We start from the raw sequence: 57,671 nt of genomic DNA on the forward strand, positions 1-57,671 counted from the left end.
GCTTTGGTGAGCGCTTCATCTATCTGTGGCCGAGCGCCGTAGACCAATACAATGCGGATCCCCAAGGTATTTAGCAGGGAGATATCATTAATGATATTACGGAAGTTCTCGTGCTTGATCGCTTCGCCGCCGAGCATAATGACAAACGTCTTACCGCGGTGAGCGTTAACGTAGGGAGAGGAGTGTCGAAAACCATCGACCAGATCAGTTGTACGCACGTTTATCATATTCCGCTGCTAGTTTGCCGTTAAGGATAGATCGAACTTCAGGGGGATAGCTATCGACCTGAATGGGGTTTAATCAAAAACTCTCGATTTAACAAGCGACAGGGTACAAAAATTGGCGTTTTAAGGCTACTTATCGCTGACGATCTTCTATGATTAAAAGCGATATTTTTCTTTATGTTAGGGAGTAACAACAAATGAAAGTAGGTAAGTGGTTATTAGGGATCGTTGGTGTGGTGGTGATCGTCGCAGGGGTCTTGATATACGGCGTGTTGAGCAATCTCGACAGTATCGTAAAAACCTTGGTGGAAAAAGTGGGCAGTGACGTCACCAAGGTGGAAGTGACCCTTGATAGCGTCAATATCAAATTGACTGATGGACGGGGTGAATTGCAAGGGCTGACATTGGGCAATCCGACAGGTTTCGGCTCTGATTATCTATTTGACCTGAATGACATTGTGCTCGATATAGACCCGGCTTCGTTGACCAAAGATGTGTATGTCATCAATGAGATTAAGGTGGATGGTGCCAAGCTGATCGCCGAGCAGAAAGGTGGGAGCACTAACCTCCAAGCGTTGCTGAAAGGAATGCAATCCGGTGCGCAGAAACCGGCGGAACAACAGCCAAAAGAGAGCCAACCTGCTGAAGCTGGTGCCGATGTGAAACTGGCGGTGGAGAAGTTTACCCTGTCGAATAATGCCGTCACCCTGATGACCGAGCAGTTTGGTGAGCATAAGATCACCATGCCAACCATCGCCCTGACCAATCTCGGCAGTGCCAGCAAGGGTTTGACACCGGAGCAACTTACCTCGGAGATTGTTTCTCAGATTACCAAGCAAGTTGAAAAGCGCGTAACCGAGGAACTGAAGAAACTGGCCGAAGAGAAAGTGAAAGAGAAAGCTAAAGATAAGTTAGAAGGCGGTTTACTCGATAAACTTGGCGGTTAATCTGCTATCTAGAGCTCAGATCCAATATGGGTCTGAGCTTGCTATATCTGTTCCAGACAGTGCGATATCTTTTTAAGCGGTTATCACGAGAGCGACAAACTTTGGTGGTATAACCGATGAGCAATGCACTGTGTCGATATGAATACCTCAGCTGTTGCTCTCGTCTGTACAGCCTTGTGGAAATCTTTTGCAGTCGTCATCGATCACTAACCAGGAGACCTGGCTATCCGTGTGAATATGGTAGGTGGGTTGCACCTGATTGGGTTCATCTAACGTGGCGATGGTCATGGTGGTGTAATCGGGATGGCGGGTGTCGCGATAGGTGAGTGTCGACCCACAGTCAGGGCAAAAACCACGACGAACATATTCTGATGATGGGTATTCGTTGACCGTTCCCTTTGTCCAGCTGACTTGCTCGGTCTTAAAGTCCATCCAACTGGCGACTACAGCACCAGTATGTTTTTGGCATTGGCGGCAGTGGCAGTGATCTGCGGCGAATGGCATCGCGCTTGTCTGATAACGGATAGCGCCACATAGGCAGCCGCCTTGGAGTTGGGTTTTATCTGTCATTATCTCGTTGCTCGCCATAGTCCTGCTACTAATTATCGGTGGTTGATGCGCCGCTTTATCATCAGGTTAATTTCGACAAAGCGGAGTGAAATTGCAACAGTAAGATGGGTAATGACTAAAAAGCCCCCGCGAACGGAGGCTTAATATTGTTAGTGCTAGGGCTGATAAACGGCGCTTTTAGCGTGGGCGCGGGGCGTTCTTTCCTTTTTGGCCCGCTTTGTTCCGTGGAGTAGGGCGCGCACCGCTTTTGCTCTGACCTGCTTTAGTTTGACCTGCTTTAGCTTGGCCGCCTTTGCCATTGGGGCGGTTTGCTTCATTGCCGCCGTTGTGACGACCTTTTTGTGCCTGCTTACCAGATGCCTGTTTCTTGCCTGTGCCGCGTTTGGGCTGTTCATCATGGCTGCGTGCACCTAGTGGCTGGTCGCTACTAAAACGGGTTAAGCCGCGTTGTGATGGTGCAGGGCGATTTCTGCCACTTTGGGCTTTTTGTCCGCCGTCTACGGATGCTTTACCACCACGGCTAGCGTGCGTGGCGGGCGCGACAAGGTGATTGGGGCCGTTACCAATCAACTGGCTTAATCCCATGTTCTTCAATCCTTCACGGATCAGATCGGCGTTTTCCGGTGCATGATAACGCAGCAGGGCACGGTGGAACTTACGCTGTCTACCTTTCTTGGCTACGGGGATCTTGCCTACCTTGTGATTCACTTTATGCAGCGGATCCACTTCGGTGTGATACATGGTGGTGGCATTGGCTAAAGGCGATGGATAGAAGTTTTGCACCTGATCCAGCTTAAAGCGGTTCTGTTTTAGCCACAGCGCCAGGTTCACCATATCTTTGTCGGTGGTGCCGGGATGCGCGGAGATAAAGTAAGGGATCAGATACTGCTCTTTGCCTGCTTCTTTCGAGTACTTGTCGAACAGCTCTTTAAACTTGTAGTAGGTGTCCATGCCCGGCTTCATCATCTGTTTCAGCGGGCCCTGCTCGGTATGTTCTGGGGCGATCTTTAGGTAGCCACCGACATGATACTTGGCTAACTCTTTCACATAGCGTGGATCTTCTACAGCCAGATCATAGCGGACACCGGAAGCGATCAGGATCTTCTTGACCCCTTTGATATCGCGGGCACGACGATACAAGTTGATGGTCGGTGTGTGGTCGGTATCCATGTGGTGACAGATATCCGGATAAACACAGGAGAAGCGGCGACAGGTCTGTTCTGCTTTTGGGCTTTTACAGTTAAGCCGATACATGTTGGCGGTAGGGCCACCAAGATCGGAGATCACGCCGGTAAATCCGGGGACCTTGTCGCGGATCTCTTCGATCTCCTGAACAATCGAATCTTCAGATCGGCTTTGAATGATGCGCCCTTCATGCTCGGTGATGGAGCAGAATGAACAGCCACCAAAACAGCCGCGCATGATGTTGACTGAGGTCTTAATCATGTCGTAAGCGGGGATCTTCGCTTTGCCATAACTGGGGTGGGGGATGCGTTGGTAAGCCATGCCAAACACCCGATCCATCTCGTCGGTGGACAGCGGATAAGCTGGTGGGTTAACCCACACCCAGCGATTGCCAGCTTGTTGAAACAGTGCGCGAGCACAGCCGGGGTTGGTTTCCTGATGCATTACCCGAGAGGCGTGGGCATAAAGGTACTTATCTTCCGCCACCCGCTCATAGGCAGGCAGTTTGATATAGGTGTATTCCCACGGTTTACGTTTATCTGCTTTGGCATTAAACGGCATCACAGTGATCGCTTGTGCCGTCTCCGGTGCCGCCGCTTCTTCGGCAGCAGACTTTTCGCTGCAGGTGCTGACATCCTCCACCTGATAAGGATTCGGCAGAGGATCTATTTTTCGCAGGCCATCGAGATGGGTTGAGTCTAAGCCTGACCAGCCTTCGAGCGGCTGATTACGCAGCACCGCGGTGCCACGAATGTCCTGCATATCACTGATGCTTTTCCCTTCGGCAAAGCGGTGTGCAATATCTGCTAGGGGGCGTTCTGCATTACCGTATACCAATAAGTCTGCTTTGGAATCAAACAGTACAGATTTGCGGACTTTGTCTGACCAATAGTCGTAATGGGCGATGCGGCGCAGGCTGGCTTCAATGCCGCCGATGACAACCGGTATGCCTTTATAAGCTTCTTTACAGCGTTGGGTGTAAACCGTGACGGCACGATCCGGACGTTTACCGCCTTCGTTATTGGGCGTGTAAGCGTCGTCATGGCGGAGTTTACGATCGGCGGTATAGCGGTTGATCATCGAGTCCATGTTGCCCGCGGTGACACCGAAGAATAGGTTAGGTTTCCCCAGCGCCTGGAATGCGTCTTTGCTGGTCCAGTCTGGCTGGGCGATAATCCCGACTCGAAAGCCTTGAGACTCCAGCATTCGGCCGATCACTGCCATGCCGAAGCTAGGATGGTCGACATAAGCATCGCCAGTGACAATGATGATATCGCAGCTATCCCAACCGAGGGCGTCCATCTCTTTCTTGGACATAGGAAGAAACGGAGCCGTGCCATAGCATTCGGCCCAGTACTTGGGATAGGAGAAAAGTGGTTGTTCAGCGTGCTGCATTTAATACTCTCGAAAACCGGCACCGGGCCGTTTGGGGCGCGAATTATATCAGCTGGTGAAAAAATGTTCAGCTAAAGCTTATGTTTCGGTGTTTGGCCGACACAACAACAAAGCGGAGGCTCAAGAGCCTCCGCTTATCACAACATATGATTGAAATTAGAAATAGAGTCGAACGATAGATTCAGCCACACATGCAGGGCGGCGACAGCCTTCGATCTCGATGGTGATCTCTTTAGTTAGTTCTAGTCCGCGCTTGATCGGTTCGATTTTGGCTAAGCGGGTACGTGCGCGCAGCTTGTTGCCTACCTTCACCGGATAGGGATAGCGAACCTGATTAAGGCCATAATTTACCGCCATCTTAGCGGTTGGGTACATTGGCTCATCCGGATTCACGCTTTCTGTTAATACTGGCAATAAAGAAAGCGTTAAAAAGCCATGAGCGATGGTGGTCTTAAAAGGTGATTCTGCCGCAGCACGTTCAGGATCTGTGTGGATCCATTGAAAGTCCATGGTGACTTCGGCGAACTGATCGATCCGTTGTTGATCGATTTCCAGCCACTCGCCCACATGGATCTCCTGGCCAATATGGTTGGATAACTCGATTAACAGTGCTTGTGCTTCAGGGTGTAAAACAATCGCTTTCGGCTGAGCTTCTGCGTTGTCGTTACCGAGTGGACGGAGTGGGTGTTCTCGTACCCAGGAGGCCAGTTGGGTATTGTTCGCTTTATTTAAAAACTCAGTCCAATAGTCACGGATTGTGGGCGAGATCCATTCCTTTAATTGAAACTGGTGCTGTGCTTGCGCCAGGATCTCGCTTTTCTTTTTTATGAAGTCGACGACTTTCATCCGCGTTTACCTTGTTTTTAAAACCGTGTCACAGGGACGTATTTTAGCTGATACAGCCCCCCGATGGGAAGCCGTGGTCTGAGCAGTGCAGTCTCGTTATGAATTCAATGCTTCATAAAGGCGGTTAATATGTTCCGGTTGCAAGAAGTTCTCGACCAGTTCTGCAGGCATCGGGCGACTGAGCAGATAGCCCTGCACCTCGTCACAGTTCGCGTCTGCTAGGATCGACAGCGTATGTAGGTCTTCAACCCCTTCCGCCACTACCATAAAGTTGAGCGTATGTGCCACGGAGATAATGGTTTTAATAATCTCCAGATCTGAAGGCGAATCATGCAGCGCGGCGACAAAGCTTTGATCGATTTTAAGTGTGTCTGCTGGCAGTTGGCGTAGGTAATTCAGGCTGGAATAGCCAGTACCGAAGTCATCAATCGCTACTTTAACCCCCATGGCGCGCAGCGCTTGCAACACAGAGATGGTTGAGTCGATATTTCCGATCACCATGCTTTCGGTGATCTCTAACTCTAATAATCCAGGGGTGATATGAAATTCATCAAGCAGTGCTTGTACTTGCGCCAAAAAGTCTTCTTGATAGAGCTGCTTTACAGACAGGTTAACTGCCATACCGATAGTGGCATGCCCCAGTTCACGCCAAAGGGCTAACTGTTGGCAGGCCTGGCGCAGCACCCACTGACCAATCTCTAAGATGAGATCACTCTCTTCGGCCAGGGGAATAAACTCACCGGGAGAAATAATGCCATGCTCAGGACAGTGCCAGCGCACTAAGGCTTCAAAGCCGATGAGGCGCATCCCTTTGGTATGGATCTTGGGTTGGAAGTAGAGCTCTAAGTTGTTGTCACTTACCGCGTTGCGCAGGCGAGATTCCAAAGACAAGCGGTGTAACGCTTGTGCTTCCATCTGCGGTTGAAAGCTGGCCGCGGTATTTCGTCCTGCCGCTTTGGCTTGATACATCGCCATATCGGCTTTACGGATCAGGTCATCGACGGTAATTGCGTGGCGGGGCGAGAAGGCGATACCGATGCTGGTGGATATCTTAATCTGTTCGTTTAGCTCTTCAAATGGCGCGGCAAGGGCATTGAGAATTCGCTTGGCAATAGCATCGGCTTCGCTTTCAGCGTTAATACCGTCGAGCAGAAGTACAAATTCATCGCCACCGAAACGTGCCAGGGTATCCTGTTCCCGCAAGCACTCTGTAATGCGCTTTGAAACAGTGCATAGGAGCTTGTCTCCAGATTCATGGCCGAGCAGGTCGTTGACGTCTTTAAAGTGGTCGAGATCCAAAAACAAAACCGCGAGGAAACTTTGTGAGCGTTTCTTTTTCAGTAATGCTTGCTCAAGGCGATCGACAAACAGTTGCCTGTTGGGCAGACCTGTCAAAGCGTCGTGGCAAGCTTGAAAGCGGATCTGCGCTTCTTTGCGCTTTAACTCGGTGACTTCGCGAAAGCTCCACACCCGACCTGAGAGTTCGCTATCAATTATCTTTGGACGCGAGCAGTACTCCAGATAACGGGCATCTTTTAGGCTTAACACCCCGGTTAACTCAGCCAGTGGATTATCTTCAAGTGCATGCAACATGGCATACAGATCACCTGGTATCTCTAGCTGGGCGGCTAGCGTATCCAGCAGCACAACTTCATTCTGTTGTGAGGGATCTTTCGCGACGATGCCAAACAGGTGTGTCGCCGGTTGATTGTATGCCAAGTAGTTGCCCTGACGATCGACAACGATAACGGCATCCTGGATCGCATCCAGAGTAATATTGAGTGTGGCAACACGACTGGAAAGTTGGGCGTTCTGCTCGACCAGCTCTGCAGACATTAGTTCGAGCGAGCGCTCAACCAGTGCTCGGTCTTCATCATTCTGTTCGTAGGCTTGTTCGACAGTGACAAGTAGTTGCTGGATCTGTTCGGGCAACTCAGTCAAATCAATATTGGCACGCTTTAGTTGGCGTGCCAGTAGTCTATGCATCTTGGCTATAGCTCAGTTATCGTTGTGATTGTCATGGTTTGGTTATGCAATGCGCAGTCTCCGGTTTCTACTACTGGAGACAGCTCACCATAAGAGTAGAAGCCGCATTGTACAGTATTTGCCCCAAGCAATTCTTTGACGGCTTCCACTTCTTCTTCAATACGCTGTTTCAAAACCATTTTTCGGCCTACGCAACTGACTAATATCGCCAATTGTGGCGAATGCTTTAGCATTTTTGAGGTGGCTTGCGCGGCGCCGGTCGCGCCATCGATCAGGCGATCGAAATTGGCTTTCATTAGTTGTGCATAACAGCCTTGCGGCATATCACCCGCAAAAGTCATGCTTTGTTCTTGTTCATTGATGCCAAGAATTGTGCGGACCACCGCGGGTTGATCTTCATCGACCTTTACACTGAGCGGAAACAGCAAGCCAGAGGCGGGCAGGTCAGTAGCATACTCGCCAAGGTATTTCTTATACAAGGTTAATGCCGATTGCCCATCAAGTTGCAGCAATACATTATCTTTCGCCGCAGTGATCTTGCGTGGTGGGCCAAAGGGATCCCAGCCGCCTAATGAGCCATGGCCGACTTCCAGTCGATCACCATATAAGCCGACGGCGATGACTTGGTTCTGATGGACCTGTTCATTGTGCCAGGTATAGGTGGCTGCAAAGCGGTCGCCATCTCCAGCCAATCCACCACTGACTAAACATCTGTTTGCTAAAACTGTGGTTAAACCGCGAGCTAGAGCGGTGCCATTAATATTGATCCCCTCAGAGAAAACTAAGGTGTGTTTTAGCGCCGTCAAATCAAGCTGCTTAGCCAGTTGCTTGCCCATGGTTTCACTATCAAGGGCGCTGGTATGCCGTGCCGACACCACCTTACAGCAACTGTGCTGTAGGTGTATCGCGGTTAATGACAGGCTGTCATCTGCAACGCTTATGTCACTGATTTCACCAGCGGTACTACAGCCGACGAATTCGGCATCAGGAAAGCATTTATGCAGCAGCGGATACTGCTGCCGGTAACTTTGTTGAGTGCCAAAGACCAACACCAATTCAGCATCCGGTAATGATTTCTCATTGATTGGGACTGACCAGCTATCGTTAACAAAATTGGCTTGGAAAAGCTTCATCTACAAATGACCGAAAACGGGATGGTTTATGAAGTGTAGCTTTTTCATTTTATTATCGTTATGTCAGCAGACAACAATCACTCTGATGATCCTGCCCAATACTATTTTGTTTGTTGCGAAGTGGCGCTTTAACTTGGCTGTGGCTACTCAGCGGCTAAAACAATAAATGGCTTCAATCCAGAGATTGAAGCCATTGTTTATTATTACGCTTTGGCGTTAGGCTGCCTGATGGGTCACTTTACTGTGCAGTGAATCATCCTTGCCGCCGCAGGCTTTGAAAAAGGCATACATGATGTCGGTACGGCTGATGGTGCCGACTAATACTCCATTCTCAACCACTGGGTATATCTTCGGGCGGCTCACATCTGCTTCAGCTAAGCGCTCTTCTAGTGATTGCGCCTTGTAGCTTAAAACGAAGCCGCTATCGGTAACCGGGTAGACCTTCTCGCGGTCAACCGAGATAAACTCAGCCAGCTTAATCAGGCAGTCGCCCGGCGCTACGGTTGCCACTTCACGACGCATGATGCTGCCAACTGTTTTTTCTGCACTGAGTTCGTAATCCGCTAACCAGAGTTCACGCAGTAGATCATGCTCAGAGATAAAGCCTACCAGCTGATGATTGCTGTTAACCACTGGCATACCTGTCTGGTGGAGGCTGAGCATTGCTGTCAGTGCATCCATTAAGCTGGTGTTTTCAGTCAGGCTGGCAGTAGGAGCGTGCATAAATTCTTTAACTTGCAGAGTGACATTGCTGTTTTTCATGATGGTAGTTCCTTTAATTTTGTCTAAATGATTTACTATTTTTGATTCAGATTTGAGTGTTGGACGACGGTAAATTCCCCAGTAGGTCAGGCCGACAAACATGGCGCCGCCGATGATGTTGCCTAGGGTGACCGGAATGAGGTTGTTGAAAATAAAGTTGCTGAATGTCAGGTCACTGAATGCTTGTGCAGACATGCCTGTTGCAGCCCAAAAGTCTGGGCCTGCGCCTGATTTAATCGCTATAGCCAGCGGTACCATGAACATATTGGCAACGCAGTGTTCGAAGCCTGTGCTGACAAATAGAGCCACTGGAAGCACAACCAATAACGCCTTAGTGAGCACATCTTCACTGCTGAATGTCATCCAGATACCGAGACAAACCAGCATGTTACAAAGAACCCCAAGGGCAACGGCCTGACCAAATCCATGATGTAATTTGTGTTGTGCGATCTGTAGGGCATTCACCCCCCACTGGCCACTGTCGAGCATGTAGAGCTTGGCGCTATAGACCAAGGCCACCAATACTAAAGCACCGACAAAATTGCCCAGATAGACACGCCCCCAACAGGCCAATTGCTGACGATGAGAGATGCGTTTACTGGCACGTGCAATAGAGGTGAGCACGGTGCTGGTGAACAGTTCGCCGCCACAAATGACGATCAGTACGAGGCCAATGCTGAAAGCAAAGCCGCCAACCAATCTAGATAGTCCCCACGATGCTTCGTGATTACCTGTGGTCACGGTAATGTAAAAGATAAAGGCTAGGCCAATGAAGATGCCCGCTGTCACGGCAAGGGCGATGGAAGTGGCTGGTGCTTTCACCACTTTTTTGTATCCATACTGCTCTGCTGTTTGGGTCATCCTCTCCGGCAGCTCTAAGCCAGCGGTTTCAGATTTGTTCTCGATAAGTTTCATCTGCTGCTCGTCGCCTCCTGTAAAGTCATACTGTTTCTCCAAGGTTTGATAAGTGCCGTTACCGCAGTGCTGTGGTGACCGGCCTAATCAAATTAGGCGGAAATCAATCAAAAGAAAAATTGATAATTTATGTAATGTGGTTAAGCTAAATTGATATCAGATAAAGCTTGCTTTAGTGATTTGTGATTTAATTAACAAAAGCTTTTTTAAACAATGAATTAGGTGTTTTTTTGATGCGTTATACGCTGAAACAGATAGCTGTCTTTGAAGCGGTTGCCAGTTATGAAAGTGTTAGTGTGGCGGCCAAGAAATTGGCGCTGACACAATCTGCAACCAGCATGGCGTTGTCACAATTAGAAAAACTGTTAGGGCAGCCGTTGTTTGAACGGAATGGTAAGCGTATGTCGCTGACCCCTTGGGGTCAGTGGCTTCGGCCAAGGGCAAAAAAGTTGCTGTTTGATGCGCAACAGATTGAATTGGGCTTCACTGGGCAGCAGTTAATCAGTGGTGAATTGTGTCTTGGTGCGAGCCAAACCGCAGCAGAGCATTTAGTGCCTTCTCTTATCAGTAAAATTGATACTGATTTCCCAGAGCTCAGAGTATCGGTCGATGTTGAAAATACCGAACATATTATCCAAGGGGTACTGGATCATGAGTATCAATTGGGCGTGATAGAGGGGCGTTGTGACGACTCTCGGGTCAATCAGGAGATCTGGTGTCACGATCATCTGGTGATTATCGCAGCCCTGAATCACCCCTATGCCAAGTATGAGCGGATCAGTTTGGCCCAGTTAGAGCAGGCCAAGTGGGTTTTACGGGAGCCTGGTGCCGGTACTCGGCGTATTTTTGATTCTGCGATCCACGGCCTTATCGATAATCTTGATGTGTGGCGTGAGTATGAGCATGTGCCGATCCTGAAAAGTATGGTGATTAATGGCGCTTATCTCAGCTGTTTGCCCTATCTGGATGTGGCGAAAGCGATTGAATTGAAAGAGATTGCCTGTCTTAACGTGCCTGAGCTGAATATGGCACGCACCCTTTCGTTTATCTGGCGCAAGGATGGCGGCGACAATTCCCTGCGTGATTGCATCATGTCGGAAGCTAAGTGGTTAGCGAAGCGCGGTTTGGTGTCTAAGCCATAAGCTGAGTTGATAGAAAGTGTGAGAGGCAATAGTTAGTTTGATAAGCAAGACAGGACGAAAGGGCTTAATTTTGTTCTGATAGCGAGCTTTGACACGAATTTTTTGCAGCAAGCCTTGGAGGTTTTTACTGCCTTTGGATCTGCAAATGGAATGGAAAGGCTCCCTTGCGGGGAGGGCTAAATATGTACTTTCAGCGGTGGCTGATTCTTTACCAGAGGGGGAGTGTCATAGCTTTTTTGTGTTGATATCGTGAGCGTAGAGTCTTGTTGTGTGTGGGGGAACTTCTCTCGTGACTCGCTTATGCGCAATGTCAGCTGAGTAATTGAACTGGGGGCGTCCCCATTGTCTGCCGAGGTTGCACTAGTATTCATCGACGCGCTATCACTTGAAGCGTCAATTCGGGTGATGGCGCGAATATTTGGCACCGATAAAATAGCGTGCGCGACGTATGCTTTTAATCTGCACTCAGTGTTTTCAACGTAACCCTTCTCGCTGAATTAATCGCTAGTAAGTGAGACGTTAGATCTGTTTTTACTTGTCTTAAGCCCCGCGTAACTTGCCACGATGGCGAATATATATTCTGAAATATCTTCACGATAGGACAGGTGATGGATATCACACTGTAACCACTTGAAAACTCGTAAAGTGGTTTTACTGAGGGGGATTGAACTAGGGTATGTTTACGACGTTTTATTGAATGCATCCATGAGAGGATAGGTTGGCATCAGCTCAGTTTTCGATGTTATGGCAATGGTTTTTGATGGCAGGAAGATCCTCTGTGCTTTGCGTTGTAGGTGTCCCTACTGGACTTAGCCTTGGGTGTTTTACAATTGAATGCTAAAATAACAATAAGCCTTTGGAAGTATTATATTAGCTGGAAAGTCTTCTATACGCTTGTGTTAGCTATGGGCTTTTTGATACCCCTTTTAGAGTGAGCTGAAGCCCTTTAAAATGGCTAAGCCAAACAGCTTTGAAAGGAGACATTTGGCTGAAAGTCCCTTTTGCATTTTGACTCCTGATTCGGGTTATTAGAACGTGGAAACCTCTTTTGTTCTGTATCTCCCATATGCTTTTATTTCCCTAACCAACCTTAAGGATGGATATTTCACTGTTTGACGGCAGTGTGACGATTGTTAACCCTATGACGAAAAATTCACGCCAGTACAAACATGCCTGCGGGTGCTTGCTTTAAAATGACAAAATTAAAGCGTGCCAGAAGCGAGGACGGGAAAAAGCTAAGGGTGGACGCGATCCTGAAAGCAGCAGAAAAGATGCTGGCTCATCATCGCTTTGAAGATTGTAATTTGAACGAAATAGCTAAACAGGTGGGGATAACCAAACCGGCACTATACCGCTATTTTCGTGTTAAAGAATTGATATTTCTCGAAGTCTATAAGCGGGAGCTAGCATTGCTGGTTCCGGGGCTTGCTGCCGCATTTGCTCCACCAGACGCGGATAAAATTACCGATGCACTGATCTGCCAGCCATTATTTTGTAAGCTCAGCAGTATTTTAACGACGGTGTTAGAGCAACCGTTGACGGTTGAAGAGGCGGTTCTATTTAAGCAGAGCGTAGGATTTGCATTACAGCCAGTAGTCATTGAGATGGTGGTGGCTTTAGGACTTGCTCCTGATAAGGCAGTAGGCTGGTTGATGCATATGTTTGCTGGGTTGGTTGGCTGTTGGCATGTCGCAAACCCCAGTAATATCATGGCCGAAGCCTATAAGGCTCCGGGTTTAGAGGTGTTTCAAATGGATTTTGATGAATCGTTACGTAATCACATCACCATGTTGCTTGCAGGGCTAAAAAGCTAAACCGCTAGATCTCGGCAATAAATGACAGAGCGCCGTTCCAGTCATCAAATACTTGGTCTACGTAGCTGGCATTTATTCCTATATCTGTTCGCCTAAATACTTCATTGGTCATCATGGCCGTATTTAACCCCGCTAACTTGGCAGAATTAAGCGCAGCGGGACAGTCATCTATATACAGACAGAACTCTCGGTCTACACCCGTTTGGTCGATTACCCTAGCATAATCTAAAGGGTTAGATTTGCTTAACTCTGTCGTGGCGATAACCCGAGAAGCACCTAAATACTCAATTAAAAATTGATATTTCTTTGCATGGGCATGACCTGAAGATAGGACATATAGGGAAATATTTGCTGATTTGCAGTAGTTCACAAAATCCATTGCTGAGGTGATATCCCCACCTACGTCAAGGATGGCTTCAACCAGCTCTTGTTTTATATGTGTGAGTCCAATTGATTTAAGGAGAAAGTCAACGGAAAGGCTAAGTGGACACGGTACCAACGCCTTAAACATTGACTCAAAAATGGCATAATCGAAGGAGTGATAGCGCGAGACTACTTGATAACAGGTATCAAGTAGTCGCTTGGTGTTGTCATGGGCAAGTACACCGTCAAAATCAGCAATAATGCTGAGATTTTCGCTATGCGCAGACAGCTTGTTTATTAAAGCACTTCGACACATCTTCATCGACCTTGGTTATCAGTTGGTGTGTAACTTCATCCAGTGATGAGACTCTATGGGCGACACCACTGGCAATCATGTCTTTATTTTGCCAGCCCCAATCGTGCTGTGGTGGTACGCCAATGAAACCACAACCGAGGCTTTGGCATGTTTCAGCTACTGTATTTACGTCATCGATGAACAGTACTTCTTCAGGCAGCAGTAGGTAACGATTAACAATCTCCTTGACACCGGGACGATAGGCATTGGTACATATATAACGTTTAAAAAATGGCAGGCATTTTTTGAAGTCAGGGTGGATCATGTTGTGTTCTAATCCACCATAGCAAACCATAGGTACATTCAAGCTTGCTAGGCGTTCTAGCATCTCTACTGCACCGTTACTAAGGCCACCATCGTGATCTTTGAGATAGGCATCTCGCGCTATAAAGTACTCACGAATTAGCTCACCGGTAGATAGATCTAGTCTAAGTTCATCAATAATATAGCGAGCGGCGGTTTGCTGGTTTTTTGAAAATACATTGCGCTCAAGTTGTTGGGTGTATTCACCACCAAAGCGCATGACTAACTCCCGTAATACCGGGCTGAATGTGTCTTTTAAAATCACACCATCAATGTCGATAGCAAATAATTTAAGGTTCTTCACGATATGTTATCTCCATTGGCGACCGAGGAGGCCGCCACAGCAAAGTAGTTTAGTGCAGTGTTTGTGAAACCATAGTGCCGCCGTCCATAGGAAATACCGGGCCAAAGAACGGTTCTCTGGCAAGACGGACAACGTACAGCATGACAAAGGTGTTCGGAGCGACCCAACGGCAGATGCCTTTACGGTAAGGTTCGCTGTCATCCAGGAAGCCACCAATCACTCTGACTGTGCCGCCGAACAAGGCTGATTTTTCGTGGAACAGCTGTGCTGCAAGATCAAACTCCTCCTTGGTGGTCGTGGAGGGTATAACATCAATTTCAGTGTGCCATAAAATAACTTCTTGGTAAGCAGAGGCTATTTGAGGATTGTTCTTCCGGTACTTTTCGAACATCTTGACAACAAACTGAGTTGAAAAGTCGCGTTCTAGCCAAAGTAGATCAAGATCTTCAATATCGTATTTGTCAAAACTTGTTTTTTCGAAGAGATGATACATAACTTCTTTTTTACTCAAGCCCTCCAGCTCGTCGTAAAGCTCGCCGGCAGATGTAAGAGTTGGAATTAGTAAAAGAGCCAGTAGTGCTGACCAAATAAGCTTAATTTTCATGAAGAACTCCTTGAAGGTTGATTATGCAATGCTCATCTCGTAAGCATGTTAATGGCGGTTTAGGAGAGAATTCGAGATCACTGATTGAGTGTGAAATATCGAAGTTCTCTTTGCTTTGGTAATAAAATCGAACTTGGCTTTTAAGTAATGAAGGTTCTTTCCCTAGTAGCTTGCCGACTAATTCGGCGATCGTAGCGACCGCCAATAGGATTGTTTTTCCAACTTTGATCGGTGGTTTTAGCTTTGGGTTGTAGTGGCGATAAAACAGGCAGATATCCTTGACGCTTATCCCTTTGCTGTTTGCCAGAATATAACGTTGGCCTGAGCGCCCTTGCTCTATGGCATTAACCATGGCATTACAAACATCGCGCACATCGATTAGATTCATTTCAAAGTCTAAATCGAAAGGCACTTCGCCATTTCTGATGGCACCTAAAAATCTAGATGTTGGCGTTTCGTAGGCGAAAGAGCCGCCAATCATTGCTGCAGGCAACACGGATACCATTTCTAGATCAAATTCATTGGCCCTTTTCCAGGCCAAACGTTCTGACTGTAACTTGGACTCAAAATATGGATTGCCGTAGGTATTTTCTATCCATTCATCAGGTCTGACGATGCCGCTAGCATTGCGTTTTAACGCGCCGACAGAGCTTACATAAATTACCTTTTTAACACCCATCTCTTTTGCCGCTTGCAGCACATTTGAGCTGATCAGGTTATTCGTCGCGATGATCTCCACCTCTGGTTTTTTGCTCCAATGACTGAAGTTAGCGGCGGCTTGAAAAACAATATCTATGTCGTGCATTACTTCCGATGTGGACACGAAGTTGGTTAAGTCCGCTACGACGATCTCCGCCGTAGTCTCGTCTAAACCTAACATCACAGCTTTCTCTTTATCTCTAACGACTGCTCGGACTCGGAATCCTCTGGTTAGCAACTCGCTAACCAGGTTTAATCCTAAGTGACCTGTTGCCCCCGTCACCAAAACTGTTTTCATGATTTTCCTCGTTTATTACGCACATTGCTCTTCTTGCTTAAGCAGTGCTTCCGCATCGTTTTTTAGGCGCCGACAGATTTTGTTTGTAGTGATTTGTGCGAATCGCTCTTCGCGTAATGCGAAGGATTCTTTGTCGACAGAACTGAAGCTGCCGCTAGTAGTGACCACTTTTTTACCATTCTGATGGAAGGATAGATTGACCCTAAAGGCGCGTTCGCCGTCTTCACTACGTTCTTGAATCAGCTCGAGGGTAACCGTCGTGTCTATTGGGAAAGCAAAGTTTAAATAGTCTGCTTTGATGTCATGCATGACGTAATACTTGTTTTCGCCATGAAAAAGTAGGTCTACCGCAGAGGTTGCCATCTGTCGTGTCGCCTCTAAAAACAACATACCTGGAAGGTGGAAACCAGTGGCATGATCCAATATCAACTCGTTGCAGTCCTGAACCATCATTTTTGACTCAAACACAAAGTCGTCTATCTGTTCAGGTGTGGTGACCAAAATGTTGTCGATATTGTGCTTGTGTGTTTGTGATTGGCTAGCCAAGTCGTATTGAGAAAGGTGTTGCAGCTCTATGGGAAGCTCTCTCGATATATCATCGACTTGATTTTTGTTGAGACCTAATCCTGGGATGAAAATACAGGAATCTAATAGCGAACGGTTTACTCCTCTCAGTTGCTTCCAATCACTGTACAAAATACAGGATGGGATTCTGTGGAAATTGGTAAATTTGTCACCTACGACGAGCCTTACATTTCTAACGTCCATATCTACATCTCTACTGGTTGCTAATTATCAGTTTTAACGTCATCTAGTTGAAACAGAATAAAAGCTCGTCTTAACCACGTTTACTCAAAGTTGAGCTCTTAAGTGTCCCACGGTAACTTAAGTTCCAAGATGTTATCAAGTGTTTAAAATCTGTAACTTCATGACGGAGGTGCTTATCCTCCCCTAGTGTTAGATACTTTTCTTATGTAATGAATACTGATGCTGGTGAAAATTAACCTTATTAAACAATGCTTTGGTCTCTGCTTGTTATCGTCGCCTTACATCGAGTACAGACCCGCGATGTCTTGAAAAATATTTTTTATTTCAACTGAATCAGGTTTATGTGCGAGAGACTTGTTACTGAATGGTTGTTTTTTTTAGTTTTAGCGTGTCTAATGTGACGATTGGTCACTTTTGCCGTTTCAGTGTTTTTTAAGGTTTATTTAGTTATGGGTGTCAGCGTTCGTAAAGGGCATGAAATGTCGCAGCGGGAAGAGTTGTTACTTGATGTGGCTCTTTCTGTTGTGGAAGAAAGTGGGTTCAGTAAGTTGACGATGGATAAGCTGGTTAAGCAGTCAGGATTTTCTAAAGGCACCATATACAACCACTTCGCTAGTAAAGAAGACCTTTTTAGTGCGCTCTCACTACGCAGTATTCGTATTCAACTGGGCTTGTATAGCCGGATTTTCGCCATGGCAGGAGGCAGTCGGGAAAAGCTAGTGGTAATGGCGATGGCTTACCGTTTGTTTAGTCAGTTATATCCTACGCTTTATCAGGTTGTGCTGAGTTCTAAAATGCGCTCTGTAGCTGAAAAAGTGTCCGCTGAACGTGCCTGCGTGATGAGCGAAAGTGAAAATAAATTGGTCGCTGTTATCACTCAGTTAGTTAAGCAAGGGGGAGCGAATAAGGAGCTAACCTTTGACCGTAACCTGCAACCCGACGAAGTGACATTTGCAGTGTGGTCTATGGCCTTTGGAACGAATGTGTTGATGGAAACCGTCGGCCAAGTAAGCAACGTTACTTGTTTAGATGTCTCCGAAGGTGATAGAGCTATGTTTTTGAATATCAACTTAATTTGTGATGGTCTAGGGTGGTTGCCTCTGTCAAGAGACAAGGACTATTGGGCGATCTGGCAACAGAATTCTCAACTGCTTTTTCAGTCTGAGCTGGATCAATTGAACGGGCAACAACTATGAATCCTATCTAATACCCCCGCTTAACATTGAAAGAATGTTGAAACACGACGCAGTACTAGTATTTTCTGAACTCACCGAAGGGAGTAGAAGCGCATGACTAACAAGAGAGAATGGAAATGAGCACGGACGTATTTAGACGAATTATTAGCCACGCGTGGCTGTCGTTAGGTGTTCTATTGGTCGTCGTTATATTGTTGACCTTAGGGGGGAAGGCGCTCCGATTTGTCGGTGATTATCATATTTTTTTCAGTGAACAGAACCCTCAATTACAAGCATTTGAAGAGATGCAGAAGGTGTTCAACAAAACCGATTCAGTTTCTATTGTTGTAGCACCTGAAAGTGGTGATGTATTTAGCACAAAAACTTTGCTGCTTATTCAACAGTTAACCAATGAGGCATGGCAGATCCCAAACTCGACACGTGTTGATTCCATTACCAACTTTCAACACATTGAAGCCTTGGAAGATGACTTGTTGGTTGAGGACTTGTTGCTCGAAACGGGCCTTGCTTCCTATGAAAAGCGAGATCGAATTCGCCACATTGCACTTGATGAGCCGCAGCTAGTTGGGCGCATAGTTAGCCCGAATGGTGATGTGTCAGCGATTTCTGTGACAATTTCTATTGCTGATGATCAGATCCAAACTGAAGTACCAGAAACCGCAACATTTGTTCGCGAACTAGTTCGCAAATATGAGCGTCTTTACCCTGATCACAAGATAATGCTGTCCGGTGTTGTGATGATGAATAATAGTTTCATCGAACAAAGCCAACAGGATATGGCGACGTTGGTGCCTCTAATGTTCTTGGTCATACTTGTATTATTGACTGTATTGCTGCGTTCTCTTAGTGCGATGATCGCTACACTGGTGGTGATTATTGCCACTATCTCCAGTACGTTAGGCATAGCGGGTTGGTTAGGCTTCACCATGAACACTGTGACGGTAAATGTTCCAACCATGGTGATGACATTAGCGGTGGCTGACTGTGTTCATGTGATCACAACCATGATTTATGAAATGCGCCATGGACGGGCTAAAGAGGATGCGCTGCTTTTTAGCTTATCGTTGAATAATCGGGCCGTGTTTCTCACCAGTGCAACGACCGCAATTGGTTTTCTCACGCTTAATTTTTCTGATTCGCCTCCGTTTCAAGACCTGGGCAGTTTAGTTGCCATTGGTGTAATGCTTGCCTATTTTTTTGCGCTGACACTGCTGCCAGCATTGTTAAAAATTATGCCGTTTAACGTGAAGCCTGTGCAGGATAATCATTACTCTGGATTTGAGAGGCTAGCTGATTTTGTTCTCGGACAGCGTCGCTGGTTAACGCCTCTTTCTGTGATTTTTATCTTGGCGATGATCGCACTTATTCCACGCAATCAACTTAATGATGTTTCGACCGAATACTTCAGTGAAGCAGTTGAATTCAGGCTGGACACCGATTTTATGGAAGCCCACCTTGGCGGTGTTAATTCGATCTCGTTTACGATCAACAGCGGACGCAGCAGTGGCATTAATGACCCTGTATTTATTCAAAAATTGGCGGAGTTCACTGATTGGCTAAGATTACAGCCAGAGGTTGATAATGTTGTCAGCTTAGTTGATACCATGCGTAAGCTTAACCGCAGCATGCATGGTGATGACCCTTCCTATTACGACATTCCGGCTCAGCAAGAGCTGATCGCGCAGTACCTGTTAGTCTATGAAATGAGTTTGCCGTTTGGCTTGGATCTTAACAACCAACTGGATATAGATAAATCATCAACTCGGATCACCATCGCGATGCAAAGTATGGGGAGTAAAGCCCTTATAGAGATGGAAAACAGAGCCTCAGCATGGTGGCTGAATAGCGGCACAAATTATGAGGTGACCGCAGCTTCACCAGACTTGATGTTTGCTCATATTGGCGAGCGAAATATGCCGCAGGCATTAATCGGAGCTTTTTGGGCGTTGGTTTTAATATCTGTGTTGATCGGGTTATCGCTGCGGTCATTTCGTTTGGCATTCGTTAGCCTAGTACCTAATTTGGCACCAGCGGCTATCGGCTTTGGGATATGGGCCATCATTGATGGCAATATTAACCTAGCGCTTTCTATCGTGATTAGTGTGACGCTGGGGATTGTGGTTGATGATTCTGTGCACTTCATGAGTAAGTACCAGCATGCCAGGCTGCAGGGAAAAAGCACTGAAAAAGCGGTGCGTTATGCATATGCGAGCGTTGGTAAGGCGCTGTTGATAACCACGATTATTTTGGTGATGGGATTCTCTATCCTGACGCAATCCACTTTTACGCTTAACTCCGATATGGGGTTATTGACCTCCATCATTATCGGTGTCGCCTTAGTCGTTGATTTCATATTGCTCCCATTGATGCTAGTCGGCTTCAAGCAAGCGAAATTAACTGAAACTGAAGAGGGAACTTTGCCATGCCGCTCAAACTAATACGTCTATTTTTGCTATCTAGCGTCGCCGTGATGCAACTCTTTGTTGTGCAAGCGGGAGCTGAAACCCCGGAGCAGCAGGGGACTCGGCTGGCAAAGGAGCGCAAGGCATTTGACCTAGGATGGATCGACACCGATGCCGATGTGGAGATGCGCTTAACCAATGCTCAAGGGCAGAGTAGTTCGCGTAAGCTAAGAATTAAAGCGCTTGAAGTGACGGGTGACGGTGATAAATCATTGATGGTATTTGATTTTCCTAATGATATTAAGGGCACTGCCTTCTTAAGTTTTTCACACCCTATTGAAGCGGATGACCAGTGGATATACCTGCCTGCGCTTAAACGTGTGAAGCGGATCGCTTCGAAGAATAAGTCAGGCCCCTTTGTTGGTAGTGAGTTTGCTTTTGAAGACTTGAGTTCATTTGAAGTTGAAAAATATAGCTATCGGTATTTAGGTGAGGAGCTCATTGATGGTGTCGCCCATTACAAAACTGAATATATTCCGAAAGATAAGTTTTCCGGCTATACCCGTCAGCTGGTGTGGATGGACAAAGAGGCATATAGGGTCAGTAAAATTGATTTCTATGATCGCAAAAACGTCCTGCTGAAAACACTATTGCTAAAAGATTACCGTCTCTATGAAGCAAAACATTGGCGCCCTTTGCGAATGTCTATGGTCAACCATCAGACCGGTAAAGGAACGGAGATGCTGATGAGTGACTATCAATTTAAAACCGGTATTTCAGAGGAGCAGTTTTCAAAAAGTAAGCTGAAACGAGCGCGCTAATGAACCTGGTGTGGTTGGTGTGCGGGATGGGTTTGTTGCTCCCATCGGTGGCATGGGCGACTGAGGTGCGTGGCAGTATTGCGGTGCAATATCGGCAGTTTGTCCATGATGGCGCTTTTAAGGGCCAAGATGAAACAGAGCAAGTATCTATTAGTGCCGAACCCGAGCTCTATTGGGAGTGGGGAGATCAAAGTATTACTGCAACGCCCTTTGTTCGATTGGATAGTATGGACGACGAGCGTAGTCATTCTGATTTGAGAGAGTTGAAATGGCTTTACCTAGCGGATGACTATGAGTTGGAAGTGGGTATTGCAAAAGTGTTTTGGGGGGTCGCTGAATCGCAGCATTTGGTCGATGTGATCAATCAGACTGATATGGTTGAACACCCCAATGGCGAAGCGAAGTTGGGTCAGCCGATGGTTCATCTTAGTTGGCTAGGTGAGGAGGATAGTGTTGAGCTTTTCCTGCTACCATATTTTCGTGAACGCACATCTAGTGGGTCAGATGGACGCTTTCGACCGCCGCTAGTGGTTGATGAGGATAACTCTGATTATCAGAGCAGCGACTCTAAGCATCACCTTGATTTAGCTTTGCGCTGGTCACAAACTTGGGGTGATTGGGATGTGGGGTTGGCTTACTTTACCGGGACTAATCGAGATCCTTTGCTAAACATATCTGATGATGGCACCAAACTAACTCCTTATTACGAGCAGATGGACCGTGTTAGCGTTGACATACAGGCAACCAAAGGCGAGTGGTTGTGGAAGCTGGAAAGTATCTATCATAAATCTAAAGAGCAGGAATTCCCCGCTGCGGTGGGTGGTTTTGAATATACCTTGGTTGGAGCCTTCGACAGCATGCTCGATGTGGGGTTGCTGGCGGAGTATAACTGGCATGATCAAGACAGGGATATGTCGATAAATCTGTATCAAAATGATCTGTTTGTTGGCACGCGGATCACATTGAATGATATGCAGGGGAGTGAAATTCTCGCTGGTGTTACGGTTGATTTAGAAGATAGTGAGCAAATATACCTGGTCGAAGCCAGTCGCCGGTTGGGCGACAGTTGGCGTTTAGCTATGGATATTTGGATATACAATAGTAGTGAAGTTGATACGCCCGTTTCGTTTGTTCAGAAAGATGATTTTGCGCAGTTAGAGGTCGCGTACTACTTCTAGCTGTGAGTGGCTCAGCGATGGTCTTGATAACGGGAAGCTGACGGCGACGTTTGTTGTGTTGTAGCTGTCTATCAGAGTGAAAGCGGATTCTATTTGATATCTGCTTTGCTTGCATCGCAAGCAGGTGAAGTGGAACGCCGTGAAGCTATGCTTCGCGGCCGGACGGCACGCGAACTTCAGTTCGATTCCGGTGTGGCCTTGCAGGCAATAAAAAAGCCTTATCCGAAGATAAGGCTTTTTTATAAAATTTGGTGCCCAGACCTGGGTGACACAAGCCGCTTTGCTTGCCTCGCAAGCAGGTGAAGTGGAACGCCGTGAAGCTATGCTTCGCGGCTGGACGGCACGCGAACTTTAGTTCGATTCCGGTGTGGCCTTGCAAGCAATAAAAAAGCCTTATCCGAAGATAAGGCTTTTTTATAAAAATTTGGTGCCCAGACCCGGAATCGAACCAGGGACACGGGGATTTTCAATCCCCTGCTCTACCGACTGAGCTATCTGGGCGTAGTTTTCTAAATCTTGCTCATTTTATCTCACCCCTCCATGGAGCACTTTCCGGCTCGGCGTCCTGCCTCGCGTTCGACAGCTGCAAAGCGTTGCTTTGGTCTGTCTCACCCAACTGAGCTATCTGGGCGTGTCTTGCAACTCACTATTTCGTGAGGAGGGCTATTAAACGGATTTACGCCGAGCAAGTCAACAGTGATAAGAAAATGTTGCGCTGTTTGCTGGTTATTTATCCGGTTAGGTCGCATTGGTTGTCATTATTTAACCAGTTCAGTGCTTCCTGAGGAGTGCTGAAATAACCTCGTTTGACTTCTGGATGCGCCTGCCAAAGATGTTCGAGCACCGTTTTTCTGATGTGAACATTGGCAATAACATAAGCGACCCGCCGCAATCCGATCTGTTTCATGCGTGCGTGGAGATGGCGTACAGCATCTTCGCTGTCCGGTGTGGACAAAGCCCAATGACCGGCGTCAACATAAGCTTTATCAGGAATATATCGCTGGTCGGCAAGCTGCAGGGCAATCGACTTGTGCATCAATTGAATACCTTGGGCGTTGAAGCTGCCGCTGATGGTAAGCATCATTAAATTGTTTTCGACCGCAAACTTCCATTGTCCATGTGCCGCAAGTGATTCTTGATTCATTGCCCTGTTCCAGACTGGTAATTCATTAATCGCCTCGTTCGGTTACTTATCTTGAGTTCACTATCGCTGTACTTTGATAATGCCGCCACTATAAAGCAATTCATTTGGTTTCTTGCATTCTGCGTCGCCAAACTGGTTATTGTTTCAGCTATCGCACCGACCAATTTACAACTATATGGCACGGATCAACTTTAGCATTCGCTAAACCCTGTGAACTGTTGTCAGAAAAATATACACTTGCTTTCTTAGGGACGAGAATACCGATTTCCCCCAACAGCATGGAATAGCTTATGAGCCAACCTGTCACCTCTTTGCAATCACTCGTTAAGCTTTTCTCCCGTGGCAAGCTGTTCCTGCTATTTTCGTTATTGGCGTTGGTACTGGCCGGTGCAGCTAGTGTGTTGATTAAGCGAGACACCATACTGCCAGGATTTGCTGAACTTGAGGAAGCCGAAGTCAGAGGGCGTATTGCCGTATTTGACGCCTTGCTTGATGAGTCTAGGCAGCATTTAGCACGTTTAGCCTTGGTGTCGGGTGAACATTTGCGTAATGGTGTTTATGAGCAGCTAGATCGTGATGGTAGAACAGATGCTACCTTACGGACGAACCTCAATCAGTGGGCGGTGTTGCTACAGGTTGATTTTGTCCTACTCATGGATCCCAAAGGGCAACCTTTGTTTATCTATGCCTTTGACCAGGCAAAACAGCAACCGCTGCGAAGTGAGCACCTGCTGCAATTAGTGCAAACACTTCCCCTCGCTGCACGCCCTGTTGAGCGAAAACAGGTGACTAGTGGTGCGGTGATGACAGACCATGGCGCTATGCAGTTGGCGATGGCCCCCGTGGAATCAAACAGCCAAAGTGATGGTCCTGGGATGTTGGTTGTCGGCACCCTGATGGAGAGTCGGGTCGCACAGAAGTTATCAAATATTACCCGTACTGAGTCCGCCGTAACCTTCCTCAGTCCGCAGCAAGTCGCTGCAGACACTCTCACGCGACTGCAAGAGCACGGTCAGTTGCTGCGGGAGAAAAGTGCAAATGAGATTGAGATCAACCAGTTGTTAGTTGGTGATACCGGTTTTGCTCCACTCATTCTGCGCGTTGCAGTAGATCGCGATTTGATGCGACGGGGTGAGCAGGAAGCCAAATTGGTGATGAGCCTGATATTGCTGGCTTCTTGCCTGTTGGTGATCGCTGTTATTGTTATTCTTGGTTTTTATGTGGTCTTTTTGCGTCGTTCTCAGCAACGAATTAAGGCGGTGGTGAGCCGCCGAACCGAGCAGTTGAAAGAGGCTCGTGACAAGTCTGAAAGAGCCTTGCAGGAAGCGGAGAAAGCGAGTGAGGCCAAAAGCGCATTTTTAGCCAATATGAGCCACGAGGTACGAACACCAATTAATGGCATTATCGGTATGGCGGAACTTGCTGCTGAATTTCCCCTGTCAGCGGATCAACGCAGCGTGGTTGACACCATTATGAAAGAGGCGGAAGCCCTGCGTATGTTGATCAATAACGTCTTGGATCTGAGTAAATTTGAAGCGGGTTGTTTGGAGTTGGCTAAGGTCGACTTTGGCTTGGTTAACTGTATCGAAGAGCTATTTTCCGCGGTGGCTTTGCGTGCCTCCAATAAACCGATCCAATTCCATTGCCAGATCGCGCCGAATGTCCCGCTGATGGCGACCGGTGATCCCATGCGACTTCGACAAGTTTTAATGAATCTGGTCGGTAATGCGGTGAAATTCACCGAAACTGGTGATATCCGTCTTGAAGTCGAAGTGTTGGAATCGTTGCCTGAGCAGTGGTACCTGAAGATTTCGGTGCGTGATACCGGCATTGGTATGACCGCTGAGCAACAGGCGAGGATCTTTGAGCCATTCCGTCAGGCAGATGTGTCTATTACCCGTGAGTACGGTGGCACGGGGTTGGGCACCTCCATCGCGCTTGAGTTGATTGATATGATGGATGGCGAGTTGGCGGTTGAGAGCGAATTGGGGCAGGGCAGTTGTTTTTGGTTCACCCTGCATCTGGGACGGGCGCAAAACCGGGCGCTCGTTGGCCAGTCTCAGGACAACCTCGAGCTGCCGACTATATTGGTCGCTGAGCCTGATGAGCAAGTGCGCTCGACACTCGGACTCTATTTGCAAAGTATGGGTTATCAAACCTTGTTGGCGGCGGACTGGTCGCAGATGGTGGCTAACTATCGCTGCCTATTTGAACGTGACGCCAGTACTGCTGTACTGCTGGTTAATGACAGTGAGATACCACCGACCACAGAGCCAGAGTTTTCTACTCGTCCCTTGCTAATACTGAGTGACATTGGTCAACAACCTAAATCGTTAAGTTCGGCGGGGTGGCGAACCTTGCTACGGGGCCAGTTGTCGTTGCCTTTACGATGGCAAGAGTTGCGGAAGGTACTGACCGCGCTAGAAAAAAATGACCGACAGGTGTTGCCGGAGCAAGTAAGCGAGCAGCAACCGAGCCAACCCTTGCGTGGTGTACAGATCCTGTTAGCTGAAGACTACCCGACGAATCAACAGGTGGCGACGGCACATCTGCAGGCCGCCGGCGCGGAGGTTGTGTTGGCCTGTAATGGTGAAGAAGCCGTTGCAGCCTATAAGCGGCAGCGTCCGGATCTGGTATTGATGGATCTGCAGATGCCGATTATGGATGGTTTTACTGCTACCGAGCAGATCCGCGCATGGGACCAACTGCAAGCCAATGATGTTGAGCATCCTGTCCCTATTATTGCCTTGAGTGCGCACTCTCTCGAAGGGGTTCGAGAGCGTTGCTTTGATATCGGTATGGATGATTTTCTGTGTAAACCGTTTCGACGACAGGGGTTGTTATCGACGGTGCAACGCTGGTTAGCGTCGACAAAAACGGTATTCGCTTCGATTAATACACTGCCGGATGAGGCTGAGTCGAATAGTGCTATCAGCGCCCCCGCGGTGATCATCGATATGTCGCAGTTGATGGAGGAGTTTCTCGGTGAACGGGAGATTGTCATTTCGACACTGGCACAGTTTGTTGAACTGTTGCCAACTCAGTTAACCGAGATGCAGCAAGCGCTATTAGATAGTGAATTTGAGCAGCTGCGTGCGGAAGCGCATAAGATTAAGGGCGGTGCGGCCAACTTAACCGCTGCCGCCTTAGCAAGCGCAGCGAAAGTATTGGAACAACGAGCTTTAGCAGGGAACAGTGACCAAATAGGTACAGCTTTAGCTGACTTAGCCGGTGAAATTAAACGGTTTTGTCGCCATGTCGAGGAGATAATGACAGGTGTCTAATTTAAAGAGTTTAGTCGTCGATGACGATTTTGTTTGCCGAAGCAAAATGTCCGCCATTCTTGGTACCTTTGGCACCGCAGTACAGGCTGAAAATGGTAATTCTGCGCTCAGTCGCTTTGTCGCCGCGTTAAAAGCTGATGTGCCGTTTGATTTTGTCACGCTGGATATCGATATGCCGGATATGCGCGGCCTTGATGTTTTGAGTGAGTTGCGTGCATTAGAGCGGCGTTACGGAATCGAAGAAAAAGCGCGAGCGCATATTGTAATGGTGACCTCATATTCTGACCGAAACGAGGTTATTAAGGCGATTAAATCCGGTTGTAATGACTATCTGTTGAAGCCATTCACCGGGCCGGCGATCAAAGAAAAACTAGCGCAATTTGGTTTGTTAGTTGAGCCAATGGCTGACGCAGATCCAGCGCAGGCGGCGGCAGCGGTTATCACGCCGCAGCAAGCGTTAAAGATCAGTATGGAGCGATTGAAAAAAGGAGAGCTGGACCTGCCCCGACAGTCGGATACCTACAATGCGTTGAAGTCATTGATGGCAAAGGGGGCGGATATATCGCAGATCGCCGAACTGCTGAAAACTGATATTGTGGTGACAGCAAAGCTGATTAAGTTAGCCAATAGCAGCTACTACCGCGGTTTACGGCCATGTAAATCATTGACTGATGCAATTAATCGCTTGGGTCTCAAGGTCACTGAGCAGCAGGTTAATGCTATCTGTATGACGCCTAGCTTTGATATGGCCTGTGAGCAGGCGAAGCAAAGTGCCAAACTGAGCTGGCAACAATCGATCAGTACTGCTTATTGTTGCGAGCAAGTGGCAAGCGCCTGTGCCATGCCATTCGCGCTGGACCCGTTCACTATTGGCCTGGTTCATAACACTGGTAAGTTGCTCATTCTGCGGTTGTTCGACGAACTTAGACAACAAAATCCGATCACAGAGAGTGAGCTGCTGGAGTTGGAAAAAAGTTTTGAAGATTATCAGGGGTTGTTTGGTGCCAGTGTTCTGAAAAGTTGGGGGTTTCCCATCGGCTACCAACAGCTTGCGAAGCAGCAACAGGGGCTCAAGTATATCGACAAAGGGTTGGCGGCGAGCCCTGAGCTGCACCTGTTGCATGTAGCACAGCGGCTTTGTATCGCCGTCGGGCAAGGGGATATGGAAAGCGGTGCAGAGAGTTTGTCGCAGCTGCCTTTTTGCCAACAGCACGGTTTGTCAGCGCAGGTACTGTTCGAGCTAATGGGCAGCTTAGTTGAATCATTGCCAGAACTGCGGCGAGTGTATTGTGAGGATTGAATGAGCAGATCCAAGAGCTAATGAAGTTGTTAGCGCTGCTTAGGGTTTTGCTAAGCAGCGCAATACTCTTTGCTGGCTATTCTGCTTTACTCGGTGGCGTGTAGCCATCGACATCAATCTCTTCGCCTTCAAACAGAAACTTCACCATGTTCTGTTCAAGCATTTGTCTGTGCTCCACATTCATCATGTTGAGTTTGTGCTCGTTGATCAACATGGTCTGTTTGGCTTGCCACTGCCCCCAAGCTTCCTTGGAGATATTGTCGAAGATCTTTTTCCCTAGTTCGCCTGGGTAGAGTTGGAAATCAAGGCCATCAGCCTCTTTCTGTAAACGAGTGCAAAATACGGTACGAGCCATCAAAGTGTCTCCTGAGAAGCCAGTTGTTTAAGTAGCTTTTGCGTGGGGGCCGCAAGACCCACCGTTGCGGGTTGCGCCAAGTTATACCAGAGCGTGGGTGTTGATTCCATGCAATGAGTGATTCCCTGAGTGTCAGTTAACGACAATAGTAGCGGCGTGATCTCTAAATGAAAGTGGCTAAAGGTGTGGCGGAACGCTGGTAAGGTTTGTCTTTGCTCTGCTGAGATACCAAACATGGCTAACTGCTCCTCTAATGTCTGTTGATCAGCGGCTTCAGGAAAACCCCATAATCCGCCCCAGAGTCCAACGGGCGGACGTTGCTGTAGAAAAACCTCATTGCCTTTTCGCAGCAGCAATAGGAATACTCGCCGGGTGGGGATCGTCTTTTTCGGTTTGGATACAGGAAAATCGCTAGGGGAACCGGTTTTCTCGGCGGCGCAAAGTGCTTTGACTGGACACTCTGCACAGTTGGGGCGACTGCGGGTGCATAAGGTGGCGCCCATATCCATCATCGCCTGATTGTATTGTGCGACACCCTGTGTCGGAGTGAGCTTGTCAGCCATTAACCAGAGCTGCTTTTCGACGGCGGCTTTCCCTGGCCATTCTGGCAGTGCGAGCAAGCGAGCTAACACGCGTTTGACATTACCATCGAGGATCGGGTGACGTTGTCCGGCGCTTAATGACAAGATTGCCCCAGCCGTTGAGCGGCCAATACCGGGTAGCGCGATTAAGGCTTCTATCTCGGTAGGGAACACCCCCTGATACTGCTCTACAATGAGCTGTGCTGACTTATGCAGGTTTCTGGCGCGGGCGTAGTAACCCAGCCCTGTCCACAGGTGCAGCACCTCATCTTGTTCGCCTGCCGCGAGTGCTTCGACGCTTGGAAAGCGCGCCATAAATTTTTCATAGTAGCCAATGACGGTGCTGACTTGAGTTTGCTGCAGCATGATCTCGGATACCCACACTCGATAAGCTGTTTTATCTTGCTGCCATGGCAGATCTTTACGCCCCTGCTGCTGATACCATTCAATAATTTGCTGATTAAACTGCTGGCATCTATCGGTATTGAAAAAAGTCATCTATCGGGCTTTGATCTATTCAATGTGGGTTGGCAGCAGTGTAACCAGATTCTTCTGCTGGGCAAGCGGTCGCTACAAACTGAGAGCAAGAAGAATGAAGCCTTATGCTTGCTTTATTTAGGGTGAGTAAAAGATCCAAACTTGCGCCGCTTTCCCTTGCTATGGATAATTCCCGCCCCTTGGCTAATGCTATATGTCATGCTTGGTTGTTTAACCTGTGTTTTTCAGTGTGAACGTAGAGCGCCAGAACTTAACTAACACCATGTATTGAGGAACAAAAGATGAGCGATGAGCCGAAGCGCGATGTGAATCAGGCAGAATATACCGAAGAGGGTAAGTATGTTCGCAAGATCCGCAGTTTTGTGCGCCGGGAAGGGCGACTGACTAAGCGTCAGAGCCAGGCTCTCGAGCTGCTTTGGCAACAGTATGGCCTTGATTACAACGCCGGCATGCAAGATCCCAAGGCGCTGTTTCCTACTGCAGATACTTATGTGTTGGAAATTGGTTTTGGTATGGGAAAAAGCCTGGTTGAGATGGCGAAGAATGCTCCTAATACTGGCTATATCGGTATTGAGGTACACCGTCCCGGCGTCGGAGCTTGTATTGCCGATGCCAACGACGAAACGATCAGTAATCTGAAAGTATATGAATATGATGCCGTAGAGGTGTTAGCTGATTGTATTCCCGACGGTAGTTTGGATCGGGTACAGCTGTTTTTCCCAGACCCTTGGCATAAGAAAAAGCACCACAAGCGCCGTATTGTTAAACCTGAGTTTATCGAGAGTATTCGTCAAAAACTGAAGGTGGGTGGCGTATTTCATATGGCTACGGATTGGGAAAATTACTCTGAACATATGCTAATTGAGATGAGTGAAGCCCCAGGTTTTAAGAATCAGTCTGAAACAGGTGATTTTGTCCCCAGACCCGAGCATCGCCCATTAACTAAGTTTGAACAGCGTGGTCATCGTCTTGGTCACGGGGTGTGGGATCTGATGTTTGAGAAGTCTGCCGAATAGCGCTTTAGTCTTCGATCGCCTTAAGCTCTATGTACGGGCTATCGGGGTCAACAACGACGCAGTTTCTGGATTCTTTGGCCTTATACAGTGCTCTGTCTGCGGCATCGTAAAGTTGCTCAAAGCTGACATTGTGGCCGCTAGCAACACCAAAGCTGGCGGTGACACGAAGGTTTTTGGTAAAGGTATGAGTGGCAAAGGCTTGGCGTATTTTTTCCGCCCGTTCTTCTGCTTTCTTTAAACTACAGCCAGGCAAGACCAGTAAAAATTCCTCCCCCCCAATCCGCGCTAGCATGTCGCTTTCCCGGCAGCTTGCCAGTGCTACTTCAGAAAACTGCTGGAGCACACGATCGCCGGTTTGGTGGCCATGGGCATCATTAATTTTTTTGAAGAAATCGATGTCAAAAATAGCAAAGGCGACTTCATGCAGGCGAAGATCCGTGAGCCAGGATTCGGTGTGGGCGATGGCTGCGCGGCGGTTAAGTAATCCGGTTAGGCCATCTGTATCGGCCAGTTCCTTTAATCGTTTCCGCTGTGTGGCCATGCGCTTAAAGAACAACAGCAGAATAAGCCCGAGGGCGATGCCTAATATATTGACTGTCCACTGCAATCTTTGTCGCTCTTCTGCGGCATCAAGTTTTCTTTGAAACTCTGCATTGCGATTGGCAAGCAGCTCATTATTACTGGTGACCCGCTCATATTCCATCTCCGCCAGCAGCGCTTCGATGCCGCCGGAGAGCACTTCCCGTATGCGTACTAGAATACTTAAATTGTATAGTTCCATCTGCTCGAAACTAGCGCTGGCATCTCCTCTCGCTGTGGCTAATAGCGCCTTTAGCTTAAGTATATTGGCGCCTTCAAAGCTGTTTCTCGATGTGCTAGGTAACTGCGTAAGGTACTTTGTAGCCTGTGCGATCATTCTTTCGGCATCAATCAGTTGGTTATTACTGATCGCTAATTCGGCTTTGAGACCAGTGAACAGATATTTTTCTCTTGTTGAGCTACTTAATGCATCACCGATAGCAATAAAAGGTTGAGCCTTTGCTGTTTGCCCAGAGGCCATATATAGATTGGCTAGTCCCAGTGCTGCCTTCAATTTCAATGCCGGTAGCTTGGCGTTGCTGGCAAAATCGTTGGCGAGAATAAACAGGCTTTCCGCTTTTTGTGGTTGTGAATCGGTTACATAGTTTTGAGCCAATACCAACAGAGTCTCGATATATTGGCTGTGGGGGCCCTTTTCTTCAAAGAAAAATCGAGCCAGCGTTAACAATTGCACCGCATGCTCTGTCATTACCACGCCGGTATAAAAGCGGGCATAGGAGAGATCCAGGTTCGCGTTCAGCCTTGGATTGTTGAGCGGCTCGGTAATGGCTTTGGCGCGACGCAAGAACTCTACAGCGATGAGTGGATTTCCCGATTCCGAGGTGAAATCTGCAGCAAAAATAAGCGCATCAATAGCCAGTGGCTTATCTTCATAGGCGATAGCGAGGTTTATAACTTCATTGACCTGTGCCATGACGGAATCGTAATCACGATGCTTGGCATTAAGGCGCAACTGCAGTAGCCAGGCGTCAGCGTATTCTGAAGTGGCTTGTTTCTGGGTTAACTCGCTTTGTGCTAAACCCAATACGTCACGGATAGGTTTCTCTAGTGAGGGGGCTCTGGCAAACATCAAGTGGGCTTTGGTGAGGTAGTATTGCCCAAGCCACTCATCTTGGAGATCCTCATCGGTGTCTAGTTGCTGGTACAGCTCTTCCAGTTCAGTCTCTGCGTCGGCCAATTCACCTTCAGCAATATGCAAACGCACTTGTTTAAAAGCATCAGTCATGTCACTCGCCATGCCATAAGTGGGCAAGAGCCAGCAGAAGGTAGCGACAAACCAGCAGATAACTAATTTCATAGGGTGCGCCTGAAGCGCTATTGTGTTTAGTGTGAATGGAATAATTTCATTGTAGTGCAGCAGCTTAGTCACGTATTGGAAGATGCGGGGAGAGTGATCAAGCTAACACTAAACAATGGCGGAGAACTTTGTACTCGTGACCTATTTCAACGTTACAATTATCACTATCGACATTTGAGGCGCTCCTGTTGTCATGAAATATCTACTGATTAGTTTTTTATTCTTTGTCCATTGCTCGGCGCAAGCTGCCTGGCACAGCCGTTATGAGTCCACTATGGGCACGCGGGTTGGCGTCGAGCTTTGGCACGACGATGAGGTACAAGCTGAGCGGATCATGGCGGAAGTGATGGCGGAGATGACACGGATTAACCAAACCATGAGCCCCTATATTGAGAGTAGTGAGCTTAGCGAGGTTAATCGTCAGGCTGCCGATAACCCCGTGGCAGTGTCACTGGAACTGTTTGCTTTGTTATCAAAGGCGCAACGTTTTTCCGTACTCAGTGAGGGAGCTTTTGATATCAGTTTTGCCTCGGTCGGTTATCAATATGATTATCGCGCCCAGCAACGCCCTGATAAAGATGCGTTGGCCGCCGGGGCGTATCGTATCGATTATCGTCAAGTTCAACTAGACCCAGAGCTGCAGACGGTGAAGTTTGGCCGCCAAGGGATGCGCATCGACTTGGGGGGGATCGCTAAAGGCCATGCGGTTGATCTTGGCATTGCCGTGTTGCAAAAGCATGGCGTTAAACATGGGCTGGTGAATGCCGGTGGTGATACCCGTTTATTAGGGGATCGTCGTGGGCGACCATGGGTTGTTGGCGTAAAGGATCCACGGGTTGAAGATAAGCAAGCGGTATTACTGCCTCTGGTTGACGAAGCTATTTCGACTTCTGGCGATTATGAGCGCTATTTTGAGGAAGATGGCGTACGTTATCACCATATCCTTAATCCGATGACTGGAGATTCGGCCAGGGAGGTGCAGAGCGTAACTGTTTTGGCACCCGATTCGACCACCGCAGATGCTTTGTCGACGACGGTGTTCGTGCTGGGTGTGGAACGAGGGTTGGCATTGGTCGAGTCTATGGCAAACGTAGAAGCGATCATTATCGATAATCAACGCAAGATGCACTACTCCTCAGATTTGGCACCACCGGAATAGCGCTGAGCCAGATATTGTAAATAACAACGGGCGCTAATTAGCGCCCGTTGTTATTTACATGCTTCTTTGGTTATGCGGCACTTTCCAATGAGTTAGCCATCACGTTTTCCGCTGGTAAACAACAGCCATGTTCAAACAGTACCAGTGTTTTTCCGTCAGTGTATATTTCGCCTTGGGCGACCAGCTCTTTGAGGATACGTCCCACTGTTTCGCGGCTGGCACCCACCATGCGTGCGATGTCCATGCGGGTATAGCGAACCTGAATTCCCTGTGGATGGGTCATGGCGTTTTCAAGGGTACTTAAGTATCTAAGCTTCTCTTCTACCCGAGCCTTGACGCCTAAGGTTGAGGCTGCCTGAACCTGCTTAATGTAGGTTTGCTGGCGGATAGCATTTTGTGCAGCAATCTTGGTTAACAGGCTGGGTTCTTTTGCTGCGATTTTTCCAACCACGCTAAACGGAATGGCGATCGCGGTAGATGGTTCACGTGCACGGGCGATGGTGGAATGACGAACTCCGCTGGTTGACTGCAGCAGATATTCGGTTTCACCAGCAAGCGTGCCTGGTGCAGCCATGTCCAAAATAGTGCCGAGTGTGCCTTCATAGGGCACACAGATCTCAAAGCTACCATCAGTGATAAGAAAAAGATGCGTTGCTAAAGTGTCAATATCGTAAAGCAGCTGACCACGACGATAAGCTATGGGGCGTCCGTGTTGCGCCAGCAGAGAAAGGCTTGGGTCGTTTTTCCAATAATTCATAGGGCTACCTGATATAAATGCGAGAGTAAACTTCAACCGCGCTAGGCAGTGAAACTATCAACGAATTGTTACAATCCTGAGAAACCAATAGGGAAATAAGCAGCTAGTGTGCCATGAATATGAACATCCTTGTTTTACGGGGAGTTAAATGTGTAAATGTTTCTTTACGAGCGTGTTTTCTATATGCTCGCGGGCAGTATACCCTTTAAAAATAGCTGTCTTAACAGTTAAGTTACATAAAAATGACTTTAGATAAAAAAACGACCCGAAGGTCGTTTTTTATACAGAAAATATGCTGACTACTAGCTACCAATCGTCCCATTCACTATTGGATTGAACGCGGTCAGGCTATCCATCAAACTGGCATTGCCTAAGCCGTTACCTGGGAAGCGACTAGAGAATAATCCCTGTTCGCCATGCAGCGCCATGTAGTTGAGTACGACGGTTTCTACCAGCAGGTTGACGTTGTTAGCCGCAGGGGTTCCTGAGGTTTCAACCGACGCGTCTGGACGCATATAGCCGAGCTGTTGATGCATTGCTTGTACTTCCGGGCTTCCGCCCATCAGTATTGCGCGGCCATTGGGGTTATAGACCAGAAAGAAGCTAGAGGCGGTTGACTGGTTATCACCGGTCCACTCACCTTTGCCTCGTCCCTCTGCTGAGTCATCAACTCGGCCGTTACTGGCCACAGAGCCATCGCTGAATACATACATCATCAGCGGCATGCCGCGGCGCGCAGCATATTCAAGGCAGGCACCCATGCAGCGTCCTGCACGCAGGTCGCGAATTTCGCCGGTGGCACGGTCGCCGGTATGGTAGTCGAAGCCACCCATGGTGATGGTGCCTGCGCCAGAGAAACCGTTAACTGCCAGCTTCATTACTGAGGCGGTTTTACGGAACTCTGCTTCACTATCAAACTCATCGATAGTGAAGATACCGCCTGGGCCGACGATGTCAGGATCAAGGGCGGGGTCCAGAGTGGATGGATCGCCAAAACGATCCGCCAGATCGGCACTTTTTACATAGCCACAGTTGACCAGATCTTTGATCACTTCATCGGTGGATACTTGGGTGTTGATCTGCCCCAACTTCTTATCACTGATGCGTTGGATCGATTCCATCACCGCCACTGCATCGGCCTGATCTAACAGACCAACCAGATCGCCAACATCAACCAAACCGGTCACATCGCTTGGGCGATCGACTTTGGTTGGACGTTTACTGGAATCGATCATGGCAGCAGGAGCCATCGAATTACCGCCGGAGTCAGAGCTGCGAGATCCGATCAATGACATGAGTGAACCGTCGGCACCGGCTTGGGCAATACCGTACATCGGGTTATGTGGGTTGTTGCCTGTGTCATTTTCAGAACGGGCAGGGATCACCGCACCATTGATCGCCTCGCGCGTTCCCGCGCTGGTTTTTTCCATAATGCCGCGAAGGAACTGACTGTCGCTGTGAAAGGCCAGCCCCAGTTCGGTATTAATGAAGTCGTTGGTACCTGTATCGGGGTTGGTGACTGCCGGTGTCATATCACCAGGCAAGCCTAACTTGGAGTAACCAGCAGAGCTGAGGAAGTCATTTTGTCCGCCACGGCCACCAACCAGTACATTAGAGCCCGCGATGTTGGCGCCACCGGCCAGGTCAAAACAGATAAATGGAATTTTACCTGCGCCCTGAACTGCGATACCACAAGATTCCCGCAGTGTTGCCAAATCAGGTGATAGCGCAGCCATCGCCTGTTGTGGGTTACTGAACAAGCTGAATACGGAAGCACCAGCAACGACACCTGCGCCTTTCATTAAGCCCGCAGAGATAAAGTCACGGCGAGTCACAGGGCGACTATGGTCACCAAATAGTAATGGTGCATCGGGATGTAAAGGCATCTTACGTTTAGCCATTTTCTCATCCTCCTCTTATTGCAACAGCATCGCTGCGCTACCTAAAACGGCGGCACAACTGGCTTTGACGACGGTACGGGTGCGGCTGGCATCGCAGCTGCTGTCATTTTGACAGACCGTCAAACGGTCTATCAGATTGTTTAACTCTGCTTCTACATCTGCGGCGTCGGGTTGCGTAGTGATACCACTGCCCAGCATATTACTGAGTAGCGGGTCGATGACCAAGCTACGTCCCGCTGCATCAAATGCTGTGGCGGCGTTAGTATTGAAGTCAAAACCAGGGAAGAAGTTACTACTCAATGTCGGGTCTTCCACCAAGACGTCACAATACTGGATCGCTAATTGGGTCACTGCCATTTGATGAGATGACAGGAAGGTCTCAATATCAACCACCGATGGCAACTGCTGCTGTACCGTTAGATAGGTGTTTTGAATATTTCCAGCTGTGGTTGCTACGCCAGTCATTACGCTCATACTCGCGTTGATTTCGGCAAAGTTACGCATGCCGATATCTGAGCGCTCAGGCAAATCAGACGGTGCACTTGGCGCGTTAGGAATCGGCTCGATGAAGACGTTTTCGTGATTGCCAAAACGCTCGAAGGTGAGGAAAAATTCATCACTCTCAGGGCCCTTCTCGAGACCGACCAGAGCACCTAGCGGACTTAAGGTCTGCGCTTCTGCCAGTGAGGTGCCAGCGTTTAGAGTCACTTGCATGTTGCCATACGTTTGACCAACGGCTGCTTCCTTACCATTGATCCCTAGCCTTAAGCCTTCGATCTGTAGGTTGTCGGTGAGCGCGTTGCCATCAAGATCAATCATGAACGGACTACTGAACAGGTAACTGAAGTTGTCAAACTGACTGACTTCAAACACCACGTAAGTACTTGGCGTACCATCTTCAAGGGCATTATCTTCAGGTTGATCCAGCAGCTCACCAACAGAGAACAGCAGGAAGAATTTCTCGCCTACGCCGGCATCAAAATTCTGTTCAACCTGTTCGGCGGTCAGTATCCGGTTGTAAATGGCCAACATACGTACGCTACCTGCCCACTGGCGGTCGCCGGAGACTTCATTACCCAGCACCAACGCGTAGCTGTCATCCCAGCTTGCTAGGGTACTGCCCGCTTCACTGTCGGTCAGTGGGATAAGTTCGCCGTTAACGTAGATTTGGCGGCCATTCACCGGATCAAAAGTCACTACCACATGTTGCAGGGTGGCTTGCAAGATCTCATCGGCGTCTGGCGTTGACAGTGCGGGCTCGCCGTTACTGTCGGTCGTCGAACTGCGGTTTAAGAAGTCATAGTTATACAGGGTTTGACCTAGGGTAAAGTTACGCTCTGTGGTACCGGCTGAATAGCTAACGATACGCGCTGGCCCCTCTTGCGTGACGTTCGCAGGCGCGAACCACCCCTCGATGCTGTATTCACCAGTGGCAGTGATTAATGAATGAAGCTTCTTAGATGAAGCGGTACTGGCCTGAGCTTTACCTGAATTGATCATCAAGCCCCAACCTCCAAGCCATTCAACATCGCCGGAGATGGTCATGTTGGCTGCTGGCTCGATACCACTGGTATCGTAGGCTGTGCGGCCTTCACCGGTTTTAAATTGATACAAGGCGATCACATTGTCTTCGAAGCGCCCACCCGATGAGGCAACAATGCCATCGGTTAAGCGTAGAGATTTTGATAGCACCAAAGCCGGATCGATTTCAGTGACATCAATGGCATCACTGAATGCCTGGATCGCTGCTTCCATTTCGTCAGCATTGCTGGCGCAGTTGCTCCAACAGTTGTGGAATTCGCTACTCAAGCGGACGACTAGACGGGAGCGTCCGGCACTGTCTAGATCTATTTTCGATTTAGCCGCTTCATAGGCGGTCATGGTATCGGCACTGGCAAAGAATGGAGATTGAGGGATTGCCGCCTCATCACTATGACACTGCACGCAATACTCACGCACGATGGGATAGATGGTGTTGACGTAGTTGTCTGCTTCCAGTGGGAAACTCTTACTGCTGCCGGGTTCACGTATCACCGGATCGGTAAAGACGATCTCGTTGCCGCCACCACCAATAGAATCACCTGCCCAGTTGCTGATCCACTGGGTCATGGTCGCGGCACAGGCCGTGTCGCTGTCTAACCAGCAGTTGTGACCTTGACCGACTTTAATGACCAGTCGAGAATCTGCCGGGCTATCTAGATCGACGACCGTATTGGCCTCTGTGTATGCCAAGTTAACATCATCATCACGCACAAAGCGTGGTGATTGGTCGTTAGTGTGGCAGGCGCCACAGCGGTTATCCGCTTCAAGGTTATCCCACAAATTGATCTTAAACTGTTGCACATCGGAGGTCGCTGGTGCAGGACCAGAATAGTTACCGTCGGTTGGCTGTTGATTACTAGGTGGTAAGGTTTCGGTGTCGCCACCGCCGCCACAGGCTGTCAGCAGCAGCGTCGTAGCGAATAGTACTAATAGCTGTTTCATTTGCATCTCTCCTATTCGCCCATGCAGTAAACGGCTGTTTCAGCAAAAACTTGTTTTAGCTGATAGCCACTGGCTTTAAAACTGCCGACAATTTCACTGACTTTGCCGCGATCGGCGCCATCAACAGGAGGTCGTAAACAAACGTTAGCGAACACTTTTTCTACCTGGCATTGGGCAAAGGCTTCCGAATGAGCCAACTCCTGACCCATGGTTTTGGCACCGCTGCCGCTGCCTGACAAGCTGGGGTCCCAACCTAACAGTGAGTTTGGTCCGTCGCGCCAATAGTTGTCCCATCCGTCGTCAGGGGTCACATAGCCATAAATAAAGTTATTGGCATTGAAGTGGTACTTGGCTTCGACACGGGTACCCGTGGCTGGGTCTAGCTGCCCAGCATCGTTATAGCTGATGCGGCCGTTGTTTCCTTCTGGATCGCCCTCGGCATCATACTCAAAGTCGTAGTAGGCGAATGCTTGTGCCAATGGATCCATACCGTTGTGGCAGCCGATGCAGTTATTCATAAAGACACGACTGTCACCACCTGGGCTGCGGGTCACATCCTGACGAATGCGGTCAGGAATGCGTGAGGTATCGTGTACCTGTTCAAGATCCCGGCACATGAAATTCATCAAGGTAAAGCGGAACATGGCGCGGTTAGTGCCGGCGATAAAGAAAGACTTGGCCGCCGCTCGGGTCGTCATTACCCCGGCTGTGGCATTGGCTGGTACGCCGGTGAGTGATGACTGTGTTGTTCGAACTAACCCCGTCTTCAGATTGACGTCCTGCGCTTCCATCGCTTCGTAGTGAGCATTGTTACTGGCGTTGTAAGCCGGTAATCCCAGAGACGCATCTCCGGTATAAAGAATGTCGCCCTGCAGTACCTGACGAAAATCAACGTCATCGCGCACCATACCGATCACGGTAGCGATGTAGTCGTTAAAAGGTACAAAGATGCTTTGGTCGCGATTGGTCCATGGCGCCGCAAACAGTTTCAGCGTGACATTGTAAAAATGTTCACTCTCCATTGCTGTATATGCAGCATCAATAGCGTCACCGCTGTCGATTGCAGTGGCCATCGTCGCTAATGTACTTGGCGTTGGTGGTACGCCCGCGAGTCTGTCGTGCAGACGTTTGGCCTGCTCCTGACTGCCAGCCAGTAGCTGACCAGACAAGGTCAAACCGCCCAATAAGAGGGCTGTTGTAATGTACCGGGTCATGGCATGTCTCCCCAAACGTAGTCTTCCCCGAAATATCACGGCGGATTGTTAACTAAATGTGAACATCTTTTCACCGCAGCGGTCACAATAATACGTATTTGTTGTCACTCTTTTTAGTTTTTCGTGACTTTGGATGCTGGAATTTGCCCATAGGCGTGTTCATAATGCCCGCTCAATAATTGCAACGAACCGTTAACATTTGTGCAATTAGTAGACACTAATGAACGTAATGCATTCATTTCTATTGAGATAAAGTGGGCGACATGAAGAATCTTGTTTCACAGCTGATGTCGGCACAGGCCAAAGTCGCGGTGGCTGTCTCTGCCGCGTTACTGGCAGTTGCTGGTTGTGGCTCAGACACCACTGTGCGTTCTGAATCCTCTGATCCTGTTGTTGTCGACTACCCGGTGGCGTATGTCGCTCGGTCGATACCGGTCGATGAAGATGGTGACCGGCAGAGTAACAGTATCCGCCGCCCTGCAGAGTTTTTCGCTGGTGCGCAATTGGTTCTCAAAGACCGGGCATCGGTTTCTGCTGCCGAAACAGTCCTCACCGAGGGAGTGTTTGAAGAGGGCGCGCTTTATGATGTCAAAGATCTCACCGTATCGGTCGATGGCAACCAACTGCTGTTTGCCATGCGAGCACCAGAGATTGAAGATGCTGATGACGAAGACCAACCTAAATGGAATCTCTGGATTTATGATCGTGTCGAACAGCTGATACGTCCGGTGATCAGCGATCCGCTGACTGCTGAAGCTGGTCATGATATCGCCCCCCGTTTTTTACCCGATGGTCGTATCGTTTTCACATCCACCCGTCAGCGAACTGCTCGAGCTATTTTACTGGATGAAGGTAAGCCACAGTTTACTGCCTTAGATGAAGACCGTCGTGAGTCTGCGTTTCAACTCCACGTGATGAATGATGATGGCAGTGACATCCAGCAGCTGAGCTTTAATCCGAGTCACGATCTGGATCCTGTGGTGTTGGATGATGGCACTATCATCTATACCCGCTGGGACAATATGGGCTCCCGCAGTGCCACCCATCTTTATCGCATGCGTCAGGATGGCAGTGGTAATGAATTTCTCTATGGCTGGCATAGTCACAATGTGGGCACCGATGGTGATCGCGTTGATTACGCAGAGCCGCAACAAACCTATGATGGCCAGTTGATGCTCATGCTGCGCCGCACTGAAAATGAGTTCAGTGGTGGTGAATTGGTTTATCTGAATACCGATGACTATACAGAGCTTGAGACGCCTATCGCGGATGCTCCGCCCGGCGAGGCACAAGTCTCAGCGAGTTACGGCCTGATCCGTACCGACGAAGAGATCTCTGTGGGTGGACGTATGCTGAGTGCTTTTCCTCTGGTGGATGGTACAGCACGTATGCTGATCAGTTGGAGTCCGTGCCTGTTAGAGCAGGCGGAAGATCCCGATGCCGCTGAAGGCGCAGAGCCTTTACCCAAGTTACCCTGCACCGAAGATAACTTAGCCTTGGAAGGGGTGACCGAAGCCGCTCCCGCTTATGGCTTATGGATTTATGACATTACCCAAGGGACACAGCAGCCTATCGTTCCTGTCACTGAGGGGATGTTTTTCACCGATCCAGTAGTATTGCAGGAGCGTCCGCGCCCTAGCTTTAGTGAGGGTGAAAAGGATGAAACATTGGTCGAAGAGATCGCTGGGGTTATCCATATTCGCAGCGTCTATGATTTTGATGGCTTAGATACGGTAGGGATCACCACTATGCGCGACCCTGCGCAGACCACAGCGGATGATCGTCCAGCCAGATTCCTGCGCATCGTGAAGAGTGTTTCTATGCCCGACGATGACGTCGTGGATCTGCCTAATACTGCTTTTGGCCGCAGCGCCGGACAGTTGATGCGGGAGATTATTGGCTACGCACCGATCGAGCCTGATGGCTCGGTGAAAGTAAAAGTGCCAGCCAATGTGCCTTTGGCACTGAGCATTGTTGATGGTGAAACTATGCGGGTAGGTGGTCGCCACCAGCACTGGATCACCCTGCAACCAGGTGAATCATTAGAGTGCGGCGGTTGCCACACTTCACAAAGTACCTTGCCCCACGGACGTGTGGATGCACAGGCACCGAGTGCTAACCCTGGAGCGCCGGAAACCGGTCAGCCTTTCCCTAACACCAATCCGGCACTGTTTGCTGATATTGGCGAAACCATGGCCGAAGTCGCCACTCGGATTAATGGTTTAGCAGCGCCTAACGCTAATTTGGTTTATGAAGATATCTGGACCGATCCTGCGGTGCGTGCGCCGGATGCGCCACAGGCATGGGCATATACAGATATGGGCACCATAGCGCCTGAAGGAGCTGAATGCTTTGAACGCTGGACCGCCTATTGCCGCCTGCAGATAAACTATCCCGTGCACCTTCAGCCATTGTGGGACCGGGATCGTCAGATTTTGGACCCAGACACCGAAGAGTTGCTGCAAGACAATACCTGTATTAGTTGCCACGGTATTGCCGATGCGGACGGTGAAACGCAAGTACCCGCCGGACAACTGGATCTGCGTGGCGATATTTCTGCTGACGAGCCCGATCACGTAGTGAGCTACCGTGAGTTGATGTTCAATGACAATGAGCAAGAAGTGGAAGAGGGTGCCATAAGAGATGTGCTGGTGCAGTCTACCGATGGCGATGGTAACCCGCTATTCCAGACCGACGCGGATGGCGAGTTGATCTTAGACAGTGAAGGTAATCCTATTCCTATTCTTGAGACGGTGCCTGTTGCAGCGTCGATGAGTGTTAATGGGGCTGCTGCCAGTAATCGCTTCTTTGCCCCGTTTCGTGCGGGCGGCACCCACGCCGGACTGCTAAACGATGCCGAGCTACGGTTAGTCGCGGAGTGGCTGGATATCGGTGGTCAATATTACAACACGCCATTTTATGGCGCGGATAACTGAGGCGGTTGATGGAGAAGTTAGCCTTATTGGCCGCGTGTTTGATTGTGCTTATGTTGCTCACTGTGTGTCCAGCACAAGCTGCCCAGGAGCCCCTGCCGCAACCGCCAGAATCGGAGCAAGAGACCAGCTGGTTTGGTGGTTGGTTCAGTGCCGAAGAACAAGCACTGGCGCTGCAGGTGGCGGAGCCTTATATCGAGCTGCGCACCGGTCCAGGCCGTGGTTTCCCGGTCTTTCATGTGGTGGAGCGCGGTGGCGAAGTGGTCATTGAAAAGCGCCGCACGGATTGGGTAAAGGTACGCACCCCGCGAGATAAAAGTGGTTGGGTGCGCGCAGAAGATATGGAAAAAACCCTCGCTGATGGCGAGTTGGTGAGTTTTAACCGTGGTTCATTTGATAGCTTTCAACAACGGCGCTGGGAAGGGGGCTTTTCTGGAGGCGATCTGGAAGGTGCCAACTTATTGAGCGCCTACATCGGTTACGCGTTTACTGAGAATTTAGCGATCGAAATTACCGGCAATAAGGCGCTGGGAGATGTCTCCGATACCACACTGCTGGATATCGGTTTAGTGCATCAGCCCTTTCCCGATTGGCGGATATCACCTTTCTTTGGTATCGGTGCCGGTTTAATCAGTACCGATCCACATTCGTCATTGGTTGAAACGGAAGACCGCGACGATGAAACCCTGCATGCCACCGCAGGTGCACGAATCTACCTGGCTCGCCGATTTATGCTGCGAGCGGAATACAGACAATACATGGTGCTGACGGACCGTGATGACAATGAAGAGCTGGAAGCATGGAAATTGGGTGTAAGCGTTTACTTTTAATTGCAGCCTTGCTGCCGGTGTCAGGGTGGGTTGCCGCTGACGAAACTTTTGAACCTAAGGTTGAGCGCCGTCAGATCGACGAAGCCTTGATCGATGATGAAGATTTTCAGCTGGGTGCCTATGCGGGCGTTATCAGTATTGAAGATTTTGGTTCTGAATTCCTGTGGGGAGTTAAGGGCGCTTATCACGTCACCGAAGACTTTTTCTTGGAAGCCAATTACGGCAGCTCCGAGGCCGGTGAAACCAGCTTTGAACGCTTGTCAGGTGGGGCGCCTTTATTAACTGATAGTGAGCGTGACTACAGCTTCTATATGGCGTCAGTGGGATGGAATATCTTGCCAGGTGAAGCGTTTGTTTGGGATGCCTACAGCTTTAACAGCTCTCTCTACCTGTTGGCCGGGGTGGGCAGTACCGATTTTGCCGGTGACGACAATTTTACCATGGGGTTTGGTGCCGGTTACCGAGTGCTAATCAATGATTGGTTGGCTTTTGATCTGAGCGGTCATGACTATATCTTCGACCTGGATGTGACAGGCGAAGACAAAACCACACACAACCTGGCCTTTACCGCCGGTGTGTCGATTTTCTTCTAGAGGATAATACGATGAGAGCCTTTTTTATCAGTCTGTTGTTGAGTGCAACGTTTGTTTTTAGCGGTGCTGCTTATAGTGCTGAGTTAAAAATACCCGCGCCGGACTTCACCTTGAAATCCTCTACCGGTGAGAACATTCGTTTGTCAGAACTGCGCGGCGAGATCGTGCTGCTGAACTTTTGGGCGTCTTGGTGTGGTCCATGCCGCCAGGAGATGCCAGAACTGGAAGCATTAGCCACTGATTTTGCCGATCTGGGCGTTAAAGTGTTGGGTGTTAACGTGGAGCAGGATCCGTCAGAGGGGATGGCATTTCTGAAAGATATCACGGTGAGCTTCCCGATCCTGTTTGATAAGACTAATGAAGTGACCGAGTTGTATGACGTCGATTCCATGCCGACCACCGTGCTGATTGACCGTGATGGTCAGATCCGTTTTCATCACCGTGGTTATAAGCCTGGTTATGAAGACACCTATCGTCAGCAGATCAAAAGCTTGATCCGGGAGTAATTGATGAAACGGATTTTGCTGGTTCTATTTGTCTGCGTTGCTGCATCGGGCTGCTCCAGCATCAAGCCCTGGGTGAAACCCTATGAGCGGCAAAAGCTGGCGGATCCGATCATGAAGTTTGATAAGCATCCTATCGCCGCTAAACATAATGCGCACGTTTTTGAATCCCGAGAAGCGGCTCGTGGAGCCGATGGCAGTGGTGGAGGTGGTTGTGGTTGTAACTAACCTTCGTACACTGCTGGCGCTATGCCTGTGGTTGCCCTTATTTGTGCAGGCTGCTGTGCTGCCGGAAGATCGTGCCGATGTGTTGTACCACAGGTACGACGGCGGCGGAATGACCATTGATGGTCCAGCGGTGTTAGTGCGCAAGAGTGTTAGCGAGAAGGTCTCACTGTCAGGTTATTACTACGCGGATGCTGTTTCTGCTGCGTCGATCGATGTGGTAACCACCGCTAGCCCCTATACAGAAGATCGCGACGAATATAGCTTTGGTGTTGACTACCTGCACGGTAAATCCACCATGAGCCTAGCCTATAGCAACAGTGACGAGAGTGACTACACAGCCAATACCCTGTCGTTTGGTATTAGTCAGGATATGTTTGGCGATCTCACCACGGTATCTCTGGGATATGCCTATGGCTGGGATGATGTGGGGAAGAACGGTGAAGCGGATTTCGATGAAGAGATTGACCGCCGCAGTTATAGCCTCGGATTGACTCAAGTACTGACGGCTGAATGGATTATGGCCTTTAATTTTCAGGCCATCACCGATGAAGGGTTCCTGAATAACCCTTATCGTTCGGTGCGTTATGTCGACCCGACGGTAGCACAGGGCTACAGTTACCAAGCAGAGGTCTACCCCCATACCCGCACCAGCGTTGCCGCCGGTATCTCTACTAAGTATTACCTGCCATACCGAGCCGCTTTAGGTTTCGAAGCGCGTTATTTTGATGATGATTGGGAAATTCAGGCCTACAACGTGGGAGCTGACTATACCCACCCTATCGGTGATAACTGGGTCGTGACGACGCGAGTGCGTTACTACAGTCAGAGCGAAGCTGAGTTCTATTCTGATCTGTTTCCCTACAAAGATGCTCAGAATTATATGGCCCGAGACAAAGAGCTTAGTGACTTCACATCGATTACCGTCGGTGCCGGGGTGACCTACCGCTTGCCACTGTCTGGCTATACCGATTCGTTTACCGGCTCTGCCACGTTGGAGTGGGATCATATCGAGTTTGATTACAACAATTTCCGCGATGCCCGTGAAACGGGAGTCGGCGCCGGAGAAGAGGGGCTTTACTCTTTCGGTGCTGATGTCGTACGCGCGTTTATCAGTGTTTATTACTAGCGGAACGGAGAGCCTAATGGAAAATATCAGTATGAAAAGGATTGGTCAGGCGGTTGTCGCCACTATTTTATTGTTCACCGCTAGTCTCTTTAGCACTTTGCAGGCCGAAGAGCTGCCGTTAGGCGACAAGGTTGAGTCGCTCAAAGAGCAGGTGGTTAAACTCAACCGTGACCTGTTTATTCTTGAAGAAGACCTGTTATTCCCTGCCACCACACAGGTCACTGTGTATTTGTCGGTGGATACTGGCAAATTCTTCAAATTAGACTCTGTTGAGCTGAAGATCGACGATGACCGCGTGGCCGGTTACCTCTATACCGAACGTCAGGTTAATGCGCTTCATCGAGGTGGGATCCAGAGGCTTTACATCGGCAACCTGAAAGCCGGCAAACATGAAGTGACTGCTTTCTTTACCGGCTTTGGTCCCGATGGCCGCGAGTATCGCCGTGGTGCCACGTTGGCTTTTGACAAAGGAACTGACGCCAAAGTGTTGGAGCTACAGGTTCGCGATGAAACTGATACCTATCAGCCTGACTTCAAGGTAGTGGAATGGCAGTAAAGGTGACCTTGGCTATGCGCCAGCGCTGGCGTTGTATCGCGCTGGCGATGGCATGCTTTAGCGTATCCCTAAGCGCTGTTGCTGATGACGATGAAAAAGAGCATCTGCAAGCAGAGTTAGGCTATCGGGTGGGTCTGTTTGAGTACTATCAGGGCGATCCTTTGGCCGCTCTGACATTTCTCGAAGTGGATAAAGTGCGGACCGAGCAGCGCTTAGCCAGTCGCAGTGCTGACGCCTTGGCCGAAGATAATGCTGCGCGTGCCGATGCGCGATTGTTAGAAGCGGGGATCCGTTTGGGTTACGGCTTGCATCGCAGTGCGCGTGCCTTGCTTAGTCAATTGGTTGCCTCACCGACATTGTCGGAGCAGGGATATGCGGAAGCCAGCCTCTATCTAGCTCAATGGCTCTATCTGCACCAACAACCGGATGCTGCATTAAGGGTGTTGACCGATGTGCGCGGTCAGTTACCCGCTGATCAGGCACAACAAGCCGCTTATCTGGAGCAACTGTTGCAGGCCACGACTGGCAGTACCAGCGCCACCGCAGAGGTCAGCTATGACGCTGGCCCATGGCAGCCTTACTTGCTTTATAACCAAGGGATCGCCCATGCACAGGCGAAGCAGGCCGACCAAGCGCTAACGTCGCTGGAACAAGCGTTAATTCTACTAAGCCAAGGTCGCGCGGTCAGTGATGACAGCTGGCTAGATCTATTGGCGTGGAGTGCCTGGTTCCCACCAACGCCCTTGCCGCTGGCAGAAGGCGAGATCACCTCGTTACAGGATAAGATCCAGCTAACGCGTGCCAGGATCTATCGCCAGCAGGAAGATTACGATGCCGCGCTGGATGCGTATCAGCAAGTCTCGCTCGAAGGCATGGCGGCTGCAGAAGCCCTGTTCAGTTATGGCTGGACGGCGTTTAATGCTGGGCAACAACCCTTATCTATTACGGCCTGGAGCGCATTAGCTAAACGTGGCGACCTGAGTGCTGAGTTGCTGCAGGTGCATCTGGCTATTGCTTGGAGTTATGAGCAGTGGGGCATGCCGGGTCACGCACTGCAAAATTATCAGCAGGCGTCGCAAGCGTATCGTGTGGTATTGGCCGATCTTGAGCAGCAGCTAACGTCACTGGATCCTGAATCTCTGATGCAACGGCTATTGCCAGACAGTGATGACAGTTGGCTAAGTGAGCAGGATGTTATTCGTATCGCTTCATTACCACGTTTGAATGAGTTGATGGTGTCGCAGTCGATGCAATCGATGCTGATCGATGCGCGGGACCTGCGCTTACTGCGTAACAATCTATTGCGTTGGCAGGCGGATATGGATCAGTTCAACGCCATGCTGGAGGTGCGAGAGCTGTCTCGCCAAGCGCAGTTGCAAGCCTTGGCCGATGCACCCCCCAACAGCGAGTTTGAGCGTTTACGTGGTGAACGTGATGCGTTGGCTGCGCAATTGAACCAGTCGATGGATTCTCCAAAAGCACTGGCGAACGATGAAGAGTTGGCGATTTTAAAGCGCCTGACCCGTGCTGAACAAACGCTGGAAAAATTACAGCAACATCCTAAGTATGCCGCCTACGCGGAACGCGTTCGCCGGGTACGCGGTGCGCTGGACTGGCAGCTCAGTGATGATCTGGTGGCTCGGCAGTGGCAACAAACTAAGTCATTAAAGGCATTGGATAATCTATTACGAGAGTCGGAGCAGCGCTTGGCGCGATTGCAGCGTATTGTCGATGAGCCCAGCCAGCAGATCGCGCTGCAGCAGCGGGTCGTTGATGCTCAAGCTCGGCTCACGCAGCAGCTATTGGCGGTTAACACGACGTACGACGAACTGCGGCAACAGGTTTTCGGATTGGTTGAAAGCGAGCTACAACGTCAGCAGGTCTTGGTGAAAAATCATCTGGCAGAATCACAATTGGCGATCACCCGACTGTATGAGCATTACCTCAAGCTGCAACAGGATGCGATCATGGGCAAGCCGGCTCGCGAGTCCTCTGTACCAGAGGCAAATGCACCTGGCGCTGAGCAGCCTGCTGAGCAAGGGGAGGGAGTATGATGAAAAGGTCGCTTCTTGCCCTGCTTATGCCGCTGACGCTTGCGGCTTGTTCCAGCAATGATCCGCAGGTGGTAAAAACGCTTGCCGATCTGGAGCCAATTGAGCGCCAGCCGTTTCAACGCCCGCAGGTGGACGTGTCGACACAGGGACTGATCCACCAATACCAATCGCTATTAGAGGTCAGCGAAGATCCTAATGTGCGTATCTATGCCCGCTACCGTCTGGTTGATCTGGGCATGCTCCATCAAGAAGAGGTGCTGGCGGAAGACGCGAGCTTTAATACCGACTCCCTTGATGGCCTGATCGCAGATTATCAGGCGTTGTTAGCCACCTATCCGGATCAGCCCGATAACCACGCGGTGTTGTATCAGTTAGCTAAAGCTTATGATCTTAAGGGCGATCTCCCTGCTGCTTTTGCCACGTTAACCACGCTGATAGATCGTTATCCTGATTCGCCTCATGTGGCCGAGGCGCAGTTCCGCCGTGGTGACATCCTGTTCAGTCAGCGTAAATATCGCGAAGCGGACCAAGCATTCACTGCTGTGATTAAGCAGCCGGAGGCCAGCTCCTACCTGCTGAACGCCCATTATATGCGGGGTTGGTGCCGATTTAAGCAAACCCGTTATGATGCTGCGCAGCGCGATTACCTGTTTGTGCTGGATAACCTGCTGGAAGAACACACCACGTTAGAGGGATTACCCAAAACACGTCGTACCCTGGCAAATGACACGTTAAGGGTGATGAGTTTGACCTTTAGTTATCAAGCCGGTGGTGAAAGTGTGCGTACCCTGCTGGCGACGACAGGTAAGCGCTCCTGGGATCACCTGCTTTATCAGCATCTGGCGGAGTATCAGTTAGGCAAGGAGTTGTATCAACAAAGCGCTGATACCTACCTTGCTTATATCAAGGACAATACCGAGACCCTATGGGCGGCACAGTTCGACATCCGGGTATTGGCTATCTATAAAGAGGCGGGATTCACCACGTTGATCCGGCCGGAGAAAGAACGTTTCGTCAAACTCTGGGGCCAGCGTAGTGGGTTCTGGCAGCGCTCAGAGGTGGCCGTAAGGGACCAGTTAGCGCCTCACCTGCACGCTTTTCTGTTGGAGCTGGGGCAGTATTACCATGCCACAGTGCAACATCAAAAACAGGCGGCGGGCAAGGGTGCCGGTAGTGATGTGAAACAGCAGGTTGCGCAAGGTTATCAGCTTGCTGCTGATTGGCATTTGCAATTCTTAGATACCTTTCCGTTGGATCCGAAAACACCGGATATCCGCTTCTTGATGGCAGAAGCCTTGTATGAAGCCGGTAGTTACAGCGATGCGATTGCCGCTTATGAATTGGTAGCTTACGCGGCCGATGCTGAGCCGTTGTCTAATATCCAGCGTAGTGAAGCAAGTTACGAAGAGTTATTAGCTTACAAGTTGACCGGTTACGATGCTCAAGCGCCAGTTGCAGCACCGGCAATGCGTGCAGAAGCGGGTTATGCTGCGCTGGTCGCGTATCAAAAACTGATGCAGCAAGCCGAGGTGAAAGCATTACCAAAGGCAGACAACCAAGCGCTGCAATTGAAACGTATTCGCTCGCAACTGCGCTTTGCTGACCGTTTTTCTCAGGATAAACGGGCTAAGCAGGCACAAACATTGGCGGCACAATCTCTGCTCAAGCTGCAACGATATGACGAGGCGACTGAGGTCGCGACGCGTCTGTTGGCATGGCAGCCGACGCCGGATAACGCGCAGCAACGTATCGCCCATCTAGTGATCGGCCATAGCGCCTTTGCCAATGAAAACTTCGCGGTAGCAGAGCAGGCTTATCAACAGAGTCTGGCGCTGATGAAAAAGTCAGATCCACAGCGTGATGACACCCGCAAGAAATTGGCTGCTGCGATCTATCGTCAGGGCGAGCAGGCGGTTGCCGATGGCGACAAAGCGTTAGCGGTGAAACATTACCTGCGGTTGGGTGAAACGGTACCCGAATCAGGGTTCCGCAAAAATGCCGAGTATGATGCCGCAACATTGCTGCTAGAGCTGGAACGTTGGGAAGAAGCGGTAGCGATCTTAAATCAGTTCGCTAAGCGCTATCCTAAGTCGCCGCTGGTAGCTGACATTCCAGCCAAGTTAGCGTTCGCTTACGAACAGTCGGGCAATTGGCAACAAGCTGCCAAGCAGTATTTGGTTTTGGCAGATCGTGGCGGTGAATCAGCTGCAGACAAGGAAGCGAGCCGCCAATCGTTGTTAGCGGCGGCTGAAATGTATGAAAAAGCCGATGATCTCGATGGTGCAATTAACAGCTACCGTCGCTATGCGCACGCTTACCCCGAGCCTTTTGCTATGGCGATGGAAGTCCGGGCGAAAATGGCTGGTTTTTATCAACGCACAGGCGATGAGATAAAACGTAATTACTGGCTGAAGAAACTGGTGAAGCTTGATGCAGAAGGTGGTGATGAGCGCAGTGATCGTTCTCGTTATCTGGCTGCCTTTGCTGCGCAAGACCTGGCCGTACAACAGCAGCGTACCTTTGACAGCATTCGCTTGAAGCTGCCTCTGCGGAAGAGCTTGAAAAAGAAACGTGCGGCGCTCGATAAAAGCTTGGCAGCTTGGCAGCAGGTCGCGAATTATCAACAAGCAGAGTTCACCACGGAAGCCACTTACCGTATCGCTGAGATCTATGGTGCGCTGAGCCGTGACTTGATGGATTCTGACCGCCCGAACGGCTTAGATGAAATGGAGCTGGAACAGTACGAGCTACTGTTGGAAGAGCAAGCCTATCCATTTGAAGAGCAAGCGATTGAAGTCCACCAGGCCAATACTGAAAACGCTTGGCAAGGTAACTATGACGACTGGGTAAAACGGAGCTTCGAGGCGCTTGCTGAGTTGCTGCCAGCGCAATTTGATAAGCCAGAACAGGAGGTCAGCTTCAGTGACTATGCGCATTAATAGCGGACACACAGAGTTTTGGTCAATGAATAGTCGTTTGCTGATCCAACGTCGAACTGATGACCATTGTCAGATGAAGACGGGCACAGTCAAAGCTGGTTTACAGGCGGCGCTGTTGAGCCTTGTTATTGGTTTGTCAGGATGTGCGCAGTTGGGCGAAATAGCAGACGCTGACAGCGCGGCTACCGATACAACCACGGACAGTGCCGATGCGGTTGCTAGCCCAGAAGCCCCAGTTACCGCTGATGATGTCGCGGCAGATGCTGCTATCGCTAGCGATGGTGATGCACAAGCTGATGCTGCGACTGAGCCCGCGGAAGAGGTTACCCCGCCTTCGATTAATCCTTATCTGGCTTCAGAGCCGGTGCTATCAGCTATGGCCAAGGCCAAATTTGATGCTGCATTAGCCAAGGCCAAGGCAGCACAATCTGAGGCCGAGGTGGCCGCAGCCATTAAGGCGTTCGAAGCGGTGTTGGCCGAGCAAGCGGATCTCTCAGGCGCGCGGGTGAATTTAGCGCAGCTGTATCGCATGCAGGGGCAAACAGACACCGCAATGACCCAGCTAAAGCAAGCGGTTAAAGACAACCCGAATAATTTAGATGGCTGGAATTTACTGGGCGTACTACAACGCGAACAGGGCGATTTTACGGCAGCAGAACAAAGCTATTTGGAAGCGCTGCAGCGTTGGAATGATTACGCGCCAGCACACCGTAATATTGGCATCTTGTATGAGTTGTATATGGGGCGTTTTAACGATGCGTTAACACATTATGAAGCGTATCAAGCCCTGCAGGAGAAGCCCGAGCGACGTGTCAAAGGCTGGATCTTGTTACTGCAACGGCGTATTGACGCCGGCGAAGGTGTTGATAGTGCGGTGCCAAGTGAGCCTGAAGTAGCGGGAGAAGGAGCATGATGACACTGCCTAAAGTCATTGCTTTTACTGGATTATTTTCAATGGCGGCGATGGCCGCAGAACCTGAAATAGTGGAGCTGGAAAGTACCATTACCGGCTCTCAAGAACAGCCCAAAGTGATCTATATCGTGCCGTGGCAACAGCCTGCTGGCGCGAAAGAGATGGCACAACAGATCAATAGTTATCTTGATCGTAAGCCGTTGAGTTTGCTTGAGCGCCCCGTTTTTCTGCGACAGTTGCAACAATTTGAGCAACTTGAGCGAGATCAAAAACAGAAAGTGAGTCCCGCGCCGCAAAAATAGCGAGTGGCACCGGGTAAATGTTTAAAAAATGTTAACGACGGGTATGCTAGCCGAAAAGCATTCGTCTGAACGTGTATTTATTGAGGTTTAACAGACTATGGACGCATACAACACAGTGATCCGCTTCTTCCAGGAAGGTGGTCAATTCATGTACCCCATCGCGTTAGTGATGGTGGTTGGTTTGGTTATCGCCCTCGAGCGTTGGTTGTTTTTAAGCTCAACTGGCCGCGCTAACCGCAAGGCCGCCAAAATAGTGCAAGCTGGCTTAGCCACTGGTGACTATCAGGTGTTGATCAAAGGCGCAGAAAAAACCAAGGCACCGCTGTTGCGCGTGTTAGCGTCAGGAGTGAGCCGTTTGAAAGATGCGCATCGCCGTGAAGATGTAGAGTACGCGATGGAAGAGAGCATCATGGAAGTGATGTTGCGCCTCGAAAAGCGGACACAGTATCTAGCCACCTTGGCCAATATTGCTACGCTACTTGGTCTACTCGGTACCATTATCGGTTTGATCGCAGCGTTTACCGCCGTGGCTAACGCGGATCCGGCTGAAAAGGCCAACCTGCTATCACAGAGTATCTCGGTGGCGATGAACACCACCGCTTTCGGTCTGATGACTGCGATCCCACTCTCTATTTTCCATGCCGTGTTGCAAACCAAAACCAGTGAGATCGTTGATAGCCTGGAAGTGGCCGGTATTAAGTTGCTTAACATGCTTTCTTATAAGTCGAAGACCGATCCGGAAGCAGCTGGCAGCAGGGGCTAACTCATGAGGCGGTTAAGACGTCCGCAGAAAAAGGACGCTGAACTCGATATCACCTCCTTCATGAATCTGATGATCGTGTTGGTTCCCGTGCTGCTGTTAGGCATGGTGTTCTCGCACATTTCGGTACTGGATATCCAGCTACCGGAAGGCGGCGCAGACAACCCCGATCAAAAAGATCCACCCAAGCTGTTGGAGCTGATTATCCGTCAGGATGGTATGGCGCTGAACTACCCCGCAGGTGTGCCCTTAAAGCGACTGGCAAATAAAGAGCAAAGCTATGATTTTGATGGCTTGTCGCTTTATCTTCAGGACCTGAAAAGAGCGTTCCAGCAAAAAGGGATAGAAAAGCGCGACATCATTATTTTGATGGAGCCGGATATCGATTATCAGACCCTTGTTACTGCCATGGATACGGTGCGTTCATTTCGTGCCGTGGTTGTAGCCAGTGATGTAGATGCTGAGCTATTTCCCGAGATCTCATTAGGGGATGCCCCGGCAGCCGCTAAAGCGAAGGGGGCTAAACGATGAAGCAATCAATGCGTGCGCGTCGTATGGCTCGCCACCATCGCAAATTGTCTGGTGCAGCCTCCAAGCTGAATCTGGTCTCACTGATGGATATCTTCACCATTCTGGTGTTCTTCCTGATGGTGAACTCCTCTGAAGTGCAGGTGCTGCAATCGAATAAAACCATTAAATTGCCTGACTCTGTGGCGGAACAACGCCCCGAGGAAACCTTGGTGATCATGGTCAACAGTGACAACTTGGTTGTACAAGGCCGACCGATCGTTAAAACCAGCGAATTGATGGCAGACGACCAAGCGCTGATCCCGGCGCTGCAAACGGAATTGGATTATCAGGCGAAACGTCGTCCGGAACTCAGCGAGCAAGAAAAGAAGCTAGGGCGTCCGGTGACCATTATGGGTGATGCTTCTATCCCTTACGAGTTGCTGAAGAAAGTGATGGCCACCTGTGCCGACACCGATTTCAGAAGTATCTCGTTGGCTGTTAACCGTAAGTTCGTTTCTGACGAAGCTGCGGCAGCCGAGGAGGGCCAGCAGTGAGCATTCCTTTAGTCAGTCGCTCAAGTTTCGAGCTTAGTTGGCAACGTCGTGAAGTTGATGACCAACGCTTCAAACGGCTGTTGGTGATTGGCCTGGCATTGTTGCTGTGCGTCAGTATTGCCATCCCCTTTGTAAACGTGCCAGAAATTGAGCGCGAGAAGAAAGAGGCGCTACCACCGCAGTTGGCCAAGGTGATTATTGAGGAGAAGAAAACACCGCCTCCACCACCGCCAAAGCCAAAACCGGAAGAGAAGAAAAAGCCGGAAGAGAAAAAGCCAGAAGAGAAGAAACCTGAGCCTAAGCCAAAACCCAAGCCGAAAACTGCGGCAGAAGCGCGTAAAAAAGCGTCTAAAGCAGGCTTATTGGCGATGCAGGATGATTTGGCTGCCATGCGCGAATCCCTTGATGTCGGCGCACTGAAAAAAGACAAGCTGAACAAAGGCTCGGGTGATGCAGCGAAAACCTCGCGCTCATTGTTGGCGGGTAAAGCCAAGTCTGGCAGTGGTGGTATCAGTACCAGTGGCCTCAGTAGCGATGCTGGTGGCGGCACATTGGCTGGACGCGACACCATGATAGTGGAGGCACCGCCGGAGCTGGAAGACGAGCAGAAGAAAAAGCGTAAACGCAAAGATGGCAAAGCCGGCCGCAGTGAAGAGCAGCTACGCATGGTGCTAGAACAGGCCAAAGGCAGCCTTTACACGCTTTATAACAGTGCCTTGCGCAAAGACCCCACGCTGGAAGGTAAAGTGGTGTTTGAGCTGGTGGTTGAGCCCGATGGTAGTGTCAGTGCTTGTAAAGTCGTGAGCTCAGATCTCGACAACAAAAAGCTGGAACGCAAACTGGTGCTGCGCCTGAAGTTACTTAACTTTGGTGCAGAAGATGTAGCGCAAACCAAGACCCGTTGGTCGATTGAGTTCTTACCAAATTAAACTGCTGGTTAAGTTAATTGCAACATAGGAAGAGCGCCGAAAGGCGCTCTTTTTTTATCAACAAGATATATGTTTATTAACACCTCGGCGTTAAGGCTGACAGCTGCGGCGAGATAATGGGCTCATCACCTCATTGGCACCATGTTCTAATGCATGGGTATAGGTCTGTACCGGACTTCAGGAAAACTGAGCAACTGAATGATCAAGATGGCAATGAACACTGGGCGAAGCTATTCACTTAGCCGATGATATGGGGCTTTATTTGATTGGAAAGCTCACTCGAAACTGACGCAGAAAATAAGTGGCGATAGATATCATTGGCGTTGTTGCGTAACCGTTCACCAGCCCCCCATTGACTCTTTCAAGGGTAACCGTTCACCAGCCCCTCATTGACTCTTTCAAGGGTAACCGTTCACCAGCCCCTCATTGACTCTTTCAAGGGATCGGTTCCGATCTGAAAATGGGGCTTGTACGATCGTTTTTTCGTAGCAAAATAGTCCTATGAAAAAGAAAAAATGCTTTGTAAATGAGCCGCCTAATGTCGTCAATTTGGATGAGGCTAACCTGCTTATTCGAGAGCTTTGGGAAAAGCTACGAGAGTACGAAGATAAGCTAGCGACCAGCTCGCGTAACTCGTCTAAGTCTCCCGCGTCTGACTCGCCAGCCGCTAAGGCGGAGCGAAAAAAGCTCAAGCGCCTCGTGATGGAAATAAGGTTGGCGCTCAACCTGGCCACACAGGGCACAGACGACCTTTAAGCCCGCTCAAGTCAACCGATAAGCAGGTCGCTTGCTTGCCAGCAACCTGTTGTGCCGACTGTGGTAACAAGGTGGTTGCTAAAGCTGCACCGAGTTATCGCCACCAGGTATTTGAGCTCCCCAAACCCTCGCTGGATATCACGGAATATCAACTTTTCCATGGCCGCTGCCAAGGCTGTGGTGCGACATCGAAAGGGTCATTACCCGATACAGCACCGCAGGGACAGATGGGACCTAGGCTACTGAGTCACATTGCGATACTTGCCGGGCAATATCACCTGAGTGTGCGTAAGATCCAACGCTTACTCAAAGACCAGTTTGATACCCACTTTTCTACCGGGACGATATCTGAAGCGCAAGGACGAGTAAGCGCGATGCTGACGCCTACCGCACAAGCGTTACATCAGCATGTACGCAACGCATCTATGGTCAATGTCGATGAAACCACTCACCAACGTAATGATGAGCAGCGTACACGCTGGCTTTGGTTGATGACCAGTCCCGATGCGGTGTATCAGAATATCCACTACAGCCGTAGTCAGGAGATAGCGAAAAAGGTGATAGGGACCGCTTTCACCGGGGTGGTCGTGAGCGACCAATGCGCCAGCTATCACTGGCTTGCGCCTGACCGTCATCAGTTCTGTTGGGCACATATTCAGCGCAACCTGCAGAAAATGAGTGATTACAGTGGTCAGGGGCTCACCGCTGAATTAGGTCGAAAACTGGTGTTGCTATGTCATATGGTCTTTCGAACCCAGCACAAACTTGAAGCGCATACACTGGATAAACCCCGTTGGTTACGACGAATGCAACGGCTTCGTCGCCGCTTTTGTATTGGTTAGCCAGAGGTTCAAGTGTCCCCGCGCAGAAGTATGCCGGGCGCTGTCAGCATATTCTCAAATATGAACAGAGCCTGTGGACCTTCCTACATAAAAAGGGGATACCGCTGACGAACAACGAAGCGGAACGCTGTTTGCGCGGCGCCGTGATCATGCGGAAGATCTGCTATGGCACCAGTTCAGATCGGGGCGACAAATTTAGATCCCGGTTATTGTCGGTGGTTGAAACCTGCAAGAAACGCGGTTTGTCGCCACTTAATGTGGTGACAGCGCTGGTGTCTGCGGTCTTAAAAAAGCAGGCCTACCCAGATGTATTCGGCTTGGCGACCTAACGTCAAGCCCACTCTGGTGAACGCTTACCGTCAGGTAGTCAATTAACCCTAGGAAAGCCCATAGGACTGCGCTACCTAGAGGCTGATTTGATCAACAAGGCCTTAAGCCGCTATAAATATCTGCGCTTAATACACAGGCCAGCATGTTGCAAAAATAGGCAATATACAATTTAGTTACTGCACACTATAACTCTACCTGCACGGGTATAATGTA

General features: G+C 49.4%; 47 protein-coding genes, 1 tRNA gene and 1 pseudogene (2 of these 49 only partly in view). 27 read left to right on the forward strand and 22 right to left on the reverse strand.

Translation table 11 applies throughout. The features are described 5' to 3' along the window. A protein-coding gene (gene argA / locus EZV61_RS09340; RefSeq protein ID WP_165419367.1) for an amino-acid N-acetyltransferase crosses the window boundary here: on the reverse strand, positions 1-218 show its 5' end (the start). 1,102 nt of this gene lie to the left of the window's left edge; the window shows 218 of its 1,320 coding nt (coding positions 1-218); its start codon is at positions 216-218; its stop codon lies off the left edge, out of view. A gap of 203 nt (positions 219-421) precedes the next feature. On the opposite strand from argA, the gene EZV61_RS09345 reads away from it, so the two are divergent. Then, complete coding sequence (locus tag EZV61_RS09345) at positions 422-1,171, forward strand: AsmA family protein (protein ID WP_131415208.1); 750 nt, start codon at positions 422-424, stop codon at positions 1,169-1,171. A gap of 147 nt (positions 1,172-1,318) precedes the next feature. Here EZV61_RS09345 and EZV61_RS09350 read toward each other — a convergent pair whose 3' ends face one another. The 6 genes from EZV61_RS09350 to focA form a co-directional block, all read right to left on the reverse strand. Beyond that, entirely contained in the window at positions 1,319-1,741 is a 423-nt protein-coding gene (locus tag EZV61_RS09350) for a GFA family protein (protein ID WP_131415210.1), read from the reverse strand. A 177-nt stretch (positions 1,742-1,918) separates the two neighbouring features. Continuing rightward, on the reverse strand, positions 1,919-4,321 hold the full coding sequence (locus EZV61_RS09355; RefSeq protein WP_131415212.1) for a YgiQ family radical SAM protein: 2,403 nt from the start codon (positions 4,319-4,321) through the stop codon (positions 1,919-1,921). Positions 4,322-4,477: 156 nt separating this feature from the next. After that, positions 4,478-5,167, reverse strand: a complete 690-nt coding sequence (locus tag EZV61_RS09360) for a MaoC family dehydratase (protein ID WP_131415214.1) — start codon at positions 5,165-5,167, stop codon at positions 4,478-4,480. 96 nt (positions 5,168-5,263) lie between these two features. Then, a complete protein-coding gene (locus EZV61_RS09365; protein ID WP_131415216.1) occupies positions 5,264-7,153 on the reverse strand; it encodes a putative bifunctional diguanylate cyclase/phosphodiesterase in 1,890 nt (629 codons plus the stop codon). Positions 7,154-7,158: 5 nt separating this feature from the next. Continuing rightward, on the reverse strand, positions 7,159-8,286 hold the full coding sequence (locus EZV61_RS09370; protein WP_131415218.1) for an FIST signal transduction protein: 1,128 nt from the start codon (positions 8,284-8,286) through the stop codon (positions 7,159-7,161). Positions 8,287-8,502: 216 nt separating this feature from the next. Beyond that, on the reverse strand, positions 8,503-9,963 hold the full coding sequence (focA, locus tag EZV61_RS09375) for a formate transporter FocA (RefSeq protein WP_130567004.1): 1,461 nt from the start codon (positions 9,961-9,963) through the stop codon (positions 8,503-8,505). 233 nt (positions 9,964-10,196) lie between these two features. Here focA and EZV61_RS09380 point away from each other — a divergent pair, with 233 nt between their 5' ends. Together EZV61_RS09380 and EZV61_RS09385 are read left to right on the forward strand one after the other, a co-directional pair. Continuing rightward, positions 10,197-11,105, forward strand: a complete 909-nt coding sequence (locus EZV61_RS09380; RefSeq protein WP_131415220.1) for a LysR family transcriptional regulator — start codon at positions 10,197-10,199, stop codon at positions 11,103-11,105. A gap of 1,193 nt (positions 11,106-12,298) precedes the next feature. Next, the gene (locus EZV61_RS09385; protein WP_165569563.1) at positions 12,299-12,919 is read left to right on the forward strand and encodes a TetR/AcrR family transcriptional regulator; all 621 of its coding nucleotides are present in this window, start codon (positions 12,299-12,301) and stop codon (positions 12,917-12,919) included. Positions 12,920-12,923: 4 nt separating this feature from the next. On the opposite strand, the gene EZV61_RS09390 is transcribed toward EZV61_RS09385, so the two are convergent. From EZV61_RS09390 to EZV61_RS09410, 5 genes are read right to left on the reverse strand one after another with little or no spacing between them, the layout of a single operon-like run. Then, a complete protein-coding gene (locus EZV61_RS09390) occupies positions 12,924-13,598 on the reverse strand; it encodes an HAD family hydrolase (RefSeq protein WP_165569564.1) in 675 nt (224 codons plus the stop codon). Then, positions 13,558-14,244: an HAD family hydrolase gene (locus tag EZV61_RS09395; RefSeq protein WP_131415226.1), complete on the reverse strand. Its 687-nt coding sequence runs from the start codon at positions 14,242-14,244 to the stop codon at positions 13,558-13,560. The genes EZV61_RS09390 and EZV61_RS09395 overlap by 41 nt, the downstream gene beginning before the upstream one ends. A gap of 49 nt (positions 14,245-14,293) precedes the next feature. Further along, positions 14,294-14,848, reverse strand: coding sequence for a hypothetical protein (locus tag EZV61_RS09400; RefSeq protein WP_131415228.1), 555 nt, complete (start codon positions 14,846-14,848; stop codon positions 14,294-14,296). After that, positions 14,838-15,845 (reverse strand): NAD-dependent epimerase/dehydratase family protein, encoded by a 1,008-nt coding sequence (locus tag EZV61_RS09405; protein ID WP_131415230.1) that lies wholly within the window; start codon positions 15,843-15,845, stop codon positions 14,838-14,840. The genes EZV61_RS09400 and EZV61_RS09405 overlap by 11 nt, the downstream gene beginning before the upstream one ends. 15 nt (positions 15,846-15,860) lie before the next feature. Beyond that, positions 15,861-16,613: an AfsA-related hotdog domain-containing protein gene (locus EZV61_RS09410; RefSeq protein ID WP_131415232.1), complete on the reverse strand. Its 753-nt coding sequence runs from the start codon at positions 16,611-16,613 to the stop codon at positions 15,861-15,863. Positions 16,614-17,062: 449 nt separating this feature from the next. Between EZV61_RS09410 and EZV61_RS09415 the strand changes: the two genes are divergently transcribed. The 4 genes from EZV61_RS09415 (at position 17,063) to EZV61_RS09430 (ending at position 22,210) form a co-directional block, all read left to right on the forward strand. Continuing rightward, positions 17,063-17,809, forward strand: coding sequence for a TetR/AcrR family transcriptional regulator (locus EZV61_RS09415; protein ID WP_131415234.1), 747 nt, complete (start codon positions 17,063-17,065; stop codon positions 17,807-17,809). A 116-nt stretch (positions 17,810-17,925) separates the two neighbouring features. Then, entirely contained in the window at positions 17,926-20,247 is a 2,322-nt protein-coding gene (locus tag EZV61_RS09420) for an efflux RND transporter permease subunit (RefSeq protein ID WP_131415236.1), read from the forward strand. Beyond that, positions 20,232-21,032: an outer membrane lipoprotein-sorting protein gene (locus tag EZV61_RS09425; protein WP_131415238.1), complete on the forward strand. Its 801-nt coding sequence runs from the start codon at positions 20,232-20,234 to the stop codon at positions 21,030-21,032. The genes EZV61_RS09420 and EZV61_RS09425 overlap by 16 nt, the downstream gene beginning before the upstream one ends. Then, the gene (locus EZV61_RS09430; RefSeq protein ID WP_240695177.1) at positions 21,032-22,210 is read left to right on the forward strand and encodes a hypothetical protein; all 1,179 of its coding nucleotides are present in this window, start codon (positions 21,032-21,034) and stop codon (positions 22,208-22,210) included. Before EZV61_RS09425 ends, EZV61_RS09430 begins: the two co-directional genes overlap by 1 nt. Before the next feature lie 425 nt (positions 22,211-22,635). On the opposite strand, the gene EZV61_RS09435 is transcribed toward EZV61_RS09430, so the two are convergent. Together EZV61_RS09435 and EZV61_RS09440 are read right to left on the reverse strand one after the other, a co-directional pair. After that, positions 22,636-22,711 (reverse strand) — tRNA-Phe (locus tag EZV61_RS09435). A 229-nt stretch (positions 22,712-22,940) separates the two neighbouring features. After that, entirely contained in the window at positions 22,941-23,354 is a 414-nt protein-coding gene (locus tag EZV61_RS09440) for a hypothetical protein (protein WP_131415240.1), read from the reverse strand. Between the two features lie 290 nt (positions 23,355-23,644). Here EZV61_RS09440 and EZV61_RS09445 point away from each other — a divergent pair, with 290 nt between their 5' ends. Together EZV61_RS09445 and EZV61_RS09450 are read left to right on the forward strand one after the other, a co-directional pair. Next, entirely contained in the window at positions 23,645-26,638 is a 2,994-nt protein-coding gene (locus EZV61_RS09445; RefSeq protein WP_131415242.1) for a hybrid sensor histidine kinase/response regulator, read from the forward strand. Continuing rightward, positions 26,631-27,938 (forward strand): HDOD domain-containing protein, encoded by a 1,308-nt coding sequence (locus EZV61_RS09450; RefSeq protein ID WP_130567000.1) that lies wholly within the window; start codon positions 26,631-26,633, stop codon positions 27,936-27,938. Before EZV61_RS09445 ends, EZV61_RS09450 begins: the two co-directional genes overlap by 8 nt. A gap of 76 nt (positions 27,939-28,014) precedes the next feature. Here the strand turns inward: EZV61_RS09450 and EZV61_RS09455 are convergent, their stop codons facing one another. Both EZV61_RS09455 and mutY read right to left on the reverse strand, forming a co-directional pair. Next, positions 28,015-28,293: an oxidative damage protection protein gene (locus EZV61_RS09455; protein ID WP_114338319.1), complete on the reverse strand. Its 279-nt coding sequence runs from the start codon at positions 28,291-28,293 to the stop codon at positions 28,015-28,017. Then, the gene (gene mutY / locus EZV61_RS09460) at positions 28,293-29,372 is read right to left on the reverse strand and encodes an A/G-specific adenine glycosylase (protein ID WP_130566999.1); all 1,080 of its coding nucleotides are present in this window, start codon (positions 29,370-29,372) and stop codon (positions 28,293-28,295) included. Before mutY ends, EZV61_RS09455 begins: the two co-directional genes overlap by 1 nt. Before the next feature lie 281 nt (positions 29,373-29,653). Here mutY and trmB point away from each other — a divergent pair, with 281 nt between their 5' ends. Further along, positions 29,654-30,388, forward strand: a complete 735-nt coding sequence (gene trmB / locus EZV61_RS09465; protein WP_131415244.1) for a tRNA (guanosine(46)-N7)-methyltransferase TrmB — start codon at positions 29,654-29,656, stop codon at positions 30,386-30,388. A 4-nt stretch (positions 30,389-30,392) separates the two neighbouring features. On the opposite strand, the gene EZV61_RS09470 is transcribed toward trmB, so the two are convergent. After that, positions 30,393-32,285 carry a GGDEF domain-containing protein gene (locus EZV61_RS09470; RefSeq protein WP_131415246.1) on the reverse strand — a complete coding sequence of 631 codons (1,893 nt, stop codon included), beginning with the start codon at positions 32,283-32,285 and terminating at the stop codon, positions 30,393-30,395. Positions 32,286-32,478: 193 nt separating this feature from the next. On the opposite strand from EZV61_RS09470, the gene EZV61_RS09475 reads away from it, so the two are divergent. Further along, the gene (locus EZV61_RS09475; RefSeq protein WP_131415248.1) at positions 32,479-33,444 is read left to right on the forward strand and encodes an FAD:protein FMN transferase; all 966 of its coding nucleotides are present in this window, start codon (positions 32,479-32,481) and stop codon (positions 33,442-33,444) included. Positions 33,445-33,514: 70 nt separating this feature from the next. Here EZV61_RS09475 and EZV61_RS09480 read toward each other — a convergent pair whose 3' ends face one another. The 4 genes from EZV61_RS09480 to EZV61_RS09495 all read right to left on the reverse strand — a co-directional run bounded on the left by EZV61_RS09480 (position 33,515) and on the right by EZV61_RS09495 (position 39,800). Further along, positions 33,515-34,201, reverse strand: coding sequence for a helix-turn-helix domain-containing protein (locus EZV61_RS09480; protein WP_131415250.1), 687 nt, complete (start codon positions 34,199-34,201; stop codon positions 33,515-33,517). A 302-nt stretch (positions 34,202-34,503) separates the two neighbouring features. Further along, positions 34,504-36,102, reverse strand: coding sequence for a general secretion pathway protein GspF (locus EZV61_RS09485; protein WP_165569565.1), 1,599 nt, complete (start codon positions 36,100-36,102; stop codon positions 34,504-34,506). A gap of 15 nt (positions 36,103-36,117) precedes the next feature. Continuing rightward, positions 36,118-38,586 (reverse strand): LamG domain-containing protein, encoded by a 2,469-nt coding sequence (locus tag EZV61_RS09490; RefSeq protein ID WP_114338325.1) that lies wholly within the window; start codon positions 38,584-38,586, stop codon positions 36,118-36,120. Positions 38,587-38,597: 11 nt separating this feature from the next. Further along, positions 38,598-39,800 (reverse strand): hypothetical protein, encoded by a 1,203-nt coding sequence (locus EZV61_RS09495; RefSeq protein WP_114338326.1) that lies wholly within the window; start codon positions 39,798-39,800, stop codon positions 38,598-38,600. A gap of 263 nt (positions 39,801-40,063) precedes the next feature. Between EZV61_RS09495 and EZV61_RS09500 the strand changes: the two genes are divergently transcribed. The 16 genes and pseudogenes from EZV61_RS09500 to tnpC all read left to right on the forward strand — a co-directional run bounded on the left by EZV61_RS09500 (position 40,064) and on the right by tnpC (position 57,457). After that, entirely contained in the window at positions 40,064-42,736 is a 2,673-nt protein-coding gene (locus EZV61_RS09500; protein ID WP_240695178.1) for an HzsA-related protein, read from the forward strand. Between the two features lie 8 nt (positions 42,737-42,744). Continuing rightward, complete coding sequence (locus tag EZV61_RS09505; RefSeq protein ID WP_131415252.1) at positions 42,745-43,563, forward strand: outer membrane beta-barrel protein; 819 nt, start codon at positions 42,745-42,747, stop codon at positions 43,561-43,563. Beyond that, positions 43,533-44,156, forward strand: a complete 624-nt coding sequence (locus EZV61_RS09510; RefSeq protein WP_131415254.1) for an outer membrane beta-barrel domain-containing protein — start codon at positions 43,533-43,535, stop codon at positions 44,154-44,156. Before EZV61_RS09505 ends, EZV61_RS09510 begins: the two co-directional genes overlap by 31 nt. Positions 44,157-44,167: 11 nt before the next feature. After that, positions 44,168-44,662 carry a TlpA family protein disulfide reductase gene (locus tag EZV61_RS09515; protein WP_114338329.1) on the forward strand — a complete coding sequence of 165 codons (495 nt, stop codon included), beginning with the start codon at positions 44,168-44,170 and terminating at the stop codon, positions 44,660-44,662. Between the two features lie 3 nt (positions 44,663-44,665). Next, complete coding sequence (locus EZV61_RS09520; protein ID WP_114338330.1) at positions 44,666-44,887, forward strand: DUF4266 domain-containing protein; 222 nt, start codon at positions 44,666-44,668, stop codon at positions 44,885-44,887. Then, a complete protein-coding gene (locus tag EZV61_RS09525) occupies positions 44,853-46,013 on the forward strand; it encodes a DUF3570 domain-containing protein (protein ID WP_131415256.1) in 1,161 nt (386 codons plus the stop codon). The genes EZV61_RS09520 and EZV61_RS09525 overlap by 35 nt, the downstream gene beginning before the upstream one ends. Positions 46,014-46,029: 16 nt before the next feature. Further along, complete coding sequence (locus EZV61_RS09530; protein ID WP_205695358.1) at positions 46,030-46,569, forward strand: AraC family transcriptional regulator; 540 nt, start codon at positions 46,030-46,032, stop codon at positions 46,567-46,569. Continuing rightward, positions 46,560-48,623 (forward strand): hypothetical protein, encoded by a 2,064-nt coding sequence (locus tag EZV61_RS09535; protein WP_131415258.1) that lies wholly within the window; start codon positions 46,560-46,562, stop codon positions 48,621-48,623. The genes EZV61_RS09530 and EZV61_RS09535 overlap by 10 nt, the downstream gene beginning before the upstream one ends. Further along, on the forward strand, positions 48,620-51,562 hold the full coding sequence (locus EZV61_RS09540) for a tetratricopeptide repeat protein (protein ID WP_114338333.1): 2,943 nt from the start codon (positions 48,620-48,622) through the stop codon (positions 51,560-51,562). The genes EZV61_RS09535 and EZV61_RS09540 overlap by 4 nt, the downstream gene beginning before the upstream one ends. A gap of 25 nt (positions 51,563-51,587) precedes the next feature. Further along, positions 51,588-52,475, forward strand: coding sequence for a tetratricopeptide repeat protein (locus EZV61_RS09545; RefSeq protein ID WP_165569567.1), 888 nt, complete (start codon positions 51,588-51,590; stop codon positions 52,473-52,475). After that, a complete protein-coding gene (locus EZV61_RS09550; RefSeq protein WP_130566988.1) occupies positions 52,472-52,777 on the forward strand; it encodes a hypothetical protein in 306 nt (101 codons plus the stop codon). The genes EZV61_RS09545 and EZV61_RS09550 overlap by 4 nt, the downstream gene beginning before the upstream one ends. 97 nt (positions 52,778-52,874) lie before the next feature. Further along, complete coding sequence (locus EZV61_RS09555) at positions 52,875-53,540, forward strand: MotA/TolQ/ExbB proton channel family protein (protein ID WP_114338336.1); 666 nt, start codon at positions 52,875-52,877, stop codon at positions 53,538-53,540. Positions 53,541-53,543: 3 nt separating this feature from the next. After that, the gene (locus tag EZV61_RS09560; RefSeq protein ID WP_114338337.1) at positions 53,544-54,068 is read left to right on the forward strand and encodes an ExbD/TolR family protein; all 525 of its coding nucleotides are present in this window, start codon (positions 53,544-53,546) and stop codon (positions 54,066-54,068) included. Continuing rightward, positions 54,065-54,601: an ExbD/TolR family protein gene (locus EZV61_RS09565; protein ID WP_170308603.1), complete on the forward strand. Its 537-nt coding sequence runs from the start codon at positions 54,065-54,067 to the stop codon at positions 54,599-54,601. Before EZV61_RS09560 ends, EZV61_RS09565 begins: the two co-directional genes overlap by 4 nt. After that, the gene (locus EZV61_RS09570) at positions 54,598-55,530 is read left to right on the forward strand and encodes an AgmX/PglI C-terminal domain-containing protein (RefSeq protein WP_114338338.1); all 933 of its coding nucleotides are present in this window, start codon (positions 54,598-54,600) and stop codon (positions 55,528-55,530) included. Before EZV61_RS09565 ends, EZV61_RS09570 begins: the two co-directional genes overlap by 4 nt. Before the next feature lie 501 nt (positions 55,531-56,031). After that, positions 56,032-57,457, forward strand: a pseudogene (tnpC, locus tag EZV61_RS09575) (IS66 family transposase). 170 nt (positions 57,458-57,627) lie between these two features. Here the strand turns inward: tnpC and EZV61_RS09580 are convergent. Then, positions 57,628-57,671, reverse strand: the 3' portion of a protein-coding gene (locus tag EZV61_RS09580) for a fibronectin type III domain-containing protein (protein ID WP_131415262.1). Its footprint extends 2,650 nt past the window's final position; the window shows 44 of its 2,694 coding nt (coding positions 2,651-2,694); its start codon lies beyond the right edge, outside the window — the gene reads right to left on this strand; the stop codon is at positions 57,628-57,630.

The sequence above is a fragment of the Corallincola luteus genome (assembly GCF_004336975.1).
Lineage (GTDB): Bacteria > Pseudomonadota > Gammaproteobacteria > Enterobacterales > Neiellaceae > Corallincola > Corallincola holothuriorum.

Excerpts from the sequence above, each read along its gene's own strand:
- EZV61_RS09345 (WP_131415208.1), top strand. The coding sequence starts at position 422 with ATGAAAGTAGGTAAGTGGTTATTAGGGATCGTTGGTGTGGTGGTGATC.
- EZV61_RS09350 (WP_131415210.1), bottom strand. The coding sequence starts at position 1,741 with ATGACAGATAAAACCCAACTCCAAGGCGGCTGCCTATGTGGCGCTATC.
- EZV61_RS09355 (WP_131415212.1), bottom strand. The coding sequence starts at position 4,321 with ATGCAGCACGCTGAACAACCACTTTTCTCCTATCCCAAGTACTGGGCC.
- EZV61_RS09360 (WP_131415214.1), bottom strand. The coding sequence starts at position 5,167 with ATGAAAGTCGTCGACTTCATAAAAAAGAAAAGCGAGATCCTGGCGCAA.
- EZV61_RS09365 (WP_131415216.1), bottom strand. The coding sequence starts at position 7,153 with ATGCATAGACTACTGGCACGCCAACTAAAGCGTGCCAATATTGATTTG.
- EZV61_RS09370 (WP_131415218.1), bottom strand. The coding sequence starts at position 8,286 with ATGAAGCTTTTCCAAGCCAATTTTGTTAACGATAGCTGGTCAGTCCCA.
- focA (WP_130567004.1), bottom strand. The coding sequence starts at position 9,963 with ATGAAACTTATCGAGAACAAATCTGAAACCGCTGGCTTAGAGCTGCCG.
- EZV61_RS09380 (WP_131415220.1), top strand. The coding sequence starts at position 10,197 with ATGCGTTATACGCTGAAACAGATAGCTGTCTTTGAAGCGGTTGCCAGT.
- EZV61_RS09385 (WP_165569563.1), top strand. The coding sequence starts at position 12,299 with ATGACAAAATTAAAGCGTGCCAGAAGCGAGGACGGGAAAAAGCTAAGG.
- EZV61_RS09390 (WP_165569564.1), bottom strand. The coding sequence starts at position 13,598 with ATGTGTCGAAGTGCTTTAATAAACAAGCTGTCTGCGCATAGCGAAAAT.
- EZV61_RS09400 (WP_131415228.1), bottom strand. The coding sequence starts at position 14,848 with ATGAAAATTAAGCTTATTTGGTCAGCACTACTGGCTCTTTTACTAATT.
- EZV61_RS09405 (WP_131415230.1), bottom strand. The coding sequence starts at position 15,845 with ATGAAAACAGTTTTGGTGACGGGGGCAACAGGTCACTTAGGATTAAAC.
- EZV61_RS09410 (WP_131415232.1), bottom strand. The coding sequence starts at position 16,613 with ATGGACGTTAGAAATGTAAGGCTCGTCGTAGGTGACAAATTTACCAAT.
- EZV61_RS09415 (WP_131415234.1), top strand. The coding sequence starts at position 17,063 with ATGGGTGTCAGCGTTCGTAAAGGGCATGAAATGTCGCAGCGGGAAGAG.
- EZV61_RS09420 (WP_131415236.1), top strand. The coding sequence starts at position 17,926 with ATGAGCACGGACGTATTTAGACGAATTATTAGCCACGCGTGGCTGTCG.
- EZV61_RS09425 (WP_131415238.1), top strand. The coding sequence starts at position 20,232 with ATGCCGCTCAAACTAATACGTCTATTTTTGCTATCTAGCGTCGCCGTG.
- EZV61_RS09430 (WP_240695177.1), top strand. The coding sequence starts at position 21,032 with ATGAACCTGGTGTGGTTGGTGTGCGGGATGGGTTTGTTGCTCCCATCG.
- EZV61_RS09440 (WP_131415240.1), bottom strand. The coding sequence starts at position 23,354 with ATGAATCAAGAATCACTTGCGGCACATGGACAATGGAAGTTTGCGGTC.
- EZV61_RS09445 (WP_131415242.1), top strand. The coding sequence starts at position 23,645 with ATGAGCCAACCTGTCACCTCTTTGCAATCACTCGTTAAGCTTTTCTCC.
- EZV61_RS09455 (WP_114338319.1), bottom strand. The coding sequence starts at position 28,293 with ATGGCTCGTACCGTATTTTGCACTCGTTTACAGAAAGAGGCTGATGGC.
- mutY (WP_130566999.1), bottom strand. The coding sequence starts at position 29,372 with ATGACTTTTTTCAATACCGATAGATGCCAGCAGTTTAATCAGCAAATT.
- trmB (WP_131415244.1), top strand. The coding sequence starts at position 29,654 with ATGAGCGATGAGCCGAAGCGCGATGTGAATCAGGCAGAATATACCGAA.
- EZV61_RS09470 (WP_131415246.1), bottom strand. The coding sequence starts at position 32,285 with ATGAAATTAGTTATCTGCTGGTTTGTCGCTACCTTCTGCTGGCTCTTG.
- EZV61_RS09475 (WP_131415248.1), top strand. The coding sequence starts at position 32,479 with ATGAAATATCTACTGATTAGTTTTTTATTCTTTGTCCATTGCTCGGCG.
- EZV61_RS09480 (WP_131415250.1), bottom strand. The coding sequence starts at position 34,201 with ATGAATTATTGGAAAAACGACCCAAGCCTTTCTCTGCTGGCGCAACAC.
- EZV61_RS09485 (WP_165569565.1), bottom strand. The coding sequence starts at position 36,102 with ATGGCTAAACGTAAGATGCCTTTACATCCCGATGCACCATTACTATTT.
- EZV61_RS09490 (WP_114338325.1), bottom strand. The coding sequence starts at position 38,586 with ATGAAACAGCTATTAGTACTATTCGCTACGACGCTGCTGCTGACAGCC.
- EZV61_RS09495 (WP_114338326.1), bottom strand. The coding sequence starts at position 39,800 with ATGACCCGGTACATTACAACAGCCCTCTTATTGGGCGGTTTGACCTTG.
- EZV61_RS09500 (WP_240695178.1), top strand. The coding sequence starts at position 40,064 with ATGAAGAATCTTGTTTCACAGCTGATGTCGGCACAGGCCAAAGTCGCG.
- EZV61_RS09505 (WP_131415252.1), top strand. The coding sequence starts at position 42,745 with ATGGAGAAGTTAGCCTTATTGGCCGCGTGTTTGATTGTGCTTATGTTG.
- EZV61_RS09510 (WP_131415254.1), top strand. The coding sequence starts at position 43,533 with ATGGAAATTGGGTGTAAGCGTTTACTTTTAATTGCAGCCTTGCTGCCG.
- EZV61_RS09515 (WP_114338329.1), top strand. The coding sequence starts at position 44,168 with ATGAGAGCCTTTTTTATCAGTCTGTTGTTGAGTGCAACGTTTGTTTTT.
- EZV61_RS09520 (WP_114338330.1), top strand. The coding sequence starts at position 44,666 with ATGAAACGGATTTTGCTGGTTCTATTTGTCTGCGTTGCTGCATCGGGC.
- EZV61_RS09525 (WP_131415256.1), top strand. The coding sequence starts at position 44,853 with ATGGCAGTGGTGGAGGTGGTTGTGGTTGTAACTAACCTTCGTACACTG.
- EZV61_RS09530 (WP_205695358.1), top strand. The coding sequence starts at position 46,030 with ATGGAAAATATCAGTATGAAAAGGATTGGTCAGGCGGTTGTCGCCACT.
- EZV61_RS09535 (WP_131415258.1), top strand. The coding sequence starts at position 46,560 with ATGGCAGTAAAGGTGACCTTGGCTATGCGCCAGCGCTGGCGTTGTATC.
- EZV61_RS09540 (WP_114338333.1), top strand. The coding sequence starts at position 48,620 with ATGATGAAAAGGTCGCTTCTTGCCCTGCTTATGCCGCTGACGCTTGCG.
- EZV61_RS09545 (WP_165569567.1), top strand. The coding sequence starts at position 51,588 with ATGAATAGTCGTTTGCTGATCCAACGTCGAACTGATGACCATTGTCAG.
- EZV61_RS09550 (WP_130566988.1), top strand. The coding sequence starts at position 52,472 with ATGATGACACTGCCTAAAGTCATTGCTTTTACTGGATTATTTTCAATG.
- EZV61_RS09555 (WP_114338336.1), top strand. The coding sequence starts at position 52,875 with ATGGACGCATACAACACAGTGATCCGCTTCTTCCAGGAAGGTGGTCAA.
- EZV61_RS09560 (WP_114338337.1), top strand. The coding sequence starts at position 53,544 with ATGAGGCGGTTAAGACGTCCGCAGAAAAAGGACGCTGAACTCGATATC.
- EZV61_RS09565 (WP_170308603.1), top strand. The coding sequence starts at position 54,065 with ATGAAGCAATCAATGCGTGCGCGTCGTATGGCTCGCCACCATCGCAAA.